At 30.7% G+C, this 57,671-nt stretch carries 47 protein-coding genes and 3 tRNA genes (2 of these 50 cut by a window edge); 15 read left to right on the top strand and 35 right to left on the bottom strand.

Annotated elements, in window-relative coordinates; all coding sequences use genetic code 11:
• The 7 genes from recQ to AC3IPI_RS19570 all read right to left on the bottom strand — a co-directional run.
• Positions 1-699 carry the start of a DNA helicase RecQ gene (gene recQ, locus AC3IPI_RS19600; RefSeq protein ID WP_489155105.1) on the bottom strand. It extends 1,413 nt beyond the left edge of the window, so 699 of the gene's 2,112 nt are visible here — the first part of the coding sequence; it begins with the start codon at positions 697-699; the stop codon falls past the left edge of the window.
• 86 nt (positions 700-785) lie between these two features.
• Positions 786-1,202: a DNA primase gene (locus AC3IPI_RS19595; protein ID WP_489155103.1), complete on the bottom strand. Its 417-nt coding sequence runs from the start codon at positions 1,200-1,202 to the stop codon at positions 786-788.
• 9 nt (positions 1,203-1,211) lie between these two features.
• Positions 1,212-2,180, bottom strand: coding sequence for a deoxyhypusine synthase family protein (locus AC3IPI_RS19590; RefSeq protein WP_039114211.1), 969 nt, complete (start codon positions 2,178-2,180; stop codon positions 1,212-1,214).
• Positions 2,181-2,279: 99 nt separating this feature from the next.
• Positions 2,280-3,683, bottom strand: coding sequence for a type III PLP-dependent enzyme domain-containing protein (locus tag AC3IPI_RS19585; RefSeq protein ID WP_039114210.1), 1,404 nt, complete (start codon positions 3,681-3,683; stop codon positions 2,280-2,282).
• A gap of 294 nt (positions 3,684-3,977) precedes the next feature.
• On the bottom strand, positions 3,978-5,045 hold the full coding sequence (gene aroB / locus AC3IPI_RS19580; protein ID WP_086896061.1) for a 3-dehydroquinate synthase: 1,068 nt from the start codon (positions 5,043-5,045) through the stop codon (positions 3,978-3,980).
• Between the two features lie 202 nt (positions 5,046-5,247).
• Positions 5,248-7,551 carry an O-antigen ligase family protein gene (locus AC3IPI_RS19575; RefSeq protein ID WP_489155100.1) on the bottom strand — a complete coding sequence of 768 codons (2,304 nt, stop codon included), beginning with the start codon at positions 7,549-7,551 and terminating at the stop codon, positions 5,248-5,250.
• Positions 7,552-7,780: 229 nt separating this feature from the next.
• On the bottom strand, positions 7,781-10,069 hold the full coding sequence (locus AC3IPI_RS19570; RefSeq protein ID WP_489155098.1) for an O-antigen ligase family protein: 2,289 nt from the start codon (positions 10,067-10,069) through the stop codon (positions 7,781-7,783).
• Positions 10,070-10,250: 181 nt separating this feature from the next.
• On the opposite strand from AC3IPI_RS19570, the gene AC3IPI_RS19565 reads away from it, so the two are divergent.
• Positions 10,251-11,417 carry a proline dehydrogenase family protein gene (locus tag AC3IPI_RS19565; protein ID WP_489155096.1) on the top strand — a complete coding sequence of 389 codons (1,167 nt, stop codon included), beginning with the start codon at positions 10,251-10,253 and terminating at the stop codon, positions 11,415-11,417.
• 116 nt (positions 11,418-11,533) lie between these two features.
• Here the strand turns inward: AC3IPI_RS19565 and AC3IPI_RS19560 are convergent, their stop codons facing one another.
• On the bottom strand, positions 11,534-13,321 hold the full coding sequence (locus tag AC3IPI_RS19560; protein WP_086896057.1) for an ABC transporter ATP-binding protein: 1,788 nt from the start codon (positions 13,319-13,321) through the stop codon (positions 11,534-11,536).
• A 201-nt stretch (positions 13,322-13,522) separates the two neighbouring features.
• Between AC3IPI_RS19560 and AC3IPI_RS19555 the strand changes: the two genes are divergently transcribed.
• The 6 genes from AC3IPI_RS19555 (at position 13,523) to AC3IPI_RS19530 (ending at position 17,267) form a co-directional block, all read left to right on the top strand.
• A tRNA-Val gene (locus AC3IPI_RS19555) sits at positions 13,523-13,597 on the top strand.
• A 91-nt stretch (positions 13,598-13,688) separates the two neighbouring features.
• Positions 13,689-13,762 (top strand) — tRNA-Arg (locus tag AC3IPI_RS19550).
• A gap of 205 nt (positions 13,763-13,967) precedes the next feature.
• Positions 13,968-15,008, top strand: coding sequence for a ligand-binding sensor domain-containing protein (locus AC3IPI_RS19545; protein ID WP_489155093.1), 1,041 nt, complete (start codon positions 13,968-13,970; stop codon positions 15,006-15,008).
• Positions 15,009-15,038: 30 nt separating this feature from the next.
• Positions 15,039-15,674 carry a class I SAM-dependent methyltransferase gene (locus AC3IPI_RS19540; RefSeq protein WP_489155091.1) on the top strand — a complete coding sequence of 212 codons (636 nt, stop codon included), beginning with the start codon at positions 15,039-15,041 and terminating at the stop codon, positions 15,672-15,674.
• A gap of 299 nt (positions 15,675-15,973) precedes the next feature.
• Entirely contained in the window at positions 15,974-16,921 is a 948-nt protein-coding gene (locus AC3IPI_RS19535; RefSeq protein WP_489155089.1) for a hypothetical protein, read from the top strand.
• 268 nt (positions 16,922-17,189) lie between these two features.
• A tRNA-Val gene (locus AC3IPI_RS19530) sits at positions 17,190-17,267 on the top strand.
• A 129-nt stretch (positions 17,268-17,396) separates the two neighbouring features.
• Here the strand turns inward: AC3IPI_RS19530 and AC3IPI_RS19525 are convergent.
• The 18 genes from AC3IPI_RS19525 to AC3IPI_RS19440 form a co-directional block, all read right to left on the bottom strand.
• Positions 17,397-18,527 (bottom strand): nuclear transport factor 2 family protein, encoded by a 1,131-nt coding sequence (locus tag AC3IPI_RS19525; protein ID WP_489155087.1) that lies wholly within the window; start codon positions 18,525-18,527, stop codon positions 17,397-17,399.
• A gap of 297 nt (positions 18,528-18,824) precedes the next feature.
• The gene (locus tag AC3IPI_RS19520; protein ID WP_489155085.1) at positions 18,825-20,024 is read right to left on the bottom strand and encodes a serine hydrolase domain-containing protein; all 1,200 of its coding nucleotides are present in this window, start codon (positions 20,022-20,024) and stop codon (positions 18,825-18,827) included.
• A gap of 515 nt (positions 20,025-20,539) precedes the next feature.
• Positions 20,540-21,103, bottom strand: coding sequence for an adenylate kinase family protein (locus AC3IPI_RS19515; protein WP_086896193.1), 564 nt, complete (start codon positions 21,101-21,103; stop codon positions 20,540-20,542).
• A 174-nt stretch (positions 21,104-21,277) separates the two neighbouring features.
• Positions 21,278-22,075 carry a hypothetical protein gene (locus AC3IPI_RS19510; RefSeq protein ID WP_489155082.1) on the bottom strand — a complete coding sequence of 266 codons (798 nt, stop codon included), beginning with the start codon at positions 22,073-22,075 and terminating at the stop codon, positions 21,278-21,280.
• 39 nt (positions 22,076-22,114) lie between these two features.
• Positions 22,115-23,464 (bottom strand): FAD-dependent oxidoreductase, encoded by a 1,350-nt coding sequence (locus AC3IPI_RS19505; protein WP_489155080.1) that lies wholly within the window; start codon positions 23,462-23,464, stop codon positions 22,115-22,117.
• Between the two features lie 1,019 nt (positions 23,465-24,483).
• The gene (locus AC3IPI_RS19500; protein ID WP_489155078.1) at positions 24,484-25,200 is read right to left on the bottom strand and encodes a DUF6882 domain-containing protein; all 717 of its coding nucleotides are present in this window, start codon (positions 25,198-25,200) and stop codon (positions 24,484-24,486) included.
• Positions 25,201-25,276: 76 nt separating this feature from the next.
• A complete protein-coding gene (locus tag AC3IPI_RS19495) occupies positions 25,277-25,852 on the bottom strand; it encodes a hypothetical protein (protein WP_489155076.1) in 576 nt (191 codons plus the stop codon).
• 33 nt (positions 25,853-25,885) lie between these two features.
• The gene (locus AC3IPI_RS19490) at positions 25,886-26,638 is read right to left on the bottom strand and encodes a hypothetical protein (protein ID WP_489155074.1); all 753 of its coding nucleotides are present in this window, start codon (positions 26,636-26,638) and stop codon (positions 25,886-25,888) included.
• Positions 26,639-27,124, bottom strand: coding sequence for a glycine-rich domain-containing protein (locus AC3IPI_RS19485; RefSeq protein WP_489155072.1), 486 nt, complete (start codon positions 27,122-27,124; stop codon positions 26,639-26,641).
• Positions 27,125-27,202: 78 nt separating this feature from the next.
• Positions 27,203-28,699 (bottom strand): S41 family peptidase, encoded by a 1,497-nt coding sequence (locus AC3IPI_RS19480; protein ID WP_489155070.1) that lies wholly within the window; start codon positions 28,697-28,699, stop codon positions 27,203-27,205.
• Between the two features lie 47 nt (positions 28,700-28,746).
• Positions 28,747-30,234 carry a serine hydrolase gene (locus tag AC3IPI_RS19475; RefSeq protein ID WP_489155068.1) on the bottom strand — a complete coding sequence of 496 codons (1,488 nt, stop codon included), beginning with the start codon at positions 30,232-30,234 and terminating at the stop codon, positions 28,747-28,749.
• Positions 30,235-30,499: 265 nt separating this feature from the next.
• Positions 30,500-30,931 (bottom strand): hypothetical protein, encoded by a 432-nt coding sequence (locus tag AC3IPI_RS19470; RefSeq protein ID WP_489155066.1) that lies wholly within the window; start codon positions 30,929-30,931, stop codon positions 30,500-30,502.
• A gap of 22 nt (positions 30,932-30,953) precedes the next feature.
• The gene (locus AC3IPI_RS19465; RefSeq protein WP_489155064.1) at positions 30,954-32,324 is read right to left on the bottom strand and encodes a hypothetical protein; all 1,371 of its coding nucleotides are present in this window, start codon (positions 32,322-32,324) and stop codon (positions 30,954-30,956) included.
• 327 nt (positions 32,325-32,651) lie between these two features.
• Positions 32,652-33,758 (bottom strand): serine hydrolase domain-containing protein, encoded by a 1,107-nt coding sequence (locus AC3IPI_RS19460; protein WP_489155062.1) that lies wholly within the window; start codon positions 33,756-33,758, stop codon positions 32,652-32,654.
• Between the two features lie 218 nt (positions 33,759-33,976).
• Positions 33,977-35,053, bottom strand: a complete 1,077-nt coding sequence (locus tag AC3IPI_RS19455) for a calcium:cation antiporter (RefSeq protein WP_039114188.1) — start codon at positions 35,051-35,053, stop codon at positions 33,977-33,979.
• A 291-nt stretch (positions 35,054-35,344) separates the two neighbouring features.
• Positions 35,345-35,596, bottom strand: coding sequence for a hypothetical protein (locus AC3IPI_RS19450; protein WP_489155059.1), 252 nt, complete (start codon positions 35,594-35,596; stop codon positions 35,345-35,347).
• 132 nt (positions 35,597-35,728) lie between these two features.
• Complete coding sequence (locus tag AC3IPI_RS19445; RefSeq protein WP_039118271.1) at positions 35,729-36,463, bottom strand: DUF1266 domain-containing protein; 735 nt, start codon at positions 36,461-36,463, stop codon at positions 35,729-35,731.
• Positions 36,464-36,582: 119 nt separating this feature from the next.
• The gene (locus tag AC3IPI_RS19440) at positions 36,583-37,089 is read right to left on the bottom strand and encodes a hypothetical protein (protein WP_489155057.1); all 507 of its coding nucleotides are present in this window, start codon (positions 37,087-37,089) and stop codon (positions 36,583-36,585) included.
• Between the two features lie 384 nt (positions 37,090-37,473).
• Here AC3IPI_RS19440 and AC3IPI_RS19435 point away from each other — a divergent pair, with 384 nt between their 5' ends.
• Complete coding sequence (locus AC3IPI_RS19435; RefSeq protein WP_489155055.1) at positions 37,474-38,514, top strand: serine hydrolase domain-containing protein; 1,041 nt, start codon at positions 37,474-37,476, stop codon at positions 38,512-38,514.
• Positions 38,515-38,526: 12 nt separating this feature from the next.
• Here the strand turns inward: AC3IPI_RS19435 and AC3IPI_RS19430 are convergent, their stop codons facing one another.
• Complete coding sequence (locus AC3IPI_RS19430) at positions 38,527-38,703, bottom strand: class I SAM-dependent methyltransferase (protein WP_323489520.1); 177 nt, start codon at positions 38,701-38,703, stop codon at positions 38,527-38,529.
• Positions 38,704-38,771: 68 nt separating this feature from the next.
• Here AC3IPI_RS19430 and AC3IPI_RS19425 point away from each other — a divergent pair, with 68 nt between their 5' ends.
• Positions 38,772-39,923, top strand: coding sequence for a DUF418 domain-containing protein (locus tag AC3IPI_RS19425; RefSeq protein ID WP_489155052.1), 1,152 nt, complete (start codon positions 38,772-38,774; stop codon positions 39,921-39,923).
• A gap of 110 nt (positions 39,924-40,033) precedes the next feature.
• On the opposite strand, the gene AC3IPI_RS19420 is transcribed toward AC3IPI_RS19425, so the two are convergent.
• From AC3IPI_RS19420 to AC3IPI_RS19410, 3 genes are all read right to left on the bottom strand, one after another.
• Positions 40,034-40,591 (bottom strand): YbhB/YbcL family Raf kinase inhibitor-like protein, encoded by a 558-nt coding sequence (locus AC3IPI_RS19420; protein ID WP_489155050.1) that lies wholly within the window; start codon positions 40,589-40,591, stop codon positions 40,034-40,036.
• Between the two features lie 91 nt (positions 40,592-40,682).
• A complete protein-coding gene (locus tag AC3IPI_RS19415) occupies positions 40,683-41,519 on the bottom strand; it encodes a helix-turn-helix domain-containing protein (RefSeq protein WP_489155048.1) in 837 nt (278 codons plus the stop codon).
• 85 nt (positions 41,520-41,604) lie between these two features.
• Positions 41,605-43,113, bottom strand: coding sequence for a hypothetical protein (locus tag AC3IPI_RS19410; RefSeq protein ID WP_489155046.1), 1,509 nt, complete (start codon positions 43,111-43,113; stop codon positions 41,605-41,607).
• A gap of 240 nt (positions 43,114-43,353) precedes the next feature.
• On the opposite strand from AC3IPI_RS19410, the gene AC3IPI_RS19405 reads away from it, so the two are divergent.
• Positions 43,354-44,418: a hypothetical protein gene (locus tag AC3IPI_RS19405; RefSeq protein WP_489155044.1), complete on the top strand. Its 1,065-nt coding sequence runs from the start codon at positions 43,354-43,356 to the stop codon at positions 44,416-44,418.
• 232 nt (positions 44,419-44,650) lie between these two features.
• Here AC3IPI_RS19405 and AC3IPI_RS19400 read toward each other — a convergent pair whose 3' ends face one another.
• The 3 genes from AC3IPI_RS19400 to AC3IPI_RS19390 all read right to left on the bottom strand — a co-directional run bounded on the left by AC3IPI_RS19400 (position 44,651) and on the right by AC3IPI_RS19390 (position 47,127).
• Positions 44,651-45,100, bottom strand: coding sequence for a GNAT family N-acetyltransferase (locus AC3IPI_RS19400; RefSeq protein WP_489155042.1), 450 nt, complete (start codon positions 45,098-45,100; stop codon positions 44,651-44,653).
• Between the two features lie 252 nt (positions 45,101-45,352).
• Positions 45,353-46,684: a S41 family peptidase gene (locus AC3IPI_RS19395; RefSeq protein ID WP_489155040.1), complete on the bottom strand. Its 1,332-nt coding sequence runs from the start codon at positions 46,682-46,684 to the stop codon at positions 45,353-45,355.
• Between the two features lie 2 nt (positions 46,685-46,686).
• Positions 46,687-47,127: a MarR family winged helix-turn-helix transcriptional regulator gene (locus AC3IPI_RS19390; RefSeq protein WP_086893844.1), complete on the bottom strand. Its 441-nt coding sequence runs from the start codon at positions 47,125-47,127 to the stop codon at positions 46,687-46,689.
• 109 nt (positions 47,128-47,236) lie between these two features.
• Between AC3IPI_RS19390 and AC3IPI_RS19385 the strand changes: the two genes are divergently transcribed.
• A complete protein-coding gene (locus tag AC3IPI_RS19385) occupies positions 47,237-47,665 on the top strand; it encodes a PepSY-like domain-containing protein (RefSeq protein WP_489155038.1) in 429 nt (142 codons plus the stop codon).
• A 428-nt stretch (positions 47,666-48,093) separates the two neighbouring features.
• On the opposite strand, the gene AC3IPI_RS19380 is transcribed toward AC3IPI_RS19385, so the two are convergent.
• Positions 48,094-49,470 carry a sensor histidine kinase gene (locus AC3IPI_RS19380; protein ID WP_489155036.1) on the bottom strand — a complete coding sequence of 459 codons (1,377 nt, stop codon included), beginning with the start codon at positions 49,468-49,470 and terminating at the stop codon, positions 48,094-48,096.
• Positions 49,471-49,703: 233 nt separating this feature from the next.
• Positions 49,704-51,050, bottom strand: coding sequence for a sigma-54-dependent transcriptional regulator (locus AC3IPI_RS19375; protein WP_489155034.1), 1,347 nt, complete (start codon positions 51,048-51,050; stop codon positions 49,704-49,706).
• 280 nt (positions 51,051-51,330) lie between these two features.
• Between AC3IPI_RS19375 and AC3IPI_RS19370 the strand changes: the two genes are divergently transcribed.
• From AC3IPI_RS19370 to AC3IPI_RS19355, 4 genes are all read left to right on the top strand, one after another.
• Entirely contained in the window at positions 51,331-52,044 is a 714-nt protein-coding gene (locus AC3IPI_RS19370) for an ABC transporter ATP-binding protein (RefSeq protein ID WP_489155032.1), read from the top strand.
• A gap of 3 nt (positions 52,045-52,047) precedes the next feature.
• Positions 52,048-54,471 carry an ABC transporter permease gene (locus tag AC3IPI_RS19365; protein ID WP_489155030.1) on the top strand — a complete coding sequence of 808 codons (2,424 nt, stop codon included), beginning with the start codon at positions 52,048-52,050 and terminating at the stop codon, positions 54,469-54,471.
• Position 54,472: 1 nt separating this feature from the next.
• Positions 54,473-56,884, top strand: a complete 2,412-nt coding sequence (locus AC3IPI_RS19360; RefSeq protein ID WP_489155028.1) for an ABC transporter permease — start codon at positions 54,473-54,475, stop codon at positions 56,882-56,884.
• 398 nt (positions 56,885-57,282) lie between these two features.
• A protein-coding gene (locus AC3IPI_RS19355; protein WP_489155026.1) for a serine hydrolase domain-containing protein crosses the window boundary here: on the top strand, positions 57,283-57,671 show its 5' portion. Its footprint extends 688 nt past the window's final position; only the first 389 of its 1,077 coding nucleotides appear in the window; the start codon lies at positions 57,283-57,285; its stop codon lies beyond the right edge, outside the window.

Below are 57,671 nucleotides of genomic sequence, written 5' to 3'. Positions count from 1 at the left end.
ATAAACAATTCCAGATTCGTGAGGTTTCTTTTCTATAAAATCTATAATTTGTTTTACTCTGTCGAGAGCAGGACGTACTTCCAGGCTTAAATTTTTTCTATCAAAAGAAGCAACAACCGTTTTCGGGTTATTTAAATTTAGTTGTTTTGTAATGTCGGTTCTCGTCGCTTTATCGGCAGTTGCCGTTAATGCAAGGACAGGAGTAGAAGGGAAGCGATTTTTCAGATATCCTAAATTAGTATAAGCAGGGCGAAAATCATGTCCCCAAGCCGAGATACAATGCGCTTCGTCTATTGCTATTAAGCTTACCGTTAATTGATTAAAAATAATATCTAGATAAGATAAGCTTTCGGGAGCTATGTAAACCAACTTTATAGTGTTAGATTTTAAGCTTTCCATATAAAATTGTTGCTCTTGCTCAGATTGGCTGCTGTTTATAAAACAAGCAGTAATTCCGTTTGCTTTCAAGCTATCGACTTGATCTTTCATCAAGGCAATAAGGGGAGAAATAACGATTGTAATTCCTGGCAATACTAATGCCGGTAACTGAAAACAGATAGATTTTCCTCCACCAGTTGGCATAATTGCTAAAGTATCCCGACCAGAAAGTATTGTATTTATAATATCTTCCTGGTTTGGTCTGAATTTTTCAAATCCAAAATTTTCTTTTAGTTTGGCGTGTAATATTTCTGTTTTCATTGGCTTGTATTTTTGTAGGTAATTTACTAAATAAAAAAGGAACTCATAATATGAGTTCCTTTTTTATTTTGAAATATTCAGATTAATTAATCTTCATCATCTTCATCATCTTCGTCATCATCCTCATCGGCGATATCTTTCTCACGGTCTTCATCGTCATCATCTCCGTCAAGATCTGGCTTGTCTAAGTTTTCATCTTCATCGTCGTCATCGTCAGCAGCGTCGTCGTCTAGATCAAGACCTTTTATTGGTTCGATTGTGTCAACATCTGCATCGATTTCATCATCTTCATCGTAATTTTCAATTCTATCAGCAAGTTTAGTACTAATTTTTACTAAATAGATAGTATCTTCTGTACGTACTTCAACGGCTTCTATCAATTCGTTTTTAGCATTTCTAAAACGGATAACATCCGAATCATCATAACCATCAGGAAATTTATCAACTAATAAGTTTAAAATTTCATTGGTAAGTTTAGCGTAATCAACTATTACTCTTTTCATAAAGTTATTCTATAAATCTAATAAATATGCAAAAATTAACGGTGCTACAATGGTAGCGTCTGACTCTATAATGAACTTAGGAGTTTTAATATCTAATTTACCCCAAGTAATTTTTTCATTAGGAACGGCTCCAGAGTATGAACCATAACTGGTTGTTGAGTCTGAAATTTGACAGAAATAGCTCCAAAACGGAACATCGTGCATTTCCATATCTTGGTATAACATTGGTACCACACAAATTGGGAAATCTCCAGCAATACCACCACCAATTTGGAAAAATCCAATTCCGTTGGTGCTATTTTTAGGGTACCAATCTGATAAGAAAACCATATATTCGATTCCAGATTTCATCGTAGATGCTTTTAATTCACCTTTGATTACGTATGAAGCGAAAATGTTCCCCATTGTGCTATCTTCCCATCCTGGTACAATAATAGGTAAATTTTTCTCTGCTGCAGCATACATCCAGCTATCTTTTAAGTCAATTTCGTAGTATTCTTCTAATACACCAGAAAGTAACATTTTGTACATGAATTCATGTGGGAAATAACGCTCTCCTTTATCATCTGCATCTTTCCATATTTTGTAGATATGTTTTTGCAAACGACGGAATGCTTCATGCTCAGGGATACAAGTATCTGTAACTCTGTTTAATCCTCTCTCTAATAAATCCCACTCATCCTGAGGAGTTAAATCACGATAGTTTGGCACTCTTTCGTAGTGAGAGTGTGCTACTAGATTCATGATGTCTTCTTCTAGATTTGCACCTGTACAAGAAATGATTTGAACTTTGTCCTGACGAATTATTTCGGCAAAAATCTTTCCAATTTCGGCAGTACTCATTGCTCCAGCCATACTTACCATCATTTTGGCTCCATTTGCCAATTGTTGCTCGTATGCTTTTGCAGCATCAACTAAAGATGCAGAGTTAAAGTGTAAATAATGTTTTTCAATAAACTGACTAATTGGTCCTTTCATTTTTTCTTTTTTTTTGAATTCAAAGGTTATAAAAACCCTTAAAGATTGTTATGCAAATTAATAAAATTTATAAAAATATAGTACAATTTGCGATTTTTTTTATTGTTTTTTACTGTACCCTAATATCTTCAATACTTGATCTGATGTTTGCTCTTCTGAAAAGACTTCAGTTGCCAAAAATCCATTCTCATCTCTATCTATCAAAATGTGCTTAGGTTGTGGGATTAAACAGTGGTGTAATCCTCCATAACCACCAATCGTTTCCTGATAAGCTCCTGTATTGAAGAAACCAATATATAAAGGCTTTTCTTTATTATATTTAGGTAAGTAAATGGCATTCATATTTTGTTCGGAATTGTAATAATCGTCACTATCACAAGTAAGTCCGCCTAATAGAACCCGTTCGTAAGTATCATTCCACCGGTTTACAGCCAGCATAATAAATCGTTTGTTAATTGCCCAAGTGTCAGGTAAAGTAGTTATGAAAGAAGAATCAATCATATTCCATTTTTCTCTGTCATTTTGTTGTTTTTGATAAAGAATTTGGTAAATCGCACCACCACTTTCACCTACAGTAAAAGAACCGAATTCGGTAAAAATATTAGGAACATCTACTTCAGCTTCATCACAAGCAATTTTAATTTGATTGATAATTTCATCAATCATGTATTGGTAATCGTACTCAAAAGCCAATGAGTTCTTAATCGGGAATCCACCTCCGATGTTTAGTCCATCAAGAGTAGGGCATTCCTTTTTTAAAGCTACATAAACTTTAATACATTTTACCAACTCATTCCAGTAATACGCATTGTCATTGATACCAGTATTAATAAAAAAGTGCAACATTTTTAGTTCCAAATTTTTATTTTCTTTGATCTCTTTTTTGTAAAAAGGAACAATATTTTTGTATCCAATTCCTAATCTCGAAGTATAGAACTCAAATTTTGGCTCTTCTTCGGCAGCAATTCTAATTCCGATTTTAAATTTACCTTTTATTTCTGCCTGAAGCAAATCAAGTTCTTCATAATTATCAATAATCGGAATGGTGTTTTTATGACCATTATTTATAAGTCTTGCAATATTAGTTACGTATTGGTCTCTTTTAAAACCATTACATATTATATGTGTATTTTTGTTAATCTTGCCATTCTCCAATAAATTTTCCGCGATATTGATGTCAAACGCCGAAGAAGTTTCTATATGGATATTGTTTTTGAAAGCTTCATTCATGATAAACTCAAAATGCGAACTTTTAGTACAATAGCAGTAATAGTATTTAGCTTCGTATTTATTTTTTTCCATCGATTTTCTAAACCAACTTTTTGCTTTGTTGATATTATTAGAAATTTGAGGTAAATAAGTAAATTTTAATGGCGTACCATATTTCTCTACTAATTTCATCAAATCGATGTTGTGGAATTGAAGGTTGTCTTTGTTTAAAGTAAATTCCTCTTGAGGAAAGTAATAAGTTTGATTGATTAAATCAGAATATTTTGTATTCATTGAGATATGTATATTTTAAATTAAATTATGTGGTAAACAATAAAATAATCTAAAATTCAAACCCGAATATTTGCATACACGATTTGTAGTTTCTCGTGCTCCGCTTTTGTACATTGAAACAGGTCAAAACAATAGTTTCCTTTTATATTATAAAAACGGTTCAATATCCTCAGGAATGAAGTATTGACTTGGTTCTTGTATGAACGGAATTCTTTTTGTTTTTGATTTTTTTTCACGCTGCAAATGTAAAAAATATTATATACGTAAAGCAAAGCTTTTTTATTAAAAAATACGTTAAGATTTGTAATCTTGAAAGGACTCAAGAATTAATTCATTTTCAACCGATTGATTGATCTTTATTTTCCCGATTCCTTCTATTAATGCAAACTGAATTAAGCCATATTCGTTTTTCTTATCATGAATCAGTAATTCTAAGATAGGTTCGATATCATTTTCTTCAATAATAACATCGTCATAAATAGATTTTATAGCCGATTTTATCTGTGAATATTCCTCTTTTGTAATTAAATTTTTGTGTAATGATATGTAACTTTCCAGAATCATACCTATAGCAATTGCCTCACCATGTAGTAATGTTTTCTTATTTTCATTCTCTAAAAAGTAACTTTCGATAGCGTGTCCTAATGTATGTCCGAAATTTAAAGCCTTACGAATATGTTTTTCAGTAGGATCTTGCATTACAATCTCGTTTTTAATCTCTACCGAGCGATAAATCAACTCGTCAAGATCTGCAAAATCGATAGCTTTTAAATCTAAAAATTTCTCCCAATAGGCAGCATCGTAAATTAATCCGTGTTTTAGCATTTCGGCAAGACCAGAACGCATCTCGCTTTGAGGTAGAGTTTCCAGGTATTGCGTATCAATTAATACCATTTTAGGTACATTGATAACACCAATCTGGTTTTTTAAATTTCCTAAGTCAACACCATTTTTACCACCTACAGATGCATCTACCATAGATAATAAAGTAGTTGGGATGTGTATAAAATCAACTCCACGTTTAAATGTAGAAGCTACAAAACCACCTAAATCGGTAACAACGCCACCACCAAGATTAATAACCAATGTTTTTCTATCAGCACCAAGTTCCGTTAGAACCTTCCATATTTCGATGCAAGTTTCAATATTCTTATTGATTTCGCCCGATTCAAACTCGATAATTTCGATAGTTAAGTCCGTTTCTAATAAAGGTAGAAATTTAGGTAAACAATATTCATTTGTGTCAGTATCTACAACAATGAACAGGTTTGAATACTTATTTTCTTTTAAATGATTATTTAAAGCTTCGTATGCATTTTGATTAAAATGTATCGGATAATTATTGGCGTGAATTGATTGCATGTTTTCTGTAGTTAATTGAAAGCGCAAAAATAAGGCATTTTAAACTAAAAAATATTCAAACTCACTCTCTAATTTGTGTAAAATACTAACTAATGAGTGAAAAAATATTCAATAACAAACAACATGCTTTTTGGTTAAAAGCAATGATATGGAAATTAAAAGGGCGTGTTTTCCCTTTGCAATTTGCGAAATAAGGCTTGTATTACTTACAGTTTAGATTTAATTGTTGTTGAGCCAGGGGAAAGTTTTTGGCTTTAGATAAATTAAAATATTTACAAGCATTTTCAGGATCATTACTTTTTAAATAACAAACACCTATATAATATTCTGCTGTTCCATCATTTGCTCCGGGGAGTTTTATTGCATTCAAAAAATAGTTTATAGCCTGTTTGTATTTTCCCGAAAAATAATAATTTAAACCGATACTTTGTAATAAATAAAAGTTCTCAGAATCGACTTTTAGAGCCTTTTCAAAAGATTCGAGTGATTTATCAAATTTTGATTGAGATAGGTAAATTTGTCCTTCAAAAGTGTATTTCTTGACTAGAATATCTTTTTTTAGTTTAACTAAAGTACTGTCATTTGGGATCTCTTTTAATCCCTGATCTATAAAACGGACTAAACTCTTTTGATTGAAATTCGCTTTTTGTAATTCCATAGCAGGTACACTCCATGCTTCTGGGGTTTTTCTATATTCAGAAAATAGTTGATGTTCTTTAAGTATTTCAAGAGTATCTTTTTTTATGGCTGCCAAATTAGTAGCATATTTATAAAATAATAAATTTCTTGGGCGTAAGTAAAAAGCTTCTTTTATGTAAACATATGCACTATCTAAATTCCCTTTCTCTTTAGAAATGAAATACTTGTAGAAGTTTATTCGACCTGAGTAAGGGTTAATTTTGCTTGCTTTACTAAAACATGATAAAGCCTTCTCATAATTTTTTTCGCGGATATAATAAATTGCAGCATATTCATAAAACGATTCTGAGGTATAGAAAACATTAGGGTATTTAGGCATTCTATTGATAATTTCATCACCAGTTAATACTCCTTTTAAATTCATATTAATGTTATCATTGGCAATTTCACTTTCAAGATTTGAAGCTTTGTAAATTATAAAAGCTGAATAAGTAGTAATAATTGTCAGGACAATAAAAAATGGCAATAGTTTTATATTTAATGGTTTATCTAAGGCTTGATTGGCTAAAACAGGGGTGTTTATTACTGTTAATGCTAATAATAAACTAAAAAACAATTGCATTGTAGGTTTATACATAGGGAAATTGAAAAATGCATCACCACCATAAACAATTAATAACATTAAAGTTAGAACTGCAACTATCTTTATATTCTCATCAGTGGATTTTATTATTCTTCTTAAATTAATAATTAAAATAACCACAAAAAGAGAAAGGTATACTATACCATTTACGATTCCAGTTTCGGCAAGAATTTCAAGAAAATCATTATGCGGGTCTAACGAAACGGAAAAATCATTTTCATGGAATTTTTCGTAAGGAATAGATTCAATACGATAATTACCTAATCCGACTCCTAATAAAGGGTTTGCCTGGGCTATTTTTATGGCATTTCCCCAATAGGTTAATCTGGCTTGTGCCGAAGCATCGTCTGTGCTTATTTGTGTAATTCTATTTGTTACTGATTTATAACGCTCGTTATCTTTGGCTTTTTTTAAGGATTGATTTGAAACAAATAATGCAATTACTACAGGTATAATTAATACAAAACTTTTTATTAAACTCGATTTGTTAAATGAGTGTAATCTTAAGTAATAAATAATATAAACCAAAAAGATTAAAAACAGATTGAGTAGTGATGCTCTTGCAGCTGTTAGAAAGATGGCAGTGGTTACTATAAATAGTGTAAAAAGTAAAAATTTCTTTTTTATACTAGTAAAATGAGTAATTCCTAGTAATAAAAAAGGCACTTTTATTGTTAAACTCGCAGCAAATATATTTATGTTCCCAGCGTTTCCGATAAGGTTAGTTAAAGCCTCTGTTGCAGAAACATATCTGGATAGTTGTGAGTAATTGTATAGTGCAAACCCCGATTGAAAAAAAGCACTAATAGAAATTATAAAAGCAATTTTGTAAAGCAAGTAAAGTTTATCTTTAAGTAAGATGGTAAGGTTTATGAATAAACAAAAAACAATTATTAATTCAGTAAATCTAGTTATAACTAAAGAAGTGTTTTTGGCGGTAATAAAAGACAATCCACAGATTAATAAAAAGACTAAATAGATTCTGGTAATGTAGCTCCTTTTTAGTTTTGGAATTATGTCACTCGAAATCATTTTTGAATTCACATAAAAATATATTCCAATTAAAAAATTTAATACAGATATGTATAAATATTGAATATTAGAGACTAAATAGCCATCTTTTGGCATATAATCAATAATTAAAAGTAGGGCTATAAAAATATAAACAATATACTCAGGGATTATGGATATTCCTTTGTTTGCGTTAGTTCGAATATTATTCATAATATATAATTTTTGCAAACATACATTTTTATCAATAAAAACTTGTTAAAAATTAAGTTTGTAGGTTTTTTATATTAACTAAAAAATTAAAAAATGCCGCTTTTAATTTAAAAACATTCAATAATGAACAAGTTGTTTATCTATTAAAAAGTGACTCAAAACATGAAAGAGCTTATTTTATTCTTTTATAAATAAGAGTTTAAAGGAAAATATACTTTCTGATGTTGTATTACTTACAGTTTAGATTTAATTGCTGCTGAGCATCAGGAAAGTTTTTGGCTTTAGAGATAGTAAAGTACTTACAGGCATTTTCTCTTTCGTTAGTTTTTAAGTAACAATTACCTATAAAAAATTCGGTACGTCCAGATTTAAACTCACGACGTTTTAATGCTTCCAGAAAATATGATTTAGCATCTTGGTATTTGTCCAAACTATAATAATAGAATGCTAAGTTTTGCATTGTATCGGGATTATTTGGGTCGATTTTTAATGCTTTCTGGTATAATTCCAAGCTCTTTTTTAAATCATTTTTCAGGAATAAATCCCGACCTTCGTTGGTATATTTTTGAATTAAAATATTGTTTTTTTGTCTTGTCAAAAGAGTGTCTGCAGGATGGTATCGCAAACCGTTGTCTATAAAACGGAGTAATTTGGAGCTGTTATAATTACTTTTTTGTAGTTCCTCTGCAGCAATTCCCCACGCTTCGGGAATGTTTCGGTATTTAATAAAGAGGTTATGTTCTTTAAATATCTCCGAAGTATCGTTTTTAGCACGTGCAAATTGTGCAGACATTTTAAAGAAATTTACATTTCGAGGTCGTAAATAAAATGCCTGTTTTGCATAGATATAAGCGCTGTCTATGTTTCCTTTTGCATTCGATATAACCATTTTATAAAAGAAGATGCGTCCGAAATGAGGATTTATTTTATCAGCTTTCGAAAGGTATTTTAATGCGTCGTCATATCTTTTTTCGTTCGTATAATAAATACCAGCATATTCATAAAATGATTCGGCTGTGCTAAGTGTATTTTTATATTTTGGTATTCTCTTAAGTAGTTCATCACCAGTTAAATTATTTGTAGCAAATAAACTTTCAACATCTTTTTGGATTAAATATTCAAGATTTGATGCTTTGTTGTTTAAAAAGGCAAAATAGCTAGTTATTACGCTTATTGTAATCAGTATTAAATAGGATTTACTTTTGTTAGTTTCGAATTCAAGGCTTGATGGAGGTGGAGTATTTATAATTGTTAATACAAATATTAAACACAAGAAAATTAGCATTGCAGGACGAAACATCGGGAAGTTTATAGCAGAATCGACTCCATAAACAATCGTCATCATCAAGGTTAGTAAGGCAATTGTTTTGCGGTTAGTTTCAGCTGATTTGAAGATTCTTTTTATATTGATAAAAGTAATAAGAATAAAAATGGATAGGTAAATCAGGCCATTTAAGATTCCTGTTTCGGCAGCTACTTCCAGGAAATCATTATGAGAGTGTAAAGAAATAGAAGAATTGTTATCTAATGTTTTCTCATACGGAATTGATTCTACTTTATAATTTCCTAATCCAACGCCTGTAATTGGGTTTTCTTTGGCTAATTGTATCGAATTTCCCCAAATTGTTATTCTGGTTTTAATAGATTCATCCTTAAGATTTATTTGTTCTACCCGGTTTCCTAATGATATGTAACGTTCTTCGTTTGCAGATCTTTCAAAAACTAAATTGGTAATAAATACAGCTATAATAATCGGGATAATAAGTGATAAACAAGTTCCTAAAGAAGATTTGTTAACCGAATTATTTTTTAGATAGTAAAGTATGTAGACAATAAAAATTAAAAACATACTAATAAATGTTGCTCTCGCCGCAGTTAAAAGGATGGTTGTGAGAACAAGTAATAATGTGATGTATGAAAATAATTTTTTGAATCCAGAAAAAGTAGTGATTCCGAGTAATAGGAACGGAATTTTTATTGTTAAGCTTGAAGCTAAAATATTAATGTTTCCTGTGGTTTTTATCATATTCTGAAGCCCAAATGATATTGTTGCCTGAGAAGCTAATAGTTTTAAATTGTATATTTCGACACAGGATTGTAAAAAGGCTGTTATGCCAACAATAAAAATAATTTTATTAAATAAATCAAGTCTGTTTTTTAGTAAAACGGTGAAGTTTATCACTAAACAAAAGGCTATGATTAGTTCTGTTATTTTCTCTAAAACTAAAGTTGTATTTTTTGTATTAATGGCAGATATGCCGCAAAGAATAATAAATAGGAGGTATAACCTTAAGAGAGAACTCTTTTTTAAGAGCGGAAAGGTATCGGTGGAGATGACATTTGGATTAACATAAAAATACAATCCCATTACTAAGTTTAGCCCCGATAGGTATAAAAACTGAGGATAAAGAAGATCGATAGATTTGGGATGGGGCAGGAAATTGGTGAGTAAAAGCGATATTGTAAAAAAAATAACAACGGTGTCTGAAATATTTTGTTTGTCAATATTGTTTGCCATAAGAAAACATTTTATCGATTAATATTTTTTCTTTAACAAATATAGCTTTTTTTATTAAGTGAAAATTTACATTTTTGCCTTGTTTTTATTTGTTTTAGGCATTTAATAATGTGAAATAATGAATTTTTAACAAAAAAAGTATTCAAACTCTCTCTATATTTGCACAAAAAAATCCCTAATAATGGAAAAAATATTTAATAATACACAAGTTGCATTTTCGTTAAAAAGTGATACAGAACTTGAAAGAGCTTATTTTCTTTTTAAAATGATTGCTAATCAGCCTTTAGTTCGCATAGGAACGGCTGTAACTAACTTTGCTTTAAAAGCAAATTTACCAGTAGAAAAATTAATTCGTGCTACAGTTTTCGACCATTTTTGTGGTGGTGTAAACGAGAACGATTGTATTACTGTTGTTGACAAAATGTACACTAAAGGTGTTTGTTCCGTATTAGATTATTCAGTAGAAGGGAAAGAAGAAGAGGAGCAATTTGATGCTGCTTTAAAAATGACTTTAAAAACAATTGAGTTTGCCAAAGAACGTGAAGCAATCCCGTTTGCGGTTTTTAAACCAACAGGTTTAGGTCGTTTTGAATTGTATGAAAAATTAGGAGAGAAACAAACTTTAAACCCTGCCGAACAAGCGGAATGGAATAGAGTAGTAGAGCGTTTTGATATTGTATGTAAGGAAGCGCATAAAAATGATGTGGCTTTACTTATTGATGCTGAAGAAAGTTGGATGCAAGATGCAGCCGATGAATTGGTTACTGAAATGATGCGTAAGTATAATAAAGAGAAAACAATTATATTCAATACATTACAAATGTACCGTTGGGATCGTTTGGATTATTTGAAAAAATTGCATGAACAAGCTAAAACAGAAGCTTTTTTCATTGGTATGAAACTGGTTCGTGGTGCTTACATGGAAAAAGAAAACAAAAGAGCAGAAGAGAAAAATTATCCTTCTCCAATTTGTGAATCAAAAGAAGCTACGGATATTAATTACGATGCGGCAGTTTTATATATGTTAGCGCATTTAGAAACTATGTCTATTTTTGCAGGAACACATAACGAGAACAGTTCTTATACTTTAATGCAATTGATGCAGGAAAGAGGAATTAAAAGTAATGACCACAGAATTTGTTTTGGTCAGTTATACGGTATGAGTGATAACATTAGCTACAACCTTGCTGAAAACGGCTATAATGTTGCTAAATATTTGCCATTTGGACCTGTAAAAGATGTTATGCCTTACCTTATCCGTCGAGCGGAAGAAAACACTTCGGTTGCGGGACAAACAAATAGAGAACTTGAGCTTTTAAAAACAGAGCGTAAGAGAAGAAAAGGATAGTAGATTTTAGTCTCAGTTTTCAGTTGCAGATTATAATCTCCAGTTAATATAAAAAAACTCCAATGAAAATTGGAGTTTTTTTATGGATTTTACTTTCCAGATTTAATCTTTAAAACTTAAGAATTACTAAATTGTAAGTTGCTTAAGTTTTTATATGTTCCGTTTTCTAACGCAATTAATTCCTGGTGCGTTCCTTGTTCTGAAATAATTCCATTATCCAGAACCAAAATTTGGTCGGCACTACGAATCGTTGAAAGGCGATGAGCAATGATTATACTTGTTCTTCCTTGCATTAAAATCTCTAATGCTTCTTGTACTAGTTTTTCGCTTTCGCTATCTAATGATGATGTTGCTTCATCAAGAATTAAGATACTTGGGTTTTTAAGCAATGCACGTGCAATGGCTATTCGCTGACGCTGACCACCAGAAAGTTTGATTCCTCTTTCTCCAACCAAAGTGTCGAATTTTTCAGGAAAACCTTCAATGAAATTAAATGCGTTGGCTTGTCTGGCTGCTATTAAAATTTCTTCTTCGGTTGCGTCTGGTTTACCATAAGCGATGTTTTCTCTAATGGTTCCACCAAATAAAATAACATCTTGAGGTACAATACTCATGTTTCCTCTTAGATTTTCTAAATCGTAATCGTAGATATTTTTTCCGTCTACAATTATTTCTCCAGCATCAATATCATAAAAACGTAATAATAAAGATGAGATTGTTGATTTTCCGGCTCCACTTGGCCCAACAATTGCAATTTTCTGACCGAATTTGGCTGTGAAATTTACATCTTTTAAAACCTTGATTTCTTTTCTTGACGGATAACTAAATTGTACGTTTTTGAAGGTAACATTTCCTTGTATTTTTTCTATTGCAGTCGAATTTTGGTGTGAGTTTATTTTCTCAGGATGTTCGTCTAATAATTCAAAAACACGCTCGGTTGCTCCAATAGCTTTTTGTATTTGTGCATATAATTCGGCGATTCCACCAAAAGAAGCTCCAACAAAAGTAGAGTAGAGTACAAACGAGATTAATTGCCCTACACTCATTTCGCCAGCAATACTTAATCGTACACCATACCAAACTACAGCTACAATTGCACCAAACAGACAGAAAATGATAAAAGAAGCAAAGTAACCACGGTATTTACCGCCTTTGATGGCTAGTTTTACTACTTCTTTAATTTTTCCGTTATAACGTGCAATTTCGTACCATTCGTTAGCAAAAGCTTTTACAATGCTAATTCCTTGCATGGTTTCCTCGACAATTACCTGACTTTCGGCTACCTGATCTTGTACTTTTTTAGAATATTTACGAATAAAACGACCAAAAATAACTGCTGCAACTGCCACAAGCGGAACTACAGACAGCATTAATAAAGTTAGTTTTAAGCTCTCGGTAGCCAATAAAATAACTCCTCCTATAATTAATATAAACTGACGTAAAAACTCGGCAATTGTAGAAGTTAATGTGTCTTGTATCTGAGTAATATCGGCACTTATACGACTATTTAATTCTCCTACTCGTTTTTGAGAAAAGAATGACATTGGTAGTTTTACTAAATTACTGTAAAGTGCCGAACGAAGATTTGCCAGCGTATTTTCGGTAAAATTTACAAATAAGGATAATCTGAAGAATGAACATATTGATTGTAAAAAAAGGATAACAACTAATCCTAGCGCAATCATATTAGCCTCAGAATTGTCTTTGTTCTTAACACAATCTATTAGCATTCCCATTAATTTAGGAAAGGCCAGAGCAGTTGCTCCTGTAAAGAGTAAGAAGACCAATCCTACATAAAATTTCCATTGGTGTTTTCCTGCGTATTTAAATATTATGGTTGCTTTATTGAGTGAAGTAGCGGTTATTTTTGATTTTGGTAAATCATTTTCTTTGAATCTTGCCATTGTATAGTATTTATAAATGCAAATGTATGACTATACCAAGTTACTACAAAAGAAATGTAGCATTTCATCACGTAATTAAAACGCTGCAAAAGAGTAGAGTAAAAAAAACTTTAAATTTATTTAAAAAAAAGGCTTGCGAATATGAAATCTAGCTGTATATTTGCACTCGCAATCAGATAACGATAGCAACCTAGTAAAATAGGGCGATTAGCTCAGCTGGTTCAGAGCACCTCGTTTACACCGAGGGGGTCGGGGGTTCGAACCCCTCATCGCCCACTAAAAACTCCATTAGTAATATTGGAGTTTTTTTATGTCTTTCCCCACTTGTACTTTACTGTCGGGGTATGGATTGCAAATTTGCACAATCGGCCTCGTGGCGCAACTGAATAGCGCACTTGATTACGGCTCAAGAGGTTACTGGTTTGAATCCAGTCGAGGTCACAAAATAAAAAGCTTCAAATCACTGATTTGGAGCTTTTTTTATGGCTTTTTCTTGCGACAACTTTTTTTTGATCCATCAGAAAGTAGTAAAACTTCCAAAATGCATATTCATGATAGTATCTGGTAAACTAAAAGTCATTTGATAATTTATTAAGAATTGTTTTTATATTAGTATAAAATATAATCTGAACGAATATCAGACACAATGAAGAAATACTTACAGGTTTGTACCTTGCTATTTATACTTTTTCTTTACACCTCTTGTCGACAAAACAAAACAGAAAGTGGGGGAATTATTATCCACTCCAAAACCGAGGATGTAATTACTTCTTATGGACCTCAATGGATAAGTCGAAATATTATACAGGACAGAAAGAATAATATTTGGATTACTACATTTGCTGGTATTTTTCGGTACGATGGAAAGTCTTTTACCAACATTACAAGTAAGGTGATTTCGACTCGTTTTTTTTCTCTTTTAGAAGATAGAGATGGCAACTTGTGGTTCGGTTCTATAGGTTCAGGTGTTTATTATTACGACGGGAAAACCTTTCAGAATTTCACAATTAAGGAAGGTCTTCTTAATAATGAAGTTACAAGTATTTATGAAGATAAAAAAGGCAACATTTGGTTTGGTGTTTCCGGAGGAGCAAGCCGTTACGATGGGAAATCCTTTCGAAATTACATCATAGATGGGAATGGCATGAATGAGGATCGGACAGGGAAAACTTTTCCGAATAGACGTCCTTATGAAGTTAATTCTATTATAGAAGACAAAAAAGGCAAGTTTTGGTTTGCTACAAGAGGTAACACCTTTACTTATGATGGAAAAACATTTTCTGTTTTCACGCATAACGACAAACCTTTTAAAAATGTTCGTTCTTTAATTGAAGATAAAAAAGGAAATATCTGGCTTGGTGGGTTCGATGGTCTTTGGTGCTATGATGGCAATACATTTATCAGTTTCACGAAGAATTTTGTTGGTTATATACTTGAGGATAAACAAGGTAATATTTGGACTAGTTCGCAAAGGAACAATAGTCAGGTTTGGGCACTTTTTCGGTATGACGGAAAATCTTTATCTAATAAAAAGCCTACTGTAACCGAAATTAAATCAGGAGGAAACGGTCTTTTTGGTATTTTAGAAACTCGTGATGGGAATATTTGGTTTGGATCTATGAACGGAGTGTATCGTTATGATGGAAAGACCATCATGGACTTTAAAAATAAAGAGAGTCAGAAATAGTATTTACGTCATTTTAAGAACTACAAAAGTATGGATAGCTATAAAGAAACATTTGAAACTTGGAACAAAATTGCTTCGCTATATCAAGACAAGTTTATGGACTTGGATTTATACAATGACACTTATGATTTTGTATGCAGTTCATTTGATAAAGCAAATCCAAAAATTTTAGAAATCGGTTGTGGGCCAGGGAATATTACAAAGTATTTATTGTCAAAAAGGCCAGACTTTGATATTTTCGGGATTGATATCGCACCAAATATGATAGAACTTGCAGGTAAAAGTAATCCAACTGCAAGTTTCGCTGTAATGGACAGTAGACATATTGACGAAATCAAAACAAAATATGACGGAATAGTTTGTGGCTTTTGTTTGCCGTATTTGTCTCAGTCAGATAGTCGAAAATTTATCAGTGATTGTTACAATCTATTGAATGAAAATGGACTGATTTATATGAGTTTTGTAGAGGGCGATCCGAGTAAATCTGGCTTTCAAGTTGGGAGTAGTGGTGATAGAATTTACTTCTATTTTTATAATTTAGGTGACTTAAAAACGCAATTTGCTAAAAATAAATTTGAAGAACTTCAAACATTCAAAGTAGAATATAAGAAATCAGAAACCGAAATTGAGATTCATACAATATTAATTGCAAAGAAGAAGGCATAGTATTACGGTATAAAAAAACTAAATATTTATACTCATTTATTAAAATCACGTATTTTTACTTAGAGTCTAAAAATTAAAATATCTTAGTTTTGAGTACTTTATAATTTATTTTTGAAACTGTAGCAATCATATCTTAATAGTATAGTTTGTAGATTATTGGCAACTTAGATATGACATAAAATATTCATATTTTATAAAATCTACAATATTTATTTGTTTTGAATATTAGTGTTTTAAGGAGTGTATCTGGTTTTGATGAATGTAAAGTCTAATTATTTAATTAATAATACCATCAAATTATGAGCAATTATCCGGCACTAAATTGGGTTACATTTGAGAAAGGCGGTATAAATAGTTTTTTTAATGACTACCGGCCAGCTATTGGTCCGGACGGTGAAGCCGTAATATTTGAACGAACATCATTCAATATTGAATTGGAGCCGTCGGCCACCCAGCTCTTTATTGTCAGTGATCTAAAAAATCCTTCTCCGCAACTTTTTCTTAATAACTGTGATTCTCTCCAACAAACCAGACCTGATTGGTCTGGTGATAACATAGTTTTAAATTTAGAACATGAGAAAAAGGCTACTGTTTGGACAGTTGATGCCAGAGGTAATAACTTGAAACAGATTATAAATACAACGAGTTGTATTTATCCGCAATGGGCTATCGATCCAACATTTAAAGGTTTCGTTGTGATGAACAATAAACAGCCAAAACCGCACAGTACATTATTAGATATTGACGGTAATATTGTTATTACCAACATGAACGGTAAGGATACTAATAACAATATGATGTTAGGCGGTATGCCTGCTGTTTTCCCAAATAAACCAAGATCAATAGCATTTGCTGGCCAGTCTTCATCTGGCGGTAGTTATAATCAGGAGGATAACTATATTTTCCTTAATGTCGAGGACGGGGAAGAATTTTTATCGATACCTATGGAGCGTTCAGCAAATTTAAAACCGATCGACAAGCATTTTCAAGGAAGGGCTCCTGCTATATCGCCTGATGGAAACTATATTGCTTTCGAGAGCAATAGAGACGAGGGCCGCTATGCAATCTATTTATTTAATTTAAATAAGCCTGAAAATCCTCCTGTCCAGCTGACAGATTCAAAAGTTAAGCTCAATGCGCAGCATCCAAAATTCTTTCCTGATGGTAGTCGACTAATTTTTAGTGCAGTATCTCCTGGAAATACTTATAATAGTATTGTCTGGATTGATATTTCTGAATACTTATGACATTTTTCAATTTTATTTTGGCATTTGTATTACGTCATTTGATTGTTTTTGATAGTGCTTTGTTTTAGAAAATAAAAAAGCAGTTTTAAAACATTGAATTTTTTAAAAAAAACTTGTCTTTTGTAAAAAGTCTACTGACTTACAAATAAGATAAGTAAGCAGTGTAGATAGAACTTTTTTAAATTATTTAAAAAAAAGGCTTGCAAATACGAAATCTAGCTGTATATTTGCACTCGCAATCAGATAACGATAGCAACCTAGTAAAATAGGGCGATTAGCTCAGCTGGTTCAGAGCACCTCGTTTACACCGAGGGGGTCGGGGGTTCGAACCCCTCATCGCCCACCAAGAAACTCCATTAGAAATAATGGAGTTTTTTTATGTCTTATTTGAAATATGTGTGATTTATAGAATTAATGCTAACGTTAATCTATTTCATATTATAAAGTTTGATAAAATAAATAGTTATATGCTAAACTATATACCATTTTCTTTTTTCCCATCATTTATTAATTCTATAATCTTTAAAGCTACACCACTTGACGATTGAAAATTTTGTCCAGTAACGATTCTTCCATCCGTTTCTACATGTGCGGCATTACGAGCAGAAAACTTAAAAACGCCTCCTCTTTCTTCAATTGTCTTTTGAATTAAGAATGGAAAGTATTTATAATATTCTCCATCTTGCTTTTCGAAAGAATCGGGGTAACCACTAATTTTTTTTCCTGCCACTAAATAATTGCCGTCTTTTGTTTTTAAGTTTACAATTCCTGCAGTTCCATGACAAACAGAAGAGATAATACCCTTATTTTCTTCATATACTTTAAGAGCAATAGTTTGAATTTCTTTATTTTCAGGTACATCATACATGGCAGATCCACCACCGATATAATGGACAGCTTTATAATTTTTTGAATCAATTTCTTCGGGTTTTTTAGTGCTTTTTAGTGCATACATGAAATCTTGATCAAATAAATATTGCTTTTGCAAAGTGTCGGATGTGTTGATATATGCCAATGGAATACTTCCTCCTTCTGGGCTTACAAAATCGACGGTATATCCTGCTGTTTTAAAAGTATTGTAAGCATTTACTATTTCAGAAAAACTATTGCCTGTTGCTATGGTTGATTTACCATAATAATGAGCATTAGAAACAATAAATAGAATACGCTGTCCTGATTTATTAGAATTTAAGCTAGTTGCAGATTTACTAATAATTTTCCATTCGCCTTGAATCTTTTTAAGTAAAAACAGATCAATAAATTCTAATTTTTTGGAAGGTATTAATATTTCGGCCTTAGCCAAAGCTATATCGTTATACAACTCAACTGAAAGAATTCGGCCTATACGACCATTAAACTGTCCCTGAACGCCCTTTTTAAACCCATTGGCGTATTCGTTAATAGGTACAATCCAGAGATCTTTGTCTTTATGACTTAAAAACAGATTGGCTTCTGGATAAAATGCTTTTTCGATGCTTTCAGGTTTGTTGTATGAACTTCCTTCAATGTAATTTTCAATACATTTTTTCACTAATACTTCTTCTGTTTGTGCCAATAAGCAACCTGGCAAAAATAAAAGTGCAATAAAATAAATGATTTTTTTCATAAGCTTTTTTGAATTAAATTTTTCACAAAGCTATGATTGGTGGCATTTCAACAGGAATGAATTTATAAATCAGGACTCCTGATTTATAAATATTAAGAGAAAAAAATGAGTTTTTGCGTAGTTTATAGATGTTGTTCCAGTTTAAATATAGTTTTATTAGATTTATGTCTTTACTCGTGTCTTATTGTGTGGGCACGGAAAGTATTTCCGCCTTTACTTTGTATTTGATAAAAAACACTAAATTTATTCAAAGGAAAACAGAGGTGAACTATCAAATCCGTGCTTATCTACTGGCTTTTACTTATTAATTGTATTTTGATAATCTGATGTTGCTTTCCATATTTGCTCTATTTCTGGCCAAACAGTAGCTGTGAAATCGGTATCAGTGTTGACTAGTACTATGGTGCCAATTTTAGTTTTAGGATTAAAGTACATTGCTGTAAACACCCCTGGGTCTGAACCGTTATGACCAATCATTTCATTTTTAATATCTAAAAAGGAATCACGAAATTCAATAAAAACACCATATTCTTCATTTGTTCCATTGCTGGCAAATGTTTGTTTTTCAAAGAGTTTCTTGTAATTTTCTTTCTTTAAAAGTTTTCCATTTCCCTCATATCCTTTTATAAGTTCTGATAAAAATAATCCTAAATCCTTATTCGATGTTAGAAATCCTCCATCAGGATACGTTATAAGAGAATACTCGGCAATCATCTTCTCTTTGGTTGCAAATAATCTCGAACGTCTATTAGTATCAATATCTTTTGATGACCAACCAGAGGAATTCATTTTTAATGGTTTTAGAATATTCTCTTTAGTAAATGAGGCGTAATCTTGTCCCGTTGCAGATTCTATTACTAAAGCACAAAGAGCAGCAGCTATATTCGAATATTCACGCTTTTCTCCTGGTTTAGTATTTAAAAATGTATTTTTTGAATACCATTTTCCTTTTTCTGTAAGGCTATTTTGTATGAAATCTGATAATGGAATATAGCTTTCGGGTTTATTGAAGTAGTCGTAAACACCTTCATTTTCATCGTGTTTGCTTTTTGTTAAAACATATGATTTTGCATAAACTTTATCAAGATCAGTAATTGAAGAGGTATGATAAGCCAAATGTTTTATTAATATTGGAATTTCAGGATGATTAGGATTGACAATCTTGAATGGCAAATATTTATTAATTGGATCATTTATATTTAACTTTCCTAATTCTTGTGCTTTAAATAAAGATATTCCTATTAGCGTTTTTGATATTGAAGCTATGTTTTGAATTGTGTTTGATGTGTATGCTTTTTTTTGCTCGATATCTGTAAATCCAAAACCTTTATCATAAATTAATCCCTTTTCATTTACTACGGAAACCGAAAATCCAATTATTGCCCCTTTTTTATAAGCTAAGTTTAAGTTTCTAGTTAGTGTATCATTTTTTTTGGTTTTTTGGTTACACGAAAAGACTAGTATTGAAAGTATGAGAATTAAAGATGTTTTTTTCATTGTCTGTTATTTTTTATGCTATATTTTCTCTATTTTAGTTATGATTACATCAGTTCCTCTTATTTCTATGCAGCCTATTCTTTGTGATTTTTTAGCTGTTTTTATTACTTCAATTTCATAAAGGATTTTTTTATAATGTCTTTAGACTCTCAATATCCGTTTTCCCTTTACAGATATGGTTTATGAAGCGTAATATAGCGACATCTCTATGTGTGATACCATTTTTGAAATAAATCTCTTAAGTATAAAATAAATTCTGCGTTTCATAATTATGGTATTTATAAGTAAGTCAAAAGTTTAAATGTCGTAAAGTCAAAAGAATCAATATTGGGAATAATAGCTTGAAATCAATCTGTTGTGTTATTTTGTCAAATTTTTAAACACGACATTATACAATAGTTGCTACTTAGTTTAATTGGAAAATTTTATTTAAGATACGCTAAAATAAAAAAATGAAAGAATGTTTGATTAAAACATTCTTTCATTTTTAATTTTCTTTAGAAAAATAAAGATTACTATAAGCTGTCTTTTATTCTTTCAGTAATTTCGTCAATCGTTCCAAGACCATCAAAAGTGAGTACTTTGATTTTTGATTTCATATATTCAATTGCAGGTCTGGTAGATTCTTCAAAAACCTCTATACGTTTTATATGAATTTGAGGATCTTTGTCGTCTTTTCTATTAGATGTTTCGGCTCTTTTTTGAGCTCTGATTAATAATTCAGATTTTGGAACTTCGATATTTAAAGCTTTTCCGATTTTTAATCCTTTTGAATCAACAAGTTCTATTAAATCGTCTACTTGGGCTTTCGTCCTTGGATAACCATCTAGAATTATACCCGATTTTGTTTTATTTTCATCCAATATTTTACTAAAAAGATCTTTCATGATAGAATCAGGAACTAAATCTCCTTTTTCTTCATATTCAGACATAATCTTTCCTATTTTGGTTTCATTTTGTTTTTCTTCTCTGCATTTATCACCTGTTGAAATATGTTCAAAACCAAGGAGTTCTTTTAATACATTACATTGAGTTCCTTTTCCTGAATATGGTGGTCCGGTTATTAATAAAATTTCCATTTTAGTGTAATTGTTTTTTAAGCTAATATAAGAAATATTGTTGCTATGAGTGATTAACTTTTTTTCAAATTTAAACAGAAAACATTTTTGATCAACATGTCATTTTTCAGAAAGAGCTTTGTAAATTAAAATGGCTACAACGAAGATGTATGTTGTTGATTTAGAGTGCGATTTTTAATTTTGTCTATTTCTTATTTCCTGAAGTTTTAAATTAATTTTAGTACTAATTTCATCTGGCATAGCATTCTTATAAAATTTAATTGTTTTGTTTGTAAGATCAAGCTTTACGATACCACCTCTTACTCCCATAAATATATTTTCATCATCGAATGCTGCAATTGAAGTTGGATATAAATTGTCCCAAAAGGTGCTTTTAAAAACGAGTTCTTTCTTAAAATCTTTGAGAATGTAAATTTTTTTATGTGTAGCGATTAGAATTTTGTCCTGATATATGGTGTAAGCCATGGGAGTATCATCAAAGTTGACAAGTTCCTTATAATTAAAATTATCATCTTTAATATCAAGTTCGTATAGTTCACCACTATGAAATGTCATATTTCCAAATCCTTCAATAAAATATATTTTATCTTTAAATTTGAAAATATGTCTCATAGCTGCATCTTTAATTTTAATAAAGTTTTTCGGATTGTCATTTGGAACATAAATAAGTTTACCTCCACCAAATTCCCCTCCATCATTTCCTGCTAAATAGCCATTAGCCATCAGAAGTATGCATATTTCATCTGTCTTATATTTTTCAATTTTAAGTTTTCCATCAAAATTTAGAACCTTAAAATCAATAGAATTATTTAATAAAGACCACTCAGCACTCCCAACTTTAGGAATTTCACTTTCAACAAATTCTTTAGGAATTAAAATAGTTTTTTGTTTATAATTGGTTAAACCAAATAAATTCAAAATCATTAAAAATATTTTGCTTATCTTAAGTTTAGATTGTTTTTCTTCAAGCATATATTTATCTAGATAAAAATATTAAATTGGTAAAGCATCTTACACATCTTTTTTCTTCAAACATCTTCCTCTAGGCTTATCACCTTCATGAAGTACAACTTCGGAATGTAGGAATTGTGCGGCTTCTGCTGAATCTTTGACTTTTACAGCACTGCGTTCTAACATTTCGGCTTCAAAATCATTTAATACACTTTTTCTAATTCCAGCTTTTCTCCATTGTGATAAAGGTCTGCATTCTTTTGTGATTCCTCGGGCGAGTGAGAGGGCATCTAGTAGTGCCTGATTTGCTCCTTGACCTTTAAACGGACTCATGGGGTGGGCTGCATCTCCAATAAGAGTTATTTGCTGTCCTTTTTCTAACAATTCAGGTTGGAGTAATTCCCGATCATAAACAGGATAACCAGAAATTTGAGTTTCTTGAGTAGCTGCCAAAATCTGAGGAATAGGGGTGTGCCACTGAGTTCTGCGACAGGCTTCTTCCTTGAGTGCTAGAGGGCCTTTGGCACTTAATGCTTTGGCTTCTTCTTCGGGCATTGGGAAACTAAGTTGCCACATTACGGAGTCTGATGTATAAGGCATAATATAGATTCGCTCATTACCATTGGCAGTTTGAAACACTGTAGCTGAGTCTAACAAAGGACTATTAAGATCTTCGAGAGCACTTAAAGGGCAAATACCTAATATTACAATACAATCCAGGTAGCGCAAAGGAGTAGTATCATCGCCAATTAGCGATTTACGTACTGAACTACGTATGCCGTCGGCTCCAACTATAAGATCTGCCTTTGCCATTTTTATTTTGCCGTTTACTTGAAAGCTTAAATCAACACTTCCATCTTCAGATTCTTTAAAATCGATTAATTGATGTCCCCATTGTACCACGTCATGTTTGCCTAGTTGTTCAAGTAATTCTAAGCGCAACGATTGTCGTGCGATGTGTATATTTGAACGTTTGGGCGAGGTTTTTACATCAGATTGTATCCACTTTCTAACTCCCCATTCGCCAATCACTTTTCCTTCTGTAGTATGAACGAGATGCCTTGTTGAAACCACGCCATCTTTTAATGAAAAAATACCCAATCCTTCGATGGCTTTACTAGCTTGTTGCAAAGTGAGTCCGTAGCCTTGTGATCTTGCAGCAAAGTCATTATCTCGCTCATAAAGAGTAAAAGGGATTCCACGATGTAAACAAGCTATGGCCAGAGCAACTCCTCCTATACCAGCACCAATAATAGCAACGTGTGGATAGTTTTCTTTATCTACTACAGGTGGAGTAGCAGAATGTACCAATCCAGACCCGTGACAGATAGTACAGGAATATAAATGTCCTTTAGGGCGAGTTGGAGCCGTTCCTTCTCCCTTGTTTTTCTCAAATAGATCGAGTGCCATTTGATATTGAAGTCGAACTTTCTTGCTGATTCTTCTGCTTTTTTTGCCGCGTCCCTGGCATTCCTGGCAAATAGTCCAGCTTACCTCTTCATTTTCTCCTTTTTTTACTTCCACTTTTTTTACTTTATCTGGACATTTAGATCTTCTTTAAGGTGTCAAAGCTATTACCTTTATTCTTTCTTTCCTTAAATTTTAAATAAAAAAATAAATAAAATATCAAATGAATTGAAAATGTCCCGTAAACTAAAAATCTTTGTATAGCCATATAATTTTGAAAATTTTGATTGACTGAACCTGGTGTAATACCATCGTAAACTAATAATTCACCAGTAATAAAAATTACATTCACAATAAAAAAATAGAATAAAAAAATGTAAAGACTTACAAATTTTCGAATGCCAAAATAAAGAAATATCGGTATAATTATATTTAGTAACAATATAATTGAATAAAACCTACTATCATTTATATGTGAATTCCATCCGGGAAAAATTGAGGAGACATAATCTAATTTAAATAATGATAAAAATAGTACTAAAATTAGTACTATCAATATAAGTAAAAAATTTCTCATTCTATGGTTAGTTTTGTGTTATCAGCAGGTTTTCTTTAGGCAAAAAGTACTATTTCAGTTAATTAACTTTTAGCATATTGAAACAGAAAGTATTTCCGTCAATCGAAAATGCGGAACTAGAGAAGCTAAAATTCATATTGTTCTAGGTACAAAGTCAGGAGACTTCGTACAGCAGCTTTTCGGGATTATTAGAATAGCCTCTAATTATTCGTTACTTTTTTTATTTATATTGTTTTTTATCAAAAGAAAAATCGTTGCTAAAAAAACGATCAGGTATATAATAGAGAGACCTAGTTTTTCAAATCTTAGAGTTTCAAAATTAAACTGTTTGTAAAGCGCACTTCCTAAAATTAGTATTATAATAATGGGTACAAAATTCTTCATATAATGGTTATTATTTAATGGTTAATAATTGTTTTTTATTCAAATAATATCGCAATCTTTTTTATCCATTTAGTTTTATAAGACGTGACTGGTCATCAAATTCGGCTGTTACTGTATCTCCATTTTTAGTTGCGGTTAGTTTTATTCCATTTTCTGAAATGTTGTATCCTTTATCAGTTAAATAATTGGTCAAGGCGAGATTATGGTTCATGTCAAATTGCGAAATTAGTTGCGGGAAAACAGTCATAATTCTAAAATGATTGTCCTTGCGATTTTTATCAATTTGATCACTTTTTATTGTTACGACCATTGCACCTTGTCCGTAATCACAAATATAGTAAGCACTTGAATTATGAATTCCGGACGCAATAGTACCTATTAGATGTAAATCTTCTTTTGAGAAATCGAAAGTATCATTTTTTAAAATGTTGATTTCATTATCTTCTCCATATTTTTTTAGTTCCAAAGCTTGTTGGATAACTTTATCTGTAAGCCCAGATTTTGTGTTTGCCCAAGCCCAAAGCCAGGTTTGAGAGGAATGTGAAATAGTACCTAATACTTGAATTGGAAAAACAAGGTCGGTTCCAAAACTAATTTCTCCGTTGGCAATATTTATATTCCAATTATTATTCCCAATTAAGTCTCCAAAATCTAATTGTTTATCAAATACAATCCCACCATATCTTTCGATCAGTTCTTGGTCTGTTTTAAAAGCTGTCAAATCCTGTTGTGTTTCTATCTTGTTATTTTGCCCAAATATTTTATTGAAAAATCCCATATGTTTCTTTTATTATTGTTTAAAATTAAAGTTTAGTTTGTAAAATATTTATTAACGGATTATATTTTTGTCAAAATTATTTCGAACCAATTTTTATTAGTTCACTATATAAATTATCTAAAAAAGCTTGCTGTTCTTCATTTTCCTTAAAATAGCGTTGATAGTTTACACTACAACTTTCGACATCTGAAATGTTTTTTGTATTAAAAGACCAATCATCTGTGTCTTTGACTGTAATTCCTAAGTCATTACTGCAACTTTGCCACAGCTCAGAGAATTTAGTTTTTTTATCATTGCTTAATTTATCAAAGTCAGCATTAACAGTAAAACCATGCATTTCGGAATTAAAAAATTTATCAATCGAAATTATAGGAACACCGCCCCAATTTAATGGTTTCCCAGTTGGAAATTCTATCGTTATAAGGTTTTCCTCGTTCATTATTTGATCTTGTTCATCTTCTTTAAAGTATTGTTCTTCATAAACTAGCTTTGTTCCTACTGGAACTGCTATTTTCTTAACGACCAATGGTTTTGTAGTGATAAAATAAGGATAATGTGGTGAAGAATTCCCACCTGTAGGACTCATATTTCCGATGCATCCCGTTAAAAAGAATAAGACGAATAGGAAAGAATAGTGGTTAAAAGATTTCATAAGTGTTTTTCTTTATTTTAAAATTTAAATTTTCTAATCTCCTCCGCAACCACTACAGCCACTTCCGCAACCACTGCATCCACTACTACAACCGCTGTCAAAACTAGAGGAGTAATCATCAAAACTCCAATCGTAACTACTACAGCCACTTCCTCCATCGGTTGAATTACTTCTATTAATTTCGGTTACTAAATCAGTATCAATCTGATTTAATAGTTCGTAATCAAGATTTACTAAAAGAAATATATTTGCTCCAATTATTTTTATTAATTCAATCGCTTTTTGGTTTTCGATATTGTCTATGTCTGAAAGCTCATTTCCTGCGTCTTGAATTTCTTTTTTAACCTTTTGTTTTAATTCAGTTCCATATTCTGTAAGACTATAACCATAATAAAATTGCTGAAAAAGGTTTTGAGAAAAGCATTTTTTCAGAGTTGGAGTTTTTATTAAATCATTTTTTAAATCTTGTACTGTTCTAGTTTTTTGAAAAGCAATTTTAACCAAATTCCTAAACAATATTTCCACCGTATTATCAGTTCCAAAAGTAGATAGAAACGATCTTTCGTGATTTTGAGAATTATAAGTTTTATAGTTTTGTCCTATGCCAACATATTTATAAACTTTCACTTTTTCTCTAATGTGTGGCTGTCTTTCTACTTCAAAAGTTCGTAAAACTTGTTTAAATAATAAATCTATGAAAGTTATTTTTAAAAGTTCCTGCTGAGTAACATTTTTTTTAGTTAATATTAATATTTCTGCTGGCGTTAGTTCAGATAAATATTTCATTTAAAAAGGTTTTTTTATAATCCAGTTTCTATCCAGATTTATTCTTTCAAAGTTAATTTCAGTAAACCTAATTTCGCTTGACGGCCAAATATCTTTCGGTATTTCGGTTTTGAAAATTTCAAGATATAATTCTTTGGTTTTTTCGTAATAATTAGTGTATTTACTTTTCTCGGTATTACCACCTTTAGTTGGTCCGTGATGAATTTTTCTTTTGATTGTGTTTTCGCAAAAATCTTCCCAATATGATTGCGTGTAGAGCAAATGCAAATGCCAAACCTGATCCACCTGATCCGATGGAGTTAATGGATGATTTGCAATGGTTAATAGAAAAATGAATTTTTTATATTCTAAAATCGCTCGGATAGAATATTCAATTGTCCAACCATTTTCTCTGGCAAGTCTATCTGTAAAACTAAATGAAATTTCAGGTTCATCGAGCTCAAAATTCTTAATCTTATTCCACAATATTAATTGTTCGTCACTCATATTTTACTTAGATATACTATTTCTGGGTTACTATAAAGCAAAAGTTAATTCGTTTATAGAGTATCAAAAATAGCATTATTACTTCTTTCTACCGATTATCCTCAAAGTAAATTTAATTGTGTCATCTTCATTATTTATGAACTCTTCTAATGTTTGTGATTTGTAAATATCAGGTATAACTCCTCTTCCAAATTTCTGATTCTTTTTCTTAATTACATCTTGTTCTAAATTTACAATAGAAAACTTAGTTGTAATCTTTGAATTCGGTAATTGATACTCAATAGGAGTATGCCCGTTATGTCCAAAATAACCTCCCATCGTTTCCTGCCCGATAGTTGTTGCATTAGTATTACTAGCAACTAAGGCAGCAAAAAGAGAACCAGCCGAAGCAATTCGCTCGCTAATTAAGAGATATACTTTTCCTTTAAAGGCGTTTTCGTTTGGTTCAATAGGTTTATTGAAGTTTTCAGTTTGATAGTATTTTCCGTTTATTAAATTCGGGAATTCTTCTTTGATTTCATTTTCAAATTCTAACCTTGCTTTTTCTTCTTCCTTCGGGTCTTCTTCTTCTGGAACTAAATATTTGGAATAAGGAATTTTCTGAAAACTTATATAGGCAGATTTATTTTCTCTAAATTTCTTATTTGCAAGATATGAGAATAGTAATATATCATTAGGGTCAGTTCCGCCACCATTTGTCCTGACATCAATGATTAAATAGTTTATTTTATCACTATTTAATTTAGTAAAACAACTATCCAAATACTTCTTATAAACGATATGTTCAGGATCTTTGCTATTTCGGCCTATTGCAAAAGTGTTTACAGTTAGGATTGCAATTTTCTGGTTTATCAATTCAAATTTGTATTTATCCTTTTTAATATTGGTATAATAAAGGCTATCTATAGATTTTGAATGTCGATTAAGAAACGCTTCAGATCTAATTTTGTCCGTAACACTTTTAATAGTTATGGTTTTAATTTCGGTTTTATTGGGTTCTGAATATTCAATTTTAAAATTTGCAGCAGGACCAAATTCATATTTGTAATATCTTGAAAATGCAGCATTAATTCCAATCGTTTTCCCAGAAACATTATAGCCATCGGTTGTGTAGTATTTTTTTATTCTTTTTAAAATAGTTTCAATAGCTACATCATTTATGCTATGTATTTTTGATGCTAATGAAATTTCATGATGATTGGTATTTACAACCAAGTTATTCTGAATTAGTTTAACCGGAATTGGAAAATACCCATCTGATGAAATAAAATCTTTTTTGGTATCAGCAGATAAATTGGTTTCGTTATGAACGCTTCCTTCAAAATCGGTTAATTGACAAATGATTTTATAAAACTCAATGGTATTTAATGGTTTCTTGATTTCATTATTTGCCCAAGTATAGATACTATCAATTTGAGCTTTTGTTCTATATTTATATAATCCTGAATTTGTAGTTTCGCGTATATTCCTAAAAGTTATTAAATCCTCGTTTAGTTTTTCAGGAGTAAGTATTTCAATTTGCGAAAATGCAAATTGACAGTTAATCAGGATAAGAAATAATATATTTTTGATCATTTTTTTAATTTTCAAATTCCAAAATGTAACAGTTCTTGCTAATCTAGTTATGCCTTTAGTAAACTACTCAGAACTTTTTTTCCGTTTTCGTTATTAGGATTTAATTCAACAGATTTTTGATACATTTTAATCGCATCTTCTTTTTTGCCACATTGAAGTAATGCTTCACCATAACTATCATAAATATTCCAACTCTCAGGAAAAATTAATGATCCGGCTTTGAATGTCTGCAAAGCATTTTCATTTTTTTGTAGTCTAAGAAACTGATAGCCTAATCGATTAAAATCTCTTTCGGTTGCTTCATAATTTTTTGGATTTTTTAAATAGTCATTAATCAATTGATTTGCTTTTTCTTTATTTCCGTTTTCAAGTAAATTGCCATAGATTCTTGAAAGATTTTGTGCAGGAATTGTATAAGGTTTGTTGTCCATTAATTGTAAGATGGTATTAAGGATAGAATACACTGGGCAATTTCCTGTATTGGATAGAAGGATTACAGTTTGATTTTTAGTAATGTTATGTGCCAAAATACTGGTAAGACCTGTAATAGAGCCATCATGAAAAACTATTTTTCCATTACTTTCATCGGTGTACATCCCCCAACCTAAACCATAACTCATTTCTTTTCCTTCTAGATTATAAGTTGCTTTTTTTCCATCATTAAGTATTGTAGCTGTAAGAGCTTCCTCTAGTTCTTTTTTGCCTAAAATCTGATAGGTAAATAATGCGTTTTGATATTTTTGCAAGTCTAAAGCGGTGCTTACGATTCCTCCATTTCCATAAAAGTTGCTTTTTTCGAATATTAAAAATGGTTCTTTTAAGGTATTTATATTAGCAAAATCTGTCGAATAGAAGTTAGGATACATGTATAATTCTACTTGATTTGGTTCTTTAATTTTTCTGTTAATCGGAACAAATGAGTCTTTCATTTTTGCAGGGGCGAAAATATTTTTTTCCATATAATTAGCATAGCTAATTCCTGATACTTTTTCGATAATTAATGCAGCGATGCAAAAATTAATATTATTGTAGTCCCATTTACTTCCTGGTAAAAATGCAAGCGGTGTTTTAAAACGAATGAATGTTGGAATAATATCCTGATTCGAAATTATTTTTTCGGGTTGTTCTTTTATTATACTATCAAATAAATTATAATATTGTGCTAATCCTGATGTGTTATTAAGCAGTTGTTTGATAGTGATATTTGGATAAGGAAAATCTGAAAGGTATTTCTGAACCGGATCATCAATTTTAAGTTTGCCTTTCTGTTTAAGCTGCAGTATAGCTGTTGCTGTAAAGGTTTTTGTAACAGAAGCAATTGGAAATCGAGAATTGTCATTAAACTTTTCTTTTTTCTCTATATTAGAAAACCCATAAGTATTAGAAAAAATAGTTTTTTCTGATTTAGAAATTACAACACTGCCCTTAAAAAGATTCCTTTCAGAAAGTGTCGAAAATAAATTGTTCAATTCTTGAGCAGAAACTGTATTCGTTAAGAAGCTAGAGAGTAAGATAAAAAAAAGTATTTTTTTCATTTTAGTTTAATTTTTATTGTTCGCTATTACTTTTTTCAAAACTTCACCATAATTTGTATCAAACAGATAACTCCAATAGAACTAGAATTAAGATACTTGTAATTATTTTTACAGATAGATGTTTTTTATAATAGACTAATAATTAATAAGATTGTTACGCCTATAATTTTATTATTTTGAATTATTGTGTTTACCTACTTAAAAAGTGTACGAAGTCGGGAGACTTCGTACAGCTTAAGATTTTGAAGTGTATTAATTTGTTAGATTAATCATCATTAAAAGATTCATCAACCCAAGGTTTTTGGTTTAAAAACTTCCCACAAAAGTCGTAACGTTTTATTATTCCTTTTTCAGGATTTGTATTGTAATGAAAAATCCATATTTCATTATTTACAATTTTTACTCGACGATATTTTATATCATCACAAGAGCAGGATGAACAAACTTGAATTGTAGTTTTCTTTAAAATTCTCTTTCCGTTACTATCAAAAACTTTATCAATATGTATTATTTTTTTGTGTGGTAATCTCCAAAAAAGGAATTTTCGTTTCTTCTCAATTCTTTCGGTTTTTAATGTTACAGTAGTAATAGAACATTTGCTTTCAATATTATTTATACTATCTATAGGCGGTAATTTATGCATACCATAAGCAGACGATAAAATAAACAACATGATTATTTGTATGGTAATTTTCATTTTCTAATAAATGGACTATATCTTATTTTACTGATTTGATAAGGGTTTCAATTGTTGATTTTTTTTGGTTTAATATTATCAATTGGCTTTTATCGTCTAATAGAATTTTGTAGGCAAACTCTTTGTCTGCATCAACTTTCCAATTTTTTAATTCCTTAAATTTAGTTTTTAATAGTTTTATCTTTTCAGAACTGTTTTTGGAAATGATTACCACTTTTGTTAGCGATGTTTTTTGCATTTTTTCAATGCTACTTTCTGTAATTTGGTCTTCGCTTTCAGTTCTGGAGCGATAGCGAAACAATTGGTTTATGGTTTTAATATCTTTCTCATTTTCGGTAAGCACATATCTGTAAGACATTATATTATTAAGCTCATTTATCCAATCAGGAAAGTTTGTTTCATATAGGTTGATGTATGTATCAATAAAGTTTTTATCTATTGGTTTCTTCTGATTAATATATTCTGTAATCAACGGATAAATTTGCTTTGCCATAAGGTTAATATATTTTTTATTATACCAATCTCCAGTGTCAATTTTTCCGTCTAATTTTTCATAAACATACCCATTTCCTAAAGCGGTTGCCAAGACTTCGTTCATAAGCTGATAGGCATAATTGCTACATTTCGATTTATTTTCTTTAAAATAAGTATTAATATCTGTTTTTACTTCAAGCGACTGTTCATCATAAATTATATGATAGGTTTCGTGCAGCATAACACTAAATAAGTCTTTATACGATGTTAAATCGGTTTGTATTGCACTAATAAAATTGTTGCAAAATGCTTGTGCAGTAAATCCTTTAGAATTTGGTAACGGATAAAAAGCTACGTTGAAAGGAATTGAATTGTCCCAACTCGAATTATAAAATAATAATCCCGTCTGGAAGTAGTTTTCTATCTGGTTTTCGTTAGAATACTTTGTGACTTCTTTAATTTGGTTTTCGAATTTCTCTTTGTTTGGATTGTATATTAGCTCATTATAAATTGGGGTAAATTCCAAAATACTTTCAGCTAAATCATTCAGTGTATTATTTGGAATAAAACCAATCGAACGAATTTTAAAATCCTTTAGATTTTCTGTTTCTATTAGATTTTTTTTCAATAGATCTTCCGTTTGCATCGTCTTTTTTGAACCATATGGATAATCATCATATGGGAAACTATAGTAAATGTTTAATTTGTTAAATCTTGAGATTATAGTTTTGTATTTGTCAACGTTATATTTTGATTTTTGAAATTCAGTCTTGAAAACATTCTCAGGATAATCTTCAGAAAGATTTTGTAAAAAAACATAAACGGCCAACTGTTCAGAATATTTAATATTAAAAGTTGCCTTTTGTCCAAATGCTAATGATGTCAAAAATAAAAATGTTAGTAAAAGTCTGTTCTTCATTCTTTTTGTGGTGGTTTTTTGGTGAATGTTTTAGGTTATAAATGACTTTGAATAGTATGTTTTTAAATTATTTTAAGATATAAATTGAATTATGTTTAAGCGAATATAAGAAAAATCTTGAGTATTGGTAATTTAATAGTTAAGTTGGTACAATGAATATAATCAGAGGGTATTTTATCAAAATGTTACTAATAAAGACCATAAATTCTACAAAAAACCTCCATTATTTTTAATGGAGGTTTTATAGAATAGATCGATTATTAGATTTGTATGGTTGGGTAGAGTAGGAGTCATCCAGTTTGATATTTTTTATATTGTCATTGTGCATTAATCTTTAAAATAGAACTTCGAAATATTTTCTGTTATAGTATAAGTTTCAATCCCAGTAAGATTGGTAAACAATATAATAGCTAAATTATCATTAGGATAAATGGTAATAGAAGCGCGTCCTCCTCCAAAAGCCGAAGCAGCAAAATGAGTTTTTCTGTTTATGATTGGCCAACCTAACGCATATGAATCTAAAATACCTCCAAAGCCATCATAACTTCCATTATTTAATTTTGTAGGTTCCCATATTTTACGGATATTTTCCTTGTTTTGTAAAAAATCGCCATTTTGTAATGCAATAACCCATCTAGCCATATCATCGGCATTTGTAAATACACCAGCATCTGCTCTAAAGGTAGTCGGGAAATCTTCGTACGTAACGGTTAGTTTATCGGTTTTAATATAATCCCCAATTGCTTTGTTAAATTGATAAAAACTATAAGTTGGCGCTTTATATTTAAATACATCATATGAATTTGCATATTTTGTATTGTTCATTTTAGCAACATTAAATTGGTATGTTTCAACAAATTTTTCGAAAGGAAGCTTGGTGATTTTTTCAATAATTTGCTGTAACAAAAGATAGTTTGTTGCATTGTAGTTGAATTTTTCTCCGGCTTTAGATAGTAGAGGCAAAGTTTGAACTTTAACCCAAGCTGAATCTTGCCCTTTGTCGCTAATTAAGCCATCGCCACTTGAGGCTTCAATGTCGGGTAAACCAGAAGTGTGACTTAGTAATTGCTTAACGGTGATTTTGCCCCAATCCTTTGGTAAAGAATCCAAATAATTAGAAATAGGAGCTTCAATTTGAAGTTTGTTTTTTTCGACAAGTTGCATAATCGCAACCGAAGTAATTATTTTGGCAATAGAATTAATTGAGAATTTAGTGTTATTAGTTACAGGAACAGAAAACTCAATATTTGCTATACCGAGAGATTTTGAAAATAGAATTTTATTATTTTTAATTATAGCAATTTGTAGTCCTGGAATTTTTTGCTCTTTCATTTCTTTTTTAAGATACGATATAACCTCTTTCTCTTGATTTTGTGCAAAAATAAAATCAGTTTGAATGAGTAAAATACATATAATGAATAAAATGTTTTTCATAAAAATGACTTAATAAGTTTTATTTTAGAAAGTTACTGATTAGTTATTTATAAAAAGCATAAAATTATTTTGCCAATGTAAGTTTGATTGACTTTGTGCTACAAGTAGGCTTTTATTTATGTTATTATAGATCTAATTTCAACGTAAATAATCAAAAAAAAATGCGCAAAGTAAGAGATACTTGCGCATTTTTTATAAAAGTTAAGTTGTTTACGAGATTATGGATATATCATAAGGAATACAAAGGCAAATAGATTGACTAGCAGTACTACTCCGTAAACAATATTTGACTTTCCTTTGCTTAACGACAACATTACGGTAAATACTGATAATGCTAATAATACAATAGATTTTATGTCGAGCCCAAGGATAATAGGCATATCCATCATGATACAAACAGCTGCAACACTAGGAATGGTTAATCCTATACTTGCCAATGCTGAACCTAAGGCTAAGTTTAAACTCGTTTGTAGTCTGTTTTTTCTTGCCGCAGTAATTGCTGCAATTGCTTCGGGCAACAAGATTATTGCTGCAATTACAACTCCCACTAAAGTTTTAGGAAGATGATAGCTTACAATAATGCTCTCGATAGTAGGCGAAAGTGTTTTTGCTAGTAGCACCACAATACCTAAGCTTACGATAAGGAAAACCAAACTTGTATAAAAGGTTTTATTATCGATTGCTAATGGTTCTGCAGCATCTTCATTTTCATCGGCTCCAATCGTAAGGAAATATTGGCGGTATCTTGTGGTTTGCGCAAACAGAAATGAAGAATAAATAACAATACAGGCACCTGATGCAAAAACAAGTTGAGGTACTGAATAATAAGAACCCTTAACACTTTCGGTGAAAGTAGGGAAGACCAATGTAAATACGATAATCGAAACTAGCGAAACCAATCCAATAGTTACAGAAGAGACAGAAAAATTTTGTTCGTAATGTTTTAGACCACCAATTAATAGGCAAAGACCAATGATACCATTAAGAATAAGCATTGTGGCGGCAAATACAGTATCTCTGGCTAATGAAGCTGCTTCTGCGCCTTCGGACATCATTAAGGAAACAATAATCGAAACCTCTATAACGGTTATAGATATGGCCAAAATAATGGTTCCGTAAGGTTCTCCAACTCTTTCTGCGATTATTTCTGAATGATGTACTGCCGACATAACGCTCAGGATAAGTAGTATACTTGCAATAACTTGAAAAATACTGCTGTTGTCAACAAGTCCGCTAAAAAATAGAATCCAGGAAAGTGCTGGAATGATGATTGTCCACTGTAGTAATTGTTTCATTTTTTTTAATATAAATACGGGTAAATTAATATTCTCGCCAATTGCTTTTAATCACAAATTGGCTCTGATTTTCCGTAATATAGAACTTTTTTCGCTAAAAACGGCAAAAAACTCACACTTTCTTTGATTTTAGGTTAAAAAGTGTAAGCTTAAAAAAGACAATTTTGGAGCTAATCGCTTTAAAATCACTTGTAGAAAATGAACTTATATTTAGGTTTTGCATGAACAAAAAAAATGCGCAAAGTCAGAGACATTTGCGCATTTTTTTATATAAACTCTTTTATAAATTGATTAGATGCCTTCTAATTCATTTTTGAATTGTTCGATTAATTCGTAAAATAATTTAATAGATTTTAAATGCTGTTCTTGAGTAATATCATAAACAAAAAGCTCTTCCCAAATTATATTCTCAGGTTTGACTCCTATGCTATATGCTAAAATCATATTTGCCCATCCAGCAGTTGATTCAAAATAGCCAAGCTTATTTGCAACCCAATCAAAAAAAGGTTCATCTATGTGCTCATTTACAATCTTAATTATCAATAAGCGCTAGATAATAGCCCGAAACAAAGGTCTTTATACTCTTAAGACTTGCTTCGCCAGTCCACATAATAGGTCGCTGTTCTATTGTTTTTAATAAATTGTAACATTCTAGAATCATAAATATTGATGAGGTTATTTTATAAAAGGGTATTTTGTATATATATCCACATCTTCAATTTTTCTTAATGATGGTCCTTTACTAGTAAGTATTTGTTTGCTTTCGACTATCAATTCATCTAAATCAAATCCTTGTATAGTTCTTCCTAATAAAAATGAAATGGTATAATCGGTCCAGTTTTCCCCTTTTTTAATTGCTATTTCAGAAGCTTTTTTCATGATTTCCCAAGTTTCATTTTCGGTTAAATAACCTACCCAATAACACCATTTTGCTAATGATACTGCTCTGCAAATATCCCATGCATAAGCTGATTTTATTTTTGTAACATTATCCAGATCTAATCCTAAACCTTTTGAAATATCTTTCTGAATACTACTTAATTCTTTTGATGATTGCAAGAAAACAGGTTCGAACTCATTACTTCTCTGCAATGATAATAAATCATTCAAAGTTTCTTTGGCTTCAGCTTCGTTTGTTATTTCCCATTGAAGTTTTAAACCTCCTATGTATTCATTTAAACTATTCTCAGGTTTAATACCAAGTATTTTTTCTCCTCTGTAATAAAACAAAATTCCTCCAAAAGAAAGCAGTCTTTTTTGCTCATCGGTTAGTGGTGAGTTGGAGTGATTGTTATTAAAGTCTTCTAAAAGTTTATTATTGCGTTTTTTCATAATGGTTTTTAGAAAAATCATGTATGCAATAAATAAAACGGCAATACCGCCAATAATAAAGTAAGTGTTTGTAGTCATAAAAATTTATAGTATTAATTATTTTGAGGTTAATAAATTCTGAGGTTAGTATTATAGTTGTTATCAAGGTTAATTAGTATTTAATACTAACTATCGTCTATGATGGTATTATGCGTTTTTTATATTTTTACTTTAGTTTTTAAAAAGGCTCCTTTTTCATCCTCATTCCACATGTCATCCCCAATTAAAAAATAGTAGTCATTTTCTTTAATTATTCTGTTTTTAAAATCTTTATCTTCAGAAATAAAGGCTTTTGTTTTTGCAATTTTTTCCCACTTTTTATTATAAAAACTCCAAATAGAAATTTCATTCCACCAGCCTTCATGAGTTCTGGAAAATATTATGATTTCATTTCTATTATCGCCATTCAAATCATTTACTTTTTGAATATAAACACCTAAACTTTCAAAACTTAAAGGAGGAATTATTTTAGAAAACTCAATAACTACTTGGTCAAGACTGTTATGACTTATAACACTTACAAAAGCGGTATCTTGGATTTTATCATTATTAACATCGCCAATAATAAACCGTTTAATTTCGGTTTTGGTTTCTCTTGCTGTATTGTCTTTTTTTGTTTCGCATCCAAAACAAAATATCAGAAAAACAAAAAGGACAAATTTCATATTAGCATTAGTTTGTGTAAAATAATAGATAACTTGATTTTAAGAAAAATCTTCGTTTTATTGGTGGCAAATATAATAAAAGAGTAATATAAAAACAGGATTTTTCGTGTTATTAAAATGAAACTATATTTCATTAAAAATTTCTCAATACTAATAGACATAATAATCTTAAGCTTGTATTTAATGCATAAATATAAAAGCCGTGCAAAGTCAGTGATACTTGCGCAGTTTTATAAGAGATGTTTAAATAATTGAGGAATTTTTAAAAACGATTAATTTTAACTAACTCCACATTTTATTCAACTATCTTTTTATGGTTTGAGTTGATTGATTTTTTTTTAATGGAATAATATTAAATTCTATTATATTTATTAAAAATTATATATGAAAATAGTTAAAAGCAATAGAATTATACTCCTCATTGCCTTATTAGTAACTTGTGGTAATTGTTACAGTCAATCCTCTCAAAAAACGACTAATCTAGACAGCTTATTTCAAAAAGCGCATAAGTTAAAAGCTTTCAACGGTAATATTTTAATTGCTCAAAAAGGTAAAATAATATACGAAAAAGCCATTGGTCAAGCCGATGCAAGTAATACAACTCAATTAAACACAAAATATCGCTTTCATATAGGTTCAATTGCAAAAGAGTTTAACGCTATTGGAATTATGATGCTTAAAGAGCAAGGAAAATTAAAACTGGACGATTCTATTTCTAAATTTCTACCCGAACTTCCTTCTTGGGCAAATAAAATTAAAATTATTCATTTACTGCAATACACAAGCGGTCTTCCTCAAATAAAATGGAATGAAGTTAATCAGGATTCTGATAATATGATGTTACTGAAAAAAACACTAATTCTTGATTTTGAGCCAGGAACGAAGTATGATTATAACAACAATAATGTATTTCTGCAGAGAAGAATCATAGAAAGAATCACCAATATGCCTTTCAATTCTTTTGTGATAAAAAAGATCCTAGAACCTATTGGTATAAAAAATGGGCTTGTTGATCCAGACGAAAAAGAGAAACTTTTTGCAATATCATTTAATAATAAAGGAAAACAAGATGCCATTAAATACAATATTTCGGGCTGGACAGCACTAAATTTAAAGGATTTTTATAAATGGTCTGAAGCAATTAATTCGTTTAAAATTATTAATCCAGAATCTACACTTGAGCTTTTTATCCCGTTTTCTAAAGGAAATCAAACGGGACTTGGAGAAGGAAGTATAGATGATGATAAAGTTACAAGTCATATACATGATGGAGCTGCTTTTAATTACCAAGCTTTACTGGTTAGTAATCAAAATTTCACGATTATTTTAATGACCAATAACAAACAAAATAATTTAGATGAAATAAGCGATTCGATACAATCTATCCTTGAGGAGAAGCCTTACAATCAAATTAAGCCCCTATAAGTACTTTACTAATCAATGTGCCTTTGCAGTAAGTTTGTGCTTTTTTGTAATGACAATAAATATCATATAACCATTCTGTGATAGTTGATTATAGCAGTCTTGAATTAGTTTTTCTCTTTTGGGATTATTTAATAAATGAATCAAGGCATAGCAAAATATTGCATCATATTGGTAATTGTTAAACGGCATATCTGTTACCGAGTTGTGATGGATAGCAATTAAAAAAAATCAGTATTAAAATTTAATCATATATCATTTTGATAGAAACTAAACCAATTTCGCAAAGTCAACGAACACCAATTATAGATATTTTAAGAGGTTGGGCATTATTTAGTGTGGCTGTAATGAATTATTCTACAATATATAGCTGGAACAATCACTCGAAGGATTCTGATTCAAATTCTCTTTCGGAAACTTTAAAAATAATATCCGAAACTGTTTTTGAATCCAAGGGATGGACATTATTAGCTATTTTATTTGGTTACGGATTTTCTGTTTTGCTCAAAAACATTAAGCAAAATGGACAGAATCATTATACTTTTTTTATAAATCGTATGCTTTGGTTGTTTGTATTTGGGTTCATAAATAGCATATTTTTTGGAGGTGATATTTTAACTGATTACGCATTCATGGGGCTAATATTGCTTATGTTTTATAATTGTAGCACAAGATCACTCTTTATTTTGTCAGTAACTATTTTATTACTGACACCGGCATTACAGTCATTGTTGGGACGGCATCATTTATTGTTTACACCAAAATATCGTGATATTTTTTATGAACTTTATAATAGCCATACAACTTTGGATAGTGTTAAAGCTAATTTATATATGCGATATAAATGGATGTTACGCTTAAGTTATTCGGTAATATTGCATTTAATTCAATTAGGGTGTTTTATATTAGGAATGGCATTTCAGAGAAGTAATTTCTTTGAAATGATAGATAGAAAACCAAGGATAGTTCTAAAAAAAATAGTGTTCTATAGTTTAATTATTTCTATAGTCATGTTTCTATTACAAATGGCTGTAGATAAAAATGACTGGACTCTTAATGATTACTACAATCTGTATTACCCAGTAGCATTAAGTTTAACGATTTTCTCAAGTTCACTTATTTGCTGGATATATTTTTCAGGATATTTTAAGAGTGTATTTAATCTTATAAAAGCTACTGGGAGAATGACGCTAACAAATTATGTTTTGCAAAATATAATCTCCTTCTTTTTGTTCATCTGTATTAGACCAAATTGGTCTTGGTATTGGTATTTCCTTGCTGGAATTATTATTTATATTCTGCAAGTATTTTTTAGCAATTGGTGGTTAAAAAAGTATAACTATGGCTTATTAGAATGGTTATGGAGAAGTTTATCATACAAAAAATGGTTTCCATTAATTAAAGTAAAATAAAAAAAGGATTACCATGTCAACAGATTTTTATCAACTTTAATAGAAAATAATGAACTGCGCAAAGTCAGGGACATTTGCGCAGCTTATTTTAGCTGATAGCAGGAGAGCTGTTATTTCTTTTCTCTCTGATAATACGTTACAATACTTGCCTTGGCAATAGTATTTGCCCATAGATTGTAACCAACAACAGCAGGATTTGTATTGGAGTCTAAACCTAGTTTATCGGTTTTTAGAGCATAAACGGTTATTATATATTGATGAAAACCGTGATTTTCGGGAGGACAAGGTCCGCCATATCCTGCCACACCATAATTGGTGACACCTTGAATTGCTCCTTTGGGAGCAAGATTTAAAGTTACGTTTCCTGCATTTGTAACTAATTCGGTAATGTTCGCCGGAATATCAAATACTATCCAATGCCACCATCCGCTACCAGTTGGAGCATCAGGATCATACATGGTGATTGCAAAACTTTTAGTGCCTTCTGGTGCATTTGCCCAAGATAATTGTGGAGATTGGTTTTTACCTGTACATCCGAAACCTCCAAATTCTTCGGTTTTTGTGGCTTGTCCGCCTAAATCTTTACTACTTAAAGTAAATGTTTTTTGGGCGAAAATCGTACTTGTAGTAAATAGTAAACCAAGCAATGCTAAACTAATCTTTTTCATTTTTTAATTCTTTAAAATTATAGACTACAAAGATATTTTGCAAGGAAGGTTTAGAGATGTTCTAAGAAGTTCTAAAAGTGTTTCCAGAAGTTCATTTTTCTAGCTGGAACTGTTTAGGGGTAGTATTGTATTTGGTTTTAAAGGCTTGTGTAAAACTAGATAAACTTTCAAATCCTATTTCATAATAAATATCAACAGGGCGTTTTTTTTTGGTACTTAATAAATAAGCAGAGTACTCCAATCTTTTTTCTTGAAACCATTTTCTTGGGCTTGTTTGATACTGTTGTTCAAAGTTTCTCTTGAAAGTAGAAATACTCATATTGCATAAAAAAGCAAGCTCCTGAATGGTTAAATTATTAAGTTTATTACTTTCTATTACATCTGTAAAGCGCCTGTTTTGGCTGTCTTGGGCGAGTATATTATTTAAAAATCCAGTACCGTTTTTGTATAATAAATAGGTTAATATTTCCTCAAGTTTGGTTTGCAATAAGCTATCTCGTAGAGAATGATCGTATGTCTTTATTTGGATTAAACTCTTTACAAAATGATGAACATAATCATCGTATTGGAATATCTCATAAGGTTTGGAACTAGGATCAGCAGTTTTTGAAACATTGTTTTTTTGCAATAATTTTAAAAGGACATCATCGTTAAAAAATAGCAATACACTACGATATACATTGGTATCCGAAAGGTTTTCGGTCATTAAACAATTTCCTGATTTTATCAACAAGAACGCATCATTATTAATAATTGTTGCTTTATCTTTTGTAATGAATTCTTTAGTTCCTTCAAGTAAAAAGCTTAAAACATTTGTATTGAGCATTACCTTATTCTTGATAGAAGAACTGGTCACACTATAATCAAAAAGTTGTATCTCACTTTTGGAATCTATATTGAAGTCGTTAGGAAGATTATGAATATTCATTGTGTTGTTTACCATTAGCTACGTAAAGTAAGCCATATTTACGCTGATTTTATAAAATTATTAAAGAAAGAAAGGGTAGGGAAGATTACCAAAATTTCCACCAGGCTTTTGTTTCGTTTGAATTTTCTTCATTTATAATATTAGTATTTATCGCAGCATCTTGTTTTTTCTCAATTACAGGTTCGCTTGGCTTTTCAGCAATTGGAGCTTCTATTTTCTTTTCGATTACGGTTTCTTTTGATTTATCTAGAATTCTAACTCCAGCTTTATTTTCAATTGCTTTAATAATATTAATATTTCTGCTGTCTTCAGGATAGAGATTAACTAAATACCAGGTAATTATACTTAATTGTTTCCTAGAAAAAGTTAATAGATTTACTTCAACAAAACTTAGCACTCTATCTTTAAAGTTTTCATGATATCTGCCAAGCTTCAAGATATAATCTAATGCAATTACACCTTTAGATTCTTTATCTACTAAAATAATATTTTCAAGATATTGAAAATTTTCGTCCTTATATTCAAATCCAATTATTGATGTTATAGCATGTAGTATCGTGTTTTTTAGCTTTATTTCAGATTCGCTAACACTTTCTTCATAAATATAAATATCCGAAACTTCATTTAAGTTATCATTTTCAACGATAGCAGTTAAACAATCAATAGCCCATATAACATTTACATTTTTATCAGATTCTTTTTTTAATAATAATCTGGAAGAAGCCACTATTTTTTCATAAAGATCAGGGTTTATCTCTTTATTCTGGATTTTTTTTAGTTCAGTTAAATCTTCTTTTACTTTATTATTTTGAGCTTCGTTTTCTTCAACCAATTTTCTGGCATTTATGTCATCATCAATATGTACTCTTTTAATTTCAGGTATTTTTTCACCAGTAAGTAATTCAAAATTCACTTTAGCCTTTTCAAAAATTTCAATTTCCTTTTTTGGGCGAGTGTCTATTTGGGCCATTTCAGGAAATAAACCACTTGAATTTTTAACCGATTCACATTCAAAGTCATTCATTATACCTTGATAAATTTTGATTGCAAATTCAGTTTGACCAACTTGCTCATAACTTTGAGCAAATTGTAGCATATCTTCTCCAATTTCAACCTTTTCGAGTAAATTTCCTATGGAGTTACTAACCTGAGCTTTGGCAGCTGCAATATTTGCAATAGCTTTATCCTCGTCATTTTTTGTATTTAGTATATCAATAAAAGCTTGCAATTTTTCTCTTATTTCGGGTTTAACTTCATAAAGCTCTTTTGCATCAGATAAGTAAACGCCTTTATCCATAGCCGTTTTTGACATAAACTGAATCAAGGCACTCATGTTAAAAGCCAATTCTACTAAAACATTTGAATATTCTTTGAGCTGTAATTCATTAATATTAGACTTTTCCAGAGCTAAATATATTTCTAAACCTTCTATAAATTCTTCCTGATATTTTTTGGCATCAAAACTTTCGTTATTAATCTCAATTTTATTATTTAACAACACTTCTAAAAGGAAGTTATGTATTTGAAAATCATTAGAGTTTTTTAAATTTTCTATTAGTTCCGGAAATCTATTTTCTTTAATTAATTGAATCATTGTTTTAGTTTTTTATGTATTATGTAGTCTTTTCGCGGTATACTATATTTTATATTTTGGAAGATTTTTTTTATTAAACGAAAATACAAATTAAAAATATTAATTTTGCAAAAGTTTAATCTTACTAAATAATTGTTATAAAAAGGCAAAGGTTTCTGAAATTGAGTTAAATGAAGTTCTTACTTATTGTAAATTAGCGATTGCTATTATTGATTATGGACAGTTTAAAATAAAGCCAATATGAAATTCAATGAAAACTTCAGATCTAAACTTCAAACAAGTTTAATTAATAATACTTCATTATTAAAGGATAGTAGTATTGATATTGTTAATGAAGTAAAAGATAATTATTGTAAGATAATTTTGGATGGCGTTTCTGATGAGTATTATCCTCTTAAGATAAGCCCTGAAAGAGCAATTTATAATATAAATAGAAGTTTAGAGGTTCTGAATGTGCCAAAATTAAAATTCAGAAATGACGATTGGGCTGTTTTTAGAGAGAATGAAATAGACTTTAGAATTATTAAAAATGATGAACCTGAGTGGCATAGTAAGGAGCAATTACAATATAGGGTTGATACTGAGAATCTTTTATATGAATGCCAAGAGGAATTTTGGAAGAATTTAAAAAAGAATAAGAGTTATAATGAAATTGCAGATTTTTTATGTCTTGAAGATGTAGAATTTCCATTGAATGAATTTGAAAAAATTAAGAATAGAGGGGATATTGATGTTTATAATATTGAATCTTGGAGTCAATATGTATTTAAGCTTGTCGAGATGAATTTTCCGGATTTTAAATATGAAAAATCAAAGTCAAATAGGAAATTTAGATTTTTAAAATCTCTAAATGATGATATAGAATTTGGTTTTGAATATGATAATATTGGATTAAAGAACCAAATTAAAAATAAGAAAGGAATTCAACTACCTAACTATTTTAATATCATTGTAATAAATAAAAACTTTAATCCAAAAGAAAAGTTAGATTATGTTTTTACTCCTCATGATGATATAATTAGTTTAGGAATATTGGGCAATCCTTTTTTTTATCATCCTTGTTATCCGTTAATCTCATTTGCAACGGTTGAATTATATCATTATGGTACTTTTTACCCTGATAACATAGAACCTAAAAAAGTGCGAGAGTTTGTAAAAGTTAATGATGAAATAGTGAAGGTTGTACATTTAAAAGAATATGGGGAGAAACTAAAAAAACATGCTTTCTTCTATATGGATTTACTAGGTTACTCCTCAAAAGGCTATTTGGATTATTTAGAGAAATGCATTTTGGACGTGTTTTAGAGTCGACAATTTTGCCAAAATTAATATTCCTCTTTCACAGTATTTCTAATTCGTCTAAATGTAAAAAATAGCATCAAGATATAGACTATCATTGGTAAATAACACTTCTTAGCGAATTCTATAGTTTTTTGTCATTCAATTGAATTTTTTGTAATCGTTAATTTCAAATTCGATATAGCAATTTTTTATTCTAAGATTCATTTGCTGTTGCTAATATTTATTGTAATTATTTTTAATCTTTTTTATACACATTAGGATTAAATAGTTCCATATATACTTCGGGTTTTGGCAATTTTGTAAAACCGTATTTTTCATAAAGCCAATCGGCTGTAGAAGTCAATAAAATCCAACGTCTTAAGCCTTGTAAATTTGGGTGTCCCATTACAACTTTCATTAGTTTTTTAGAAAGCCCTTGTCCTCGATAATCATCTAAAACATAAATATCGCCTAAATAGGCAATAGTCGAAAAATCTGAAATTACTCTTGCAAAACCTATTTGTTTGTCTTTATAAAATAGTCCAAAGTTTAGCGAATTGTCTATAGAAGTTTTTACGTTATCAAAAGGAATATTGTCACTCCAACCTGAATGTTTTGATAAAAAATCATGAATGGCAACAATGTCTAATTTAGCTTTATCAGTCGTAATAAAAAAATCTCCAAAAGAGTGTTCAGTTATTTTCATTTTTGGTTTTCTATTTTAGTATTGAAGGTGTTATTTAGCTATTTTTCGAACCTCAGGATTGATAAGTTTAGATACTATGAAATAAATCCGTTTTTAAGTATTATCTAATGGGTTCGCTCAATATGATTTATTAAGCGCTAATATAAAGCTAATTTTTTAAGATTAATACGTTATTTAGTGCTAACTCTATATTATGTAAAAGCCTCCAAAATCACTGATTTTAGAGGCTTTAATTTTTATTAAATTGTAGTTTTAATCTTTTTTGTAAACTCTTTCCTTTCCATCCTGAAAAACTCTTCTGATTCCTGTTACAGATTTATTTTCAGAAATAATTTTGATACGAAAATCATCTATACCATCAATCAAAAATAAATCTGATTCTAGAGGAGTAAGTAATAAAGTAACTATATTATTCCATTTGTAATATAAGCTATTATCTTCAAATACTATTTCGGCTTTCCCGTATTTACCTTGATATGATTTTAAAATTGCACTATCTACATGTACTGGTTTTTGTCTGTTCTTTATGATAGGAATAAACCAATCAAGGTTGTTTAAAGAATCTTTATTTTTAGAAGATAGTTTTTGTAAGGCTATCAAATGCGATGTATTTACAGCCTCTTCACTTTTGCATAAAACATCTGGCATAACACCTTTGCCCTCAAAATCCGTATTTGTAATAGGATCTTTTACTTCTCCAAAAGGGATATTTACAGAAAAACCATGAGCCAAAACTTTGCGATCAATAGGGTGGGCGCCACCAGCTGTTTTTTCGCCTATAATTGTAACACGTTTTAAATTTTGGAGCGAATAACTCATCCATTCTGCTGCAGAAAAAGTAGCTCCGCTTGTTAAAATATAAACATCAATATCATCCAGACGTTTACCAGGAACAGATGGTAATAACCACATTTCTCGCTCCAATTTTTTTCTGCCTTTCTCGTAATAATAGTATTTATAAAGAGGTAATTCTTTGTTAGAGTACAGATAACTACTAATAAATTGTCCCATCTCCATTGCTCCTCCATTATTTTTACGCAAATCTATAATTAGAGCATCTGTATTGCCTAAAATTTGCATCATTGCAGCTGCAGTTTCGCTTCCTATTGCAGGATCTTCAAAATAATTAAATTCTAAATAGCCAATATTTCCTTCCAGAATTCGCGCTTGCTGAAACCCAAAGTTCTTCTTTTTAGCTTCAGCTAATTCTTCCGCTTTAATTTTTTTAAATGTTTCTTTATCAGTGTCTTTTAGCTTACTTTCTGCCCATTGTGGATCAAACATTACTCTAAAATGTAAATCTTTGCTAATATCTATTAGATTTGTAGAGAGTTTAGAGGCAAATTCATTTGGATTTGAAATATTTTTATACAACCCTTGCTTATAATTCTCATTCAGCTTTTTCTTTATCTCACCAATAGCGTTTGGTCTGATATAGAATTCTTCGAGTTGTTTGGTTAACGAATCGATTATTTGTTTTTTATTTAATTCAGTAAGATTAATTTCTTCTTTTGCAGTCGGATTTTTTTGAGAAAACGTGCAAACGGAGAATAGTAGCAATGCTAAAGTTACAATGTGTTTCATTTTTAGGAAGTTTTACAGTTTGAAATTATTTTATGTAGAATTTTATCAAGGAATTCAATTTCATCAGCAGATAAACCGTCTAGAGCAGTATTGCGATTTAGCTTAAAAACAGGAGTTAATAGAACAATAGTTTTTTGTCCTTTTTCGGTTATTACAAGTTTGGATTTTCTTTTATCTAATTCATTTGTTTCCCTCGTTAGATAATCTTTTTTAACCATTAATTCTATTATTCGGGTTACCGAAGCATTATCCTTAAAGATTAATTTGGCCATTTCTATTTGAGAAATTGTTGCGTTATCGTTTAAGATAATTAATACCAAACATTGATCAACTGTAATATCATCTACAATCTTTTGGATGTTTTTTTGGCAAATTTTCCTGTATTCTTTAATTGTCTGTTCTATTGTATAAAGTACAGTTCCAGTTGGAGTTTTCTGCTTCATGTTTACTTATTTAGATTTGAAAGTATTTGATATATCAAATATAATTATTTATTTCAATATTGGTTATTATTTTTATTAAATTAGTTATGATTTTGTAAATGAGTGAATTATGAAAAGTAAAATGATTTTTGCCGCATTAATACTAGGTTCTGTATTATCGGCTAGTGCACAAAAGAGAATTACAATTACTGAATTACCGAAAGCATCACAGGAATTTCTGCAAAAATATTTTAGCCATTCAACAGTAGAGATTGTCAAAAAAGATGCTGAACATGGCGAAAAAGGGTATGAGGTAATACTTAAAGATGGTACCGAGATAGAATTCTGGAAAGATGGTTCTTATCGTGAAGTAGATGGAGGAGACAAACCAATTCCTACCGAGTTTATTGCTGCATCAATTAAAGAGTATGTTGCCAAGAATTATCCAAACGAAAAAATTACTCATATCGATTACGGACATAAAGATGTTGATGTGGATTTAACAAACAAAATCGATTTGGAATTTACTAAGGATGGGAAAATTATAAAAGGGAAATAGAGTTTTTTTAAGGTGCTAAGATTCTAAGGTTCTAAGTTACAAAGGTTCAAAGATTAATTAGTTTGTGTGTAAATCTTTGTACACTTTGCAGTTAGCTTTTCCATTGTATCTCTCAATCTTGTCATTCCGATGAAAGAGGAATCTTCGTGAGTAACTCGACATAGTTTTGAAAGTTATTTAAAGAAATTAACTTTATTTCTTTACTAATGTTCGATTAAGATTGTGATAATACATTTCGTTCCAACGGTTGAAACCGTTGGCAATGTTTATAATATGTTATTTGTACTTGCGATCCGTTGTAAAGGTATTAGTTTGATTTTATTCAGGAACTTTATCATATATAGTTACATATACAGGTATTTTTACCTTACGATTTATAGTACTAATGATTTAGTGTTCGTTTACTAATAAAAAAGTTTTAAAGATAATTAATCCTCAACCAAACAAAGTTCAAAAGTAGTTTTACCATTTTCATTTTTATGAGCGAGATAACCTCCATGGGCTTCTACAATACTTTTGGACAAGGTTAATCCAATTCCTGCACCTTCTTGGCGAGTAGTAAAAAACGGCAAAAATATCTTGTTTTCTATTTCTTTTTCGATGCCTTTTCCAGTATCGGTAATTCGTATAAAAGTTCGGTTTTCTTTGGCTTCGGCCGAAATAATAATTTGTTTGTTTAAAGAATCTTCGAGAGCATAAATACAATTTGTTAGAAGATTAATCAGTACTTGTTCCATTTGCTGAGAATCAACATTTATCTTGCGATTTAAAGCGATTGTATTTATAACTTCTATTTGATTTTTTTGAAACAACGGAGCCATAACCTGAAGACTATTTTCTACCCAATACTGCAATTCTATCTTCTCTTTTTTAGGAGAGGGCAACATGGCTAATTTGCGATATCCTTCGATAAATTTTTGCAAATGGTCGCTTCTTCTTAGCATTGTTCCCACGCTATTTTTAATGTCTTCCAGATCTTCTGTCGACATGGTGTCCTGATCGACCAAATCTTGTAGGTTTTGGCAAATAGAACGAATAGGAGTGATGGAGTTTAAAAGTTCATGAGAAATCACTTTCATTAAATTTCCCCAAGCTTCTTTCTCTTTTTTCTCTACCACATTTTGAATTGAATCCAGCAAGACAATAAAATAATCCAAATCGCATATTTCTGTTCTGGAAGTTTGCATAACAAAGGTTTGCACGTTTTCCTGATTCACACGAATTTCTAGTGATGTTTTAATTTCCTGAAAATCCTGATCTTCGATAACTTCGCATAAAGTTGGTAAATGGTTCTTTAGATATTTCCATTTAGAAATTTTAGGCACATCAAAATATTTGGAGAAATAGTCATTCATCAAAAAAATGTTCCATTCATCGCCATCTTTTTGCAGAATAAAAATTCCGGTTTCGATATTGTTTAATATAGAACGGTATATAATATCTCTTGAAACTTGTTCTTTTTGGTTGTTTTTTAGGGTATCATATAAAGTAAATAAATCATCATAATTTTTGTTGAATTTATGTTTAGAAAAATCTGAACTAAAATCATTTTGCAATATCGATGCAATAGTTTTATTATAAAGCAAAACGAAATTCCGAACATAAAAATACATTTCGCGTACAAGGAAAAAAACAATGAACAAGCTAAATATAGCAGTAAAAATCAACTCCTTTTTAAAGAAGTAAATAGCGATTTCTACACCAGATAAAATAAGTAGTAATCTCAGAAAAAGAAGATTGTATATTTTTAATGATTTAAACATAGTAGATAGTAATGTATTATTCGTTAAACTGGTTTTTGTCACAGATTAATCACATTCAAAACTTTGCGACCTTTGCGTAAACCTTTGCGTTCTTTGCGGTTAATTTCTCTACCACAAATTGCACAAATTTCCGCGAATTAAAAACTTTGCGTAAGTCTTTGCGACCTTTGCGGTAAAATTTTTAGCCACTCCCGATAGCTATCGGGATAAAAGGATTAAAAAGATTCTATTCTTTGCGGTTAATCTTTTGTATACTTTGCGGTTAATTTCAAAACTTATGGATTAATATTATATTTCTCTAAACGTCGGTATAAAGAACCTCTTGATAATCCTAGTTCTTCAGCTGTTTTACTTATATTATTATTGTTCTTGAGTAATGCTTTTTCGACGGTAGCTTTTTCGACTGTGGAAAGCTGAATATCATCTGGATTTTCGTCATAAGTTGTTATTTCGTTTAAATCCAAATCAGAAACCGTAATGAGATTGTTTTCGCAAAGGATAACAGCGCGTTCTATTTTGTTTTCCATTTCACGGATATTACCTTTCCAAGCGTGCTTTTCGATTTGTTCGAATACTTTTTTGTCAAAAGTAATTTCGTCTCTTCTGTATTTAACAATCATTTTTTCTAAAAGATATTCTGCCAGAGGAATTTTGTCTTCGTTTCGTTCTCGTAATGGCGGTAACACTATCTCCATCGTATTAATACGATAATACAAGTCTTCTCTAAAGGTTTTATCCTCAACCTCTAGTTTAAGATTTAAGTTGGTTGCTGTTATGATGCGTACATTAAGTGGTCTTGCTTTTGTTTCTCCCAATCGGGTTACGGTTTTGGTTTGTATAACCTGCAAGAGTTTAGATTGTAAATGTAGCGGGACATTTCCTATTTCGTCTAAGAAAATAGTTCCGTTCTGAGCCATTTCAAAACGTCCGGGAGTATCAATTTTGGCATCGGTAAAAGCACCTTTGGCATAGCCAAATAATTCACTTTCGAATATATTAGAGTTTAATGAACCTAAATCGACTGCAATAAATGGATTGTTTTTTCTTTCGGATTGTGTGTAAATATGATGTGCCAAAACAAATTTACCAGTTCCGTTTTCACCCAGAATCAAAACATTCGCATCGGTTTTTGCTACTTTATCTGCCAATGAATATGCTTTTTTTATAATCTCTGAATTACCAATAAAGAAATCTTCTGCGGGTTCGTGGTCTTTAAGTTTCTTTTGGTCTTTACGGGATTTATCTACTGCTTGTTTTACAGATTCTAGTAGTTTTTTATTTTCCCATGGTTTTAAGATATAATCAAAAGCACCCGATTTTAAACCTTCTACTGCTGTTTCGACTTTACCAAAAGCCGTCATTAAGATTACTACTGTTTTTGGCGAAAGCGTTTTTATCTCTTTTAATAAATACAAACCTTCTTTTCCGTCCTCAAAACCTATTCTGTAATTCATATCGAGCAAAACTACCTCGATGGTGTTTTTTGCCAATAATTCGACGATATTTTTTGGATTATTGAGCGTATAAATGTTCTCAAAATACTTTTTTAAGTACACTTTTGATGCAAAAAGGATGTCTTCCTGGTCATCTATAATCAATATTGAGGCATTTGTCTTTTTCATTCTTGTTCGGTTTTGGACGAAAGGTGTCCAATAATGGACACTTTTAAATTTGGCTTTAAATAAAAACTTAAAAATAAGCCAGTTACATATTTTTAATTTTTGGCATGAAAATCACTTTAAGACTAGTAAATCATCAAGTATGAGAATCATTATTGCTAGTAAATGTAACAAAAATAGATATTTATAGATTATGTTATCAATTATCTTAATTTAGGATCTGTTTTTTACTTCAGCGATACAATTCTTAGACAGAAAAACAAACATCAAAAATCAAATTATTATGATCAAAATTGAAAAGCTTTCTAAAATATTTAGAACTGAAGAAGTAGAGACAAAAGCTTTAAGCGAAATTTCATTAACGGTAAACGAAGGCGATTTTATATCGATCATGGGACCATCTGGAAGTGGAAAATCGACTTTATTAAATATCATCGGATTATTAGATAGCGCTTCTGGTGGAAGTTATGAATTGTTAGGACAGGAAATGATTGGATTAAAAGAGAAATTTGTATCGAAAGCCAGAAAAGAAAACATTGGATTCATTTTTCAGAATTTTAATTTAATTGATGAATTATCAGTTTATGACAATATCGAATTGCCATTAATTTACAACAATGTTCCATCATCAGAAAGAAAGAAAAAAGTAGAGAATATTGCAACTATATTAGGTATTTCTCATCGTTTAAAACATTATCCGCAACAACTTTCGGGAGGACAACAACAACGTGTGGCTGTTGCCAGAGCTTTAATCAACGACCCAAAAATTATTCTTGCCGATGAACCCACAGGAAATCTGGACAGTAAAAACGGTAATGAAGTAATGGAATTATTAACGGATCTTCATGCTAGTGGTTCTACAATTTTAATGGTTACACACTCTGATTATGATGCTTCATTTTCGCAGAAAACCATTTTAATGAAAGACGGTATTATTCTTTCGGAAAAAAAGAATAATCGAAATGTAGATGTTTTAGTAAGTAACTCAATAAACTAAATCATGCTAAAGAACTGGATCAACGTATTTATTTATCACATCAAAAATAATAAGCTTTTTACGGCTTTGAATGTTTTGGGCTTGGGTATTGGAATTGCAGGTTTAATTTTTGCGATTTTATATTGGAACGACGAACAGAGTTATGACCAATGGAATCCTAATAAAGAAAATGTCTTTTTAGTCGCTAATCAAATGGATGCAACTACCTATTGGGCTTCGAGTTCATCACCAATAGGATCTGCGATACAGGCTGTAAGTCCTGAAGTAGAATCTTACTGTTATTTAAGCGGAAGTTATGATAATGAGATACTGTATTTTAATAATAAAAAAGTACAATCTGACAAGGTTGTCGTAGCACAAAAAAACTTTTTTGATTATTTTCCTTATGAGTTTATAGAGGGGAATCAAAAAGCTGAATTACCAGATGTAAACAGTATTTGTTTATCGCAAGACCTGGCTATTACCCTTTTTGGAAACGAAACGGCTCTGGGTAAAAAAGTAGTTTTACAGAAAAAAGTTCTGATTGTAAGAGGTGTTTATAAGCTGGATAAAAAATCAGTATATAATCCTTCTTGTGTGGTCAATTTTATGGATGCAAGAATAAAAGAAACCATTCAGCAATGGGGTAATTTTCAATTTGTTCTATTGTTAAAATTAAAAAATCCGAATGACCAAAAACGAGTGACTCAAAATCTTCAAAAAATATATTTTGAAAATATGACAGCTCGTTATGCAAAGGATCAAGGTATTAAAATTGAGGAATTTATTAAGAAATTTGGCGAAGTAAAACCCCTTTTAGAACCCTTATCATCCATTCGCTTACATTCAAAAACTGGTAGTTTGATAGAAGCAAAAGGTAATCTTCAATTTTTACTTATTATGGTTGGGTTATCGGTTTTAATCCTACTGTTATCTATTGTAAATTATGTTAATTCGGCAACAGCAAATGCTATAAAAAGGGCTAAAGAAGTTGGAGTTCGCAAAATTATCGGGGCTTCGAAACTCTCTATAATTCAACAATTTATTTTTGAAACCGCTATCATTTCGTTGTTTTCAATTTTAATAGCATTGGTTATTGTCGAGATTTCTTTACCGTATTACAATGCATTTTTAGAAAAATCTCTCGTTTTACAAACTGGACAGTTTTACTCGCAGCTTGTTGTTATATTTTTTGTAACCGTTGTCGTGGCAGGAATATTTCCGGCTATTTATGTTGCTAATTTTGAACCGCTAAAGGTTTTAAAAGGAAATTTTGGGCGAAGTAAAAACGGTATCTGGCTTAGAAACGGAATGCTGATATTTCAATTTGCGGTAGCTACTTTCTTTATTATTGGATCTTATATTGTGTATGAGCAAATAGAGCTTATGAACTCAAAAGATTTGGGTTTTAACGGAAAACAAATCCTTAATATCTCTTACAGAAATATTTACGGTGAAGCAATAACTGAAAAAGAACAATTTGCCCGCTACAACAGTATTAAAAACCAATTGCAACATATAAAAGGAGTACAACAAGTTGCAGGAGGTGGCTTTGTTTTTGGGAGTGGGGCAAAATCTGTAATATCATATCATTATAAAGATAAAAATATTGATGGTAGTAATATGCCAATAGATTTTGGACTGTTGGAAATGATGAAAATAAAAATTGTAAAAGGGCGCTATTTGAGTCCGAAATTTGCGCAGGACACCATTACTTCGATGCTAATTAATGAAACTGCCCTAAAATTATTAAATGAAAAAAATCCGATAGGTAAAAAACTAAACTGGAACGGAAATGATGCTATTATTGTTGGGGTTGTAAAAGATTTTAATATCGGAAATCCGGGAGATCCAATACCTCCAATGTCCTTTTTCCATTTTAAAACTGTACCCTGGTTTCCTGGACTTTTGAATAATATTTATATTACAGCCGATCCTAAAACTATGCAGCAAACCATAGCTGATATAGAAAACCTTTGGACAAAAAAAGTAGATACTGAATATCCGTTTTCATACGATTTTGTAGATAAAGAATATAAAAGATCTTATAGTAATTATGTGAAGCAAAAGAATCTTTTCACTTTGTTGAATGTCATTGTTATTATAATTGCACTTTTTGGGTTATTTGCTCTCGCATCGTACTCTATTGAGCGTCGTATGAAGGAAATTGCTATTCGAAAAACACTTGGTGCCGATACAAATGTTTTATTAAAAGAACTTTGTAAGCAATATGTTGTTTTTAGTATAATAGGTTTTTTAATCGCTTTATTTCCAGTGTATTATTTCCTCAACAAATGGTTGGATAATTTTGCTTACAGAATTAGCATTTCTGTTTATCCTTTTATAATCGGATTTACTGTCTTACTGGTATTAACATTATTAGTTGTACTTACAAGAGCTTATCAGGCAACCAAAATAGATGTTCTAAAATACCTTAAATACGAATAAGATGCTAAAGAACTGGATCAACATATTTATTTATCACATAAAAACCAACAGGCTTTTTACGGCTTTAAATGTTTTAGGATTGTGTATTGGAATTGCTGGATTAATTTTCGCGATTCTGTATTGGAACGAGGAACATTCTTATGATCAGTGGAATCCCGAAAAGGACAAAGTATACTCGGTTATGAATGATATCGGGGGAGGTAACATCTGGTCGGTAAATCCTACGACGACTGCTCCAATGCTAAAAATAATGTCGACAGCGGTGGATAGTTATTGTTATACCCAATGTCTATATACTAAAGAAACAGTAGCCTATAAAGGGAAGCGAGAATTACTGGATAAAATCTATACGGCTCAAAGTAATTTTTTTACTTTTTTTCCTTACGAATTTATTCATGGTAACGGAAAAACGGCTCTTAAGGATCTTAATAGTATTGCTTTATCAGAGGAAACTGCTTCTCGATTATTTGGAAACGAAAACCCGATGGACAAGCAAGTAAGGTATTTGGATAAAATATTTATGGTTCGTGGTGTATATCGTTTAAATCATAAATCGTCTGTAATGCCAGATTTGGTTACTACTTTGATAGAAGAAGATTTAGAAAAGGATAAAGGAAAATGGAGTTATAATTATGGATTGATGCTTAAGCTCAAGAAGCAAAGTGACACAACTTCGATTAGAAAAGATTTGGATGCCATTTTTATAGATAATAATTTAAAAGTTTCAGCAAGAGAAGAAGGTGTATCGGTTGCGGAATATGTAAAGATGTATGGGGAACCTGTTAAAGCCAGTTTACTTTCCTTACCCAATACCAGATTATATTCGGGAAATTGTCCTTTTCCAGAAGGCAATGGCAATTTGTTATTCTTGCGAATATTGATGGGTTTATCAGTACTTATCCTATTGCTGTCTATTGTAAATTATATCAATTTGGCTACAGCCAATGCAGTAAAAAGAGCCAAAGAAGTAGGAGTAAGGAAGATTGTTGGAGCTGGAAAAAAGCAAATTATAGCACAGTTTGTATTTGAAACGGCGTTAATTACACTTTTCTCAGTTTTATTGGCATTGGTAATGGTAGAACTTTCGTTGCCTTTTTATAATTCGTTTTTAAGCAAAGAACTTGTGTTAAATGGGGCTCAATTTTATGTTCAGTTAATACTTATTTTCGTAATTGTAATTTTAGTTGCTGGAGTTCTGCCTGCTATATACGTGTCTAATTTTGAACCTTTAAAAGTTTTAAAAGGAAATTTTTCTCGTAGTAAAAGCGGAATTTGGTTGCGAAATGGTATGCTGGTTTTACAATTTGCTATAGCTACTTTTTTTATTATTGGTTCATTTATAGTGTACCAACAGGTAAAATATATGAATGAAAAGGATTTAGGGTTTAGTGGGGCTCAAATTATCGATGTGATTTTTAAACCTAAGCAAGGCAAAAGTCAATTTGAAAGATACAAACTAATCAAGCAGCAAGCAATGAAGATTAAAGGTGTTGAGGCTGTTTCTGCAGGATTGTTTTCTATTGGTAGCAACGAGAATTCCTGGGATAGTTTTTCTTATAAAGACAATAAAGGAATCTTAATTCAGCGTATGGGAGTCGATTTTGGAGTATTGGATATGTTGGGAATCAAAATTGTAAAAGGGAGAGATTTAAATGAAAAGTTTTCTTCAGATACAATTTCGAACGTTTTGGTAAACGAAGCGGCTGTTAAGACAATGCAAGAAAAAAATCCAATAGATAAAGTAATTAATTGGCTAGGTAAAGATTATAAAGTTGTAGGCGTTGTAAAGGATTTCAATTACTTTGGACTTGAGAATGAAATAAGCCCGATGATTTTTGTACACTTAACAGCAAGTGCTATTAATAAAGAAAATTTACATAATGTTTCTTTTAAAATTGCTCCGCAAGATATGGCTAAAACAATTGCTGATCTGGATAAGTTTTGGAGATCAAAAGTTGATGCAGAATATCCTTTTGAATATAATTTTGTAGATAAGAATTTTGCCAGAAACTATAAAAAATATGAAAACCAAAGAGATTTATTTTCCTTATTAAATGCAATTGTTATTCTTATCGCCGTATTTGGATTATTTGCTTTGGCTTCTTTTTCTATGGAACGTAGATTACGCGAAATTGCTATCAGGAAAACACTAGGAGCAGAGACGAATGTTTTACTCAAAGAATTATCTAAACAATATGTAATCTTCTGTGTAATAGGATTTATAATAGGGATTATTCCAGCGTATTTCTTATTGCAACAATGGCTTGACTATTTTGCTTTTAGAATTAATATTCAGATATTTCCGTTTGTAGTTGCCTTTTTGTCTTTATTGTTTTTAACATTAACTATTGTTTTGGCAAAAGCCTATCAGGTTACTAAAATTGATATTTTGAAGTACTTAAAATATGAGTAGTTTTTGAGGTTCAAAGGTTTTTTTGAGGTTCAGAGGTTCAGAGGCGCAAAGGTTCAAAGTTTTTTAAGATTGAGTTTAAAATCTATAAAATAGAATATATGCTCAATTGTTTTCTTCGTAGTCTTGTCACTCTGAGCGTAGTCGAAGAGCCATACTGAGTTCCGACTAAGTTTATCCTTTACGAACTCTTGTTGCGTATAATTTAGGACGCGGATTTTAACGGATTTACTTCGTAAAGACGCGATCCCGAAGCATCGGGACTGATTTCTTAAAGTAAGAATAAGAAAAAAATCCGTTTTTATTCGCGTTTTCGCGATAACGAATCCGTGTCATCCGCGTCCTAATCGTCATTTTATTGACATGGCTCTGATTTAAAAATAATAATAAAAAAATTACTAATGCTAAGATTAATTAAATTAGTTGCTTCGGCAGCAATAATGCTGTCATTTACAATTTGTGTAGCACAAAAAAGTTCGAAATCAATAGTAAATACTCAAATAGATCAATACATAGCTCAAGTGCAAGAAAGCTCTGGAATTCCGGGTATTTCCCTTGCAGTTATTAAAAACGGTAAGATAATCCATAGAAATAATTACGGAAAGGCAAATATTGAACACAATATACCTATATCTGATAAATCTATTTTTAGACTATATTCTTTAACAAAGCCAATTATTGCGACTGAAGTTTTTCAGCTTATTGAGCAAGGTAAATTATCTCTGGAAGATTCAGTTTCAACATATATTCATGATCTCCCAAGTTCTTGGAATGCTGTACAAATTAAAAA

The organism is Flavobacterium sp. GL_143, from assembly GCF_057834355.1.
The sequence above is the reverse complement of the archived record's forward strand: the minus strand, read 5'-3'. Positions and strand labels throughout refer to the sequence as shown.

Excerpts from the sequence above, each read along its gene's own strand:
- AC3IPI_RS19520 (WP_489155085.1), bottom strand. The coding sequence starts at position 20,024 with ATGAAAAAAACATCTTTAATTCTCATACTTTCAATACTAGTCTTTTCG.
- AC3IPI_RS19565 (WP_489155096.1), top strand. The coding sequence starts at position 10,251 with ATGGAAAAAATATTTAATAATACACAAGTTGCATTTTCGTTAAAAAGT.
- AC3IPI_RS19405 (WP_489155044.1), top strand. The coding sequence starts at position 43,354 with ATGAAATTCAATGAAAACTTCAGATCTAAACTTCAAACAAGTTTAATT.
- AC3IPI_RS19510 (WP_489155082.1), bottom strand. The coding sequence starts at position 22,075 with ATGCTTGAAGAAAAACAATCTAAACTTAAGATAAGCAAAATATTTTTA.
- AC3IPI_RS19460 (WP_489155062.1), bottom strand. The coding sequence starts at position 33,758 with ATGAAAAACATTTTATTCATTATATGTATTTTACTCATTCAAACTGAT.
- AC3IPI_RS19365 (WP_489155030.1), top strand. The coding sequence starts at position 52,048 with ATGCTAAAGAACTGGATCAACGTATTTATTTATCACATCAAAAATAAT.
- AC3IPI_RS19445 (WP_039118271.1), bottom strand. The coding sequence starts at position 36,463 with ATGACTACAAACACTTACTTTATTATTGGCGGTATTGCCGTTTTATTT.
- AC3IPI_RS19400 (WP_489155042.1), bottom strand. The coding sequence starts at position 45,100 with ATGAAAATAACTGAACACTCTTTTGGAGATTTTTTTATTACGACTGAT.
- AC3IPI_RS19495 (WP_489155076.1), bottom strand. The coding sequence starts at position 25,852 with ATGAAATCTTTTAACCACTATTCTTTCCTATTCGTCTTATTCTTTTTA.
- AC3IPI_RS19440 (WP_489155057.1), bottom strand. The coding sequence starts at position 37,089 with ATGAAATTTGTCCTTTTTGTTTTTCTGATATTTTGTTTTGGATGCGAA.
- AC3IPI_RS19585 (WP_039114210.1), bottom strand. The coding sequence starts at position 3,683 with ATGAATACAAAATATTCTGATTTAATCAATCAAACTTATTACTTTCCT.
- AC3IPI_RS19465 (WP_489155064.1), bottom strand. The coding sequence starts at position 32,324 with ATGAAGAACAGACTTTTACTAACATTTTTATTTTTGACATCATTAGCA.
- AC3IPI_RS19570 (WP_489155098.1), bottom strand. The coding sequence starts at position 10,069 with ATGGCAAACAATATTGACAAACAAAATATTTCAGACACCGTTGTTATT.
- AC3IPI_RS19435 (WP_489155055.1), top strand. The coding sequence starts at position 37,474 with ATGAAAATAGTTAAAAGCAATAGAATTATACTCCTCATTGCCTTATTA.
- AC3IPI_RS19385 (WP_489155038.1), top strand. The coding sequence starts at position 47,237 with ATGAAAAGTAAAATGATTTTTGCCGCATTAATACTAGGTTCTGTATTA.
- AC3IPI_RS19590 (WP_039114211.1), bottom strand. The coding sequence starts at position 2,180 with ATGAAAGGACCAATTAGTCAGTTTATTGAAAAACATTATTTACACTTT.
- AC3IPI_RS19475 (WP_489155068.1), bottom strand. The coding sequence starts at position 30,234 with ATGAAAAAAATACTTTTTTTTATCTTACTCTCTAGCTTCTTAACGAAT.
- AC3IPI_RS19595 (WP_489155103.1), bottom strand. The coding sequence starts at position 1,202 with ATGAAAAGAGTAATAGTTGATTACGCTAAACTTACCAATGAAATTTTA.
- AC3IPI_RS19430 (WP_323489520.1), bottom strand. The coding sequence starts at position 38,703 with ATGCCGTTTAACAATTACCAATATGATGCAATATTTTGCTATGCCTTG.
- AC3IPI_RS19525 (WP_489155087.1), bottom strand. The coding sequence starts at position 18,527 with ATGAAAAAAATCATTTATTTTATTGCACTTTTATTTTTGCCAGGTTGC.
- AC3IPI_RS19575 (WP_489155100.1), bottom strand. The coding sequence starts at position 7,551 with ATGAATAATATTCGAACTAACGCAAACAAAGGAATATCCATAATCCCT.
- AC3IPI_RS19485 (WP_489155072.1), bottom strand. The coding sequence starts at position 27,124 with ATGAGTGACGAACAATTAATATTGTGGAATAAGATTAAGAATTTTGAG.
- AC3IPI_RS19360 (WP_489155028.1), top strand. The coding sequence starts at position 54,473 with ATGCTAAAGAACTGGATCAACATATTTATTTATCACATAAAAACCAAC.
- AC3IPI_RS19535 (WP_489155089.1), top strand. The coding sequence starts at position 15,974 with ATGAGCAATTATCCGGCACTAAATTGGGTTACATTTGAGAAAGGCGGT.
- AC3IPI_RS19420 (WP_489155050.1), bottom strand. The coding sequence starts at position 40,591 with ATGAAAAAGATTAGTTTAGCATTGCTTGGTTTACTATTTACTACAAGT.
- AC3IPI_RS19515 (WP_086896193.1), bottom strand. The coding sequence starts at position 21,103 with ATGGAAATTTTATTAATAACCGGACCACCATATTCAGGAAAAGGAACT.
- AC3IPI_RS19375 (WP_489155034.1), bottom strand. The coding sequence starts at position 51,050 with ATGAAAAAGACAAATGCCTCAATATTGATTATAGATGACCAGGAAGAC.
- AC3IPI_RS19500 (WP_489155078.1), bottom strand. The coding sequence starts at position 25,200 with ATGGGATTTTTCAATAAAATATTTGGGCAAAATAACAAGATAGAAACA.
- AC3IPI_RS19480 (WP_489155070.1), bottom strand. The coding sequence starts at position 28,699 with ATGATCAAAAATATATTATTTCTTATCCTGATTAACTGTCAATTTGCA.
- AC3IPI_RS19470 (WP_489155066.1), bottom strand. The coding sequence starts at position 30,931 with ATGAAAATTACCATACAAATAATCATGTTGTTTATTTTATCGTCTGCT.
- AC3IPI_RS19490 (WP_489155074.1), bottom strand. The coding sequence starts at position 26,638 with ATGAAATATTTATCTGAACTAACGCCAGCAGAAATATTAATATTAACT.
- AC3IPI_RS19560 (WP_086896057.1), bottom strand. The coding sequence starts at position 13,321 with ATGGCAAGATTCAAAGAAAATGATTTACCAAAATCAAAAATAACCGCT.
- AC3IPI_RS19370 (WP_489155032.1), top strand. The coding sequence starts at position 51,331 with ATGATCAAAATTGAAAAGCTTTCTAAAATATTTAGAACTGAAGAAGTA.
- AC3IPI_RS19505 (WP_489155080.1), bottom strand. The coding sequence starts at position 23,464 with ATGGCACTCGATCTATTTGAGAAAAACAAGGGAGAAGGAACGGCTCCA.
- AC3IPI_RS19540 (WP_489155091.1), top strand. The coding sequence starts at position 15,039 with ATGGATAGCTATAAAGAAACATTTGAAACTTGGAACAAAATTGCTTCG.
- aroB (WP_086896061.1), bottom strand. The coding sequence starts at position 5,045 with ATGCAATCAATTCACGCCAATAATTATCCGATACATTTTAATCAAAAT.
- AC3IPI_RS19545 (WP_489155093.1), top strand. The coding sequence starts at position 13,968 with ATGAAGAAATACTTACAGGTTTGTACCTTGCTATTTATACTTTTTCTT.
- AC3IPI_RS19395 (WP_489155040.1), bottom strand. The coding sequence starts at position 46,684 with ATGAAACACATTGTAACTTTAGCATTGCTACTATTCTCCGTTTGCACG.
- AC3IPI_RS19415 (WP_489155048.1), bottom strand. The coding sequence starts at position 41,519 with ATGAATATTCATAATCTTCCTAACGACTTCAATATAGATTCCAAAAGT.
- AC3IPI_RS19455 (WP_039114188.1), bottom strand. The coding sequence starts at position 35,053 with ATGAAACAATTACTACAGTGGACAATCATCATTCCAGCACTTTCCTGG.
- AC3IPI_RS19410 (WP_489155046.1), bottom strand. The coding sequence starts at position 43,113 with ATGATTCAATTAATTAAAGAAAATAGATTTCCGGAACTAATAGAAAAT.
- AC3IPI_RS19390 (WP_086893844.1), bottom strand. The coding sequence starts at position 47,127 with ATGAAGCAGAAAACTCCAACTGGAACTGTACTTTATACAATAGAACAG.